Genomic DNA, 45690 nt, shown 5'->3' on the forward strand with positions numbered 1-45690 from the left:
TTTAGCCACGCCGAACCAAGTACCGCCGAAAATTGGTTACAAGCGTTCGCCTTCGCATGGAATCAGCTTATCTAAACACTACCCCGCGGCGCGACGCGGCGGTCCTCGAGCCGATATCGGCGGTCCGCAGAAGGCGTTCACCGCTCGGCGTCCGCGGTCGCGGCCGTCATCGACCAGACGGCGACGAGACCGAGCAGGAGCGCGGGGACGAGCGGGAGCGCCAGGTACGTCGCGAAGAAGGGGAGCCCGAACCAGCCCGCGACGTACGGGTACGCGTAGATGATCCCGGGGATGACGAGGACGCAGGTGAAGAGGACGGCCGTCAGCGCCCACCCCTTGCGGCCGAACCCGTCCGCCGGCGGCTCGTCGGTGGGGGACGCCGGTCCCCGGGAGTCGTCGCCACCGCTGGCGTCGGCCCCGTCGGTCTCGGATCCGGGGACGTGGACGTACCCGCCGTCGGGTGTGCCGTCGGCGGTCGCGTCCGCGTCGGCGTCGGTCTCAGAGCTCACTATCCGGTTTAACCACCACTTTGCCAAAGCCCTCACGGTTTTCTATCATCTCGTGTGCGCGCGCGGCCTCGCTCATCGGGAGTACCTCTCGGACGCGGGGTTCGAAGGTGCCGTCCCAGACCAGCTCCAGGACGTCGTCGACCTCGCCGGGCGTTGCCATCGTCGAGCCGAGCACCGACAGCTGGTTCCAGAAGATGCGGTTGAGCCCAGCACCCGGGTTCGGGCCGGTGGTCGCGCCGCAGGTGACGAGGCGGCCCCCCTTCGCCATCGATTTCAGCGAGTTCGGGTAGGTGGCCTCGCCGACGTGGTCGACGACGACGTCGACGCCGCGCTTGCCGGTGCGCGCGGCGACCTCGTCCGCGAAGTCGTTCGCCTCGTAGTCGATCACGTGGTCCGCGCCGCAGTCCTCGGCGTGCGAGAGCTTCGCCTCCGTGGAGGCGGTCGCGAACACCTCACAGCCGGCGTGATCAGCGATCTGGACCGCGGCGTGACCGACGCCGCCTGACGCGCCGAGGACGAGCACCTTCTCGCCCGCCTCGACGTCGGCGCGCGTGTGGAGCATTCGCCACGCGGTCTGGAAGACGAGGGACACGGAGCCGGCGACCTCCCAGTCGACGCCGTCGGGAACGGGCACTAGGTTCGCCGCCGGGACCGTCGCCTTCTCGGCGTGGACGCCGCGCACGTGTTCGCCGATGATGTGGAAGGAGACGCACAGCGACTCCTCGCCGTTGCGACAGAACTCGCAGTCGCCGCAGGAGACGCCCGCGCTCACGGCGACGTGATCGCCCGGCTCGAAGCGCGTCACGCCCTCGCCGACGGCCTCGACGACGCCCGCCGCGTCGCTGCCGGGGATGTGCGGCATCTCCACGTCGATACCGGGCATCCCGCGCCGCGTCCAGACGTCGAGGTGGTTCAACGCCCCGGCCTTGACGTCGACGAGCACCTCGCCGCGGTCGGGTTCGGGGTCGGGGAACTCGCCGTACTCGATCACGTCGCGGTCGCCGTGGTCGGCGAACTGAACGGCCTTCATATCCGGACCCTCCCGCGGGACCCACTAAACAGTACGCCTCACGGAAACGAGCGACGCGACGCGGGGACCGCCGCGGCCGGCGGGAACCGGCAGTGGCCCGCAGGAACCGGCAGTGGCCCGCGGGGACCGCCGCGGTCCCCCGGAAGGCGCTCGCAGCGTCCGTGCGAACCGCCCACAGCGACCCGACCGTTTCGTGATGTTTAAGTACTGAAAGCGGGAGGTAACGAACGCACGAACTGTAGGGGCGTCGGGCCCCGAGTCCGAGAGGGCGATGATACAACGCGGGTTGCGGTAGCCAAGCCTGGCCCAAGGCGCAGGGTTGCTAACTCTGTGGCGTCACTGCCTCCGGGGTTCGAATCCCCGCCGCAACGCTCGAACGGACGAGTACCGCCGGATTCGCGCCGGTAGGACTCACCACAACCAACACATGAGCACGGAAGAATCACAGGACGACTCGCCGGAGGAGGAGGAAGACCTCCAGTACTTCGTTCGGATCGGGGGCGCGGACCTCGACGGGACGAAGACGGTCGAGCGAAGCCTGTCCGAACTCGACGGCATCGGCACGCGCACGGCGCGGCTGGTCGCCGAGAAGGCCGACGTGGACAGAAACGCCACGTTCGGGCTCCTCGACGAGGGGGACATCGACGCGGTGGTCGACATCGCCGAGAACCTCGAAGACCACGTCCCGTCGTGGATGACGAACCGACAGAACGACTTCTTCACCGGGGAGACGACGCACCTCGTGGGCACCGACGTCAACGAGAAGCGCCGTCACGACATCAACCGGATGAAGATCATCGAATCGTACAAGGGCGTGCGCCACAAGCGCGGGCAGAAGGTCCGCGGCCAGCGCACGAAGTCCACGGGTCGCTCGGAGGGGACCATCGGGGTCAACGTCGAGGAGATCCGCGAGGAGATGGCGGACGAAGAGGGCGGTGACGACGAATGAGCACCGGAAAGAACACCAAGGGCTACGAGACGCCGAACCACCCGTACCAGGGCGAGCGCATCGCCGAGGAGTCCGACCTCCTCTCGCGGTACGGTCTGAAGAACAAAGAGGAGTTCTGGCGCGCCCAGTCCGAGCTGCGCAACATGCGCCGAGAGGCCCGACGGCTGCTCGGCGAGGCGCAGGGCGACGTCGACGCCGCCCAGGACGCCGGCGCGGAGTTCGTTACGCGGCTCCGCCGGATCGGCATCCTCGGCGACAACGACGACATCTCGACCGTCCTGTCGCTCGACGTGACCGACCTGCTGGAGCGTCGCCTCCAGACGGTCGTCTACCGACAGGGCTTCGCCTCCTCGACCCAGCAGGCCCGCCAGTTCATCGTCCACGGCCACATCACCGTCAACGGCGCCCGCGTCACGCGCCCGTCGGTGAAGGTGGACGTCGACGACGAGGGCGCCATCGCCTTCGACGAGACGAGCCCGCTCGCGGACGATCTCCACCCCGAGCGCGCGGAGTCACAGGAGTAACCAACCATGAGTGAATCCGAGGACGGAAAGTGGGGCATCGCCCACGTGTACGCGTCGTTCAACAACACGCTCATCACGGTCACCGACGAGACGGGCGCCGAGACGATCGCCAAGTCGTCAGGCGGCACCGTGGTGAAGCAGAACCGCGACGAGGCGTCGCCGTACGCCGCCATGCAGATGGCGGAGGTCGTCGCCGAGCGCGTCAAGGACGCCGGTCTGGAGGGCGTGCACGTTCGCGTCCGCGGCCCCGGCGGCAACCTCAACAAGTCCACCGGCCCCGGTGCGCAGGCGACGATCCGCGCGCTCTCGCGTGCGGGCGTCGAGATCGGGCGCATCGAGGACGTCACGCCGATCCCGCACGACGGGACGAAGGCGCCGAAGAACAAGCGAGTCTGACATGACCGAAGACGAATTCGACGTCCAGTACGTCGAGCGGGACGAACGCAGCGCGCGGGTGCTGATCCGCGGGCTCACGCCGGCGTTCGCCAACGGCATCCGCCGCGCGATGATCGCCGACGTCCCGACGTTCTCGATCGACACCGTCCAGTTCGTCGAGAACTCCTCGGTCATGTTCGACGAGATGATCGGACTCCGGCTGGGGCTCGTGCCCCTGACGACGCCGCTCGACGACTTCGAGATCGGCGACGAGGTCACCCTCGCGCTCGACGTCGAAGGCCCGGCGACGGCGTACTCCGGCGACATCGAGAGCAGCGACCCGCTCGTCGAGGTCGCCGACGAGAACGTCCCGATCATCGAGCTGAAGGAGGGACAGCGCCTCGAGTTCGAGGCCACGGCGGTGTTAGACACCGGAAAGGAGCACGCCAAACACCAGGGCGGCGTCTCCGTCGGCTACCGCCACCTCCAGCGCGTCTCGGTCGAGGGCGACCGCGGCGAGTTCGACGACGACGAGCCGAACATCCTCCGCGGCGTCATCGAGACGCCGGACGGGGACGTAGAGCTCACGGACGAGTTCGACAACGACCTCTCGGAACGGTTCCCCGGGAAGGAGGTCGCGGTCGAGGACGTGCCGGGCGCGTTCGTCTTCCACATCGAGACGGACGGCTCGTTCAGCGTCGAGGAACTGCTGCTCCGCGCGATCGGCTCCATCGAGGAGCGCGCGGACGAACTACAGACGAAAGTCGCAGTATAAGGAAATGACGGCCCTTCGAACCAATCCCCTGACCGCCGCCCCCGCCGACAGCCGTGGCGTCGCTCCGACCGTCGGAGCGCCCGCGCCCGACGCGGCGGACGGCGGGACCGAAAGTGGTTTGAAGGGAGCCGGAATACGATGGAGTGCACGCAGGGATAGCCAAGTCAGGCCAACGGCGCAGCGTTCAGGGCGCTGTCCTGTAGAGGTCCGCAGGTTCAAATCCTGCTCCCTGCACTCCGTTTTCCACGAACTCTCCGTTCAGGAGGGACAGCTATGAGTAGCAAGACGAATCCGAAACTACAGAACCTCATCGCCGATCTGAAGTCGGTCTCGCGTGACTCCGGTGCCAACGTGTGGCAGGACGTCGCCGACCGACTGGAGAAGCCACGGCGCACGCACGCTGAGGTCAACCTGGGCCGCATCGAGCGGTACGCTCAGGAAGACGAGACGGTCGTCGTCCCCGGCAAGGTGCTGGGCAGCGGTGTGCTCGAAACGAACGTTACCGTCGCCGCCGTCGACTTCTCCGGGACCGCCCGGACGAAGATCGACCAGGCCGGCGAAGCGGTGACGCTTGAACAGTTCATCGAACAGAACCCCGAAGGAAGCGACGTGCGGGTGATCCGATGAGTCTCGCAAAGATCGACGCGGACGTCGTCGTCGACGCCCGCGACTGTATCCTTGGCCGCGTCTCCTCGGAGGTCGCGCAGCGCGCCCTCGCCGGGGAGACCGTCGCCGTCGTCAACGCCGAGCGCGCCGTCATCACCGGCAACGAGGAGTCGACGATGGAGACGTACCACAAGCGCGCGGAGCTCGGTTCGGACAGCGGTCCGTACTACCCCAAGCGCCCCGACCGAATCTTCAAGCGCGCCATCCGCGGCATGCTGCCGTACAAGTCGGAGGACGGTCGCGAAGCGTTCTCGAGCGTGCGCGTGTACGTCGGGAACCCCTACGAGCGCGACGAGGACGTCGAGAGCATTGTCCTCGACGGCACCTCGCTCGACCGCCTCTCGAACATCAAATTCACGACGCTCGGATCCATCTCCGAGTCTCTGGGAGCCAACGTCACATGGTAACGAACACCTCAGGCAAGAAGAAGACGGCCGTCGCCCGCGCCACCGTGCGCGAGGGCGAGGGTCGCGTTCGCATCAACTCCCAGCCAGTCGAGCTGGTCGAACCGGAGCAGGCGCGGCTCAAGATGCTGGAGCCGTTCCGCATCGCGGGCGAGGAGCTCCGCGACGGCGTCGACATCGATATCGACGTCGAGGGCGGCGGCTTCAGCGGTCAGGCGGACGCGACGCGGACCGCCATCGCCCGCGGCCTCGTCCAGCACCTCGGCGACGCGGAGCTGCGCGACGCGTACATGAACTTCGACCGCACCCTACTGGTCAACGACGTGCGCCAGTCCGAACCCAAGAAGTGGGGCGGACCCGGCGCTCGCGCTCGCTACCAGAAGTCCTACCGCTGAGGTGATCCAGTCATGATGATCCCCGTCCGGTGTTTCACGTGCGGCAACGTCGTGGGTGAACACTGGGAAGAGTTCAAAGAGCGGGCTCGCGAGGGCGACGAAGACCCGGGCGAGGTGCTCGACGACCTCGGGGTCGACCGGCACTGCTGCCGGCGCATGATCGTGAGCCACCGCGACCTCGTGGACGTCGTCTCGCCGTACCAGTAACCATGTCAGGACAGCGATACAATCGATACGAGAAGGCACGCATCCTCGGCGCCCGAGCGCTGCAGGTGTCCTACGGGGCACCCGTGCTGATCGACACGGACCAGACGGAGCCGATCCTCGTCGCCGCCGAGGAGTACGACGCGGGCGCGCTCCCGTTCACGGTGCGGAGGGATTCCAACTAATGACCCGAATTACCAGCGTCTCGCTGCGTCGCGTGCTCGACTCGCGCGGAAACCCGACGGTCGAGGCCGACGTGCTCACCGAGTCCGGCGGCTTCGGCCGCGGGGCGGCACCCAGCGGGGCCTCGACCGGCGAGTACGAAGCGATCGAACTCCCCGCGAGCGAGTCCATCGCGAAGGCCCGCGAACACGCGGTCCCGCGCCTCGAAGGCGTCTACGCCGGCGACCAGCGCGCGGTCGATAACGCCCTGCGCGGCGCCGACGGGACGGACGACTTCTCGGCTATCGGTGCCAACAGCGCCGTCGCCATCTCGATGGCGGCCGCGAAGGCCGCCGCCGACGTGCTCGGCGCGCCGCTGTACCAGCACCTCGGCGGCGCGTTCCGCGGCGAGAACTTCCCGATCCCGCTCGGCAACGTCGTCGGCGGCGGGGAGCACGCCAAGGAGGCGACCCACATCCAGGAGTTCCTCGCGGCACCCGTCGGCGCGCCGAGCGTCTCGGAGGCCGTCTTCGCGAACGCCGCGGTCCACGCGGCGGTCGCGGACGTGTTAGACGAGCGCGGCGTCCCCGCGGCGAAGGGCGACGAGGGCGCGTGGGCACCCCCCATCTCGGACGCGGAGGCGTTCGAGGTCGTCGACGAGGCGGTCGACCGCGTCGAAGAGGAAGTTGGCTTCGAGATCCGCTTCGGCCTCGACATGGCGGCCGCCGAACTGTTCGACGACGACGCCGAGGCGTACGTCTACGGCGACGAGACGAAGTCGGCCGACGAGCAGATCGAGTACGTCGCCGGCCTCGTCGACGAGTACGACCTCGCGTACGTCGAGGACCCGCTCGACGAGAACGACTACGAGGCGTTCGCGGAGCTGACCGACCGGGTCGGCGACCGGACGCTGATCTGCGGCGACGACCTGTTCGTCACCAACGTCGAGCGGCTCCAAGACGGGATCGACGCCGGCGCGGCCAACAGCATCCTCATCAAGCCGAACCAGATCGGGACGCTGTCGGACGCGTTCGACGCGGTCGAGCTCGCCGCCCGCAACGGGTACGAGACGGTCATCTCCCACCGTTCGGGCGAGACCGAGGACACCACCATCGCACACCTCGCCGTGGCGACCGACGCCGGCTACATCAAGACCGGCACGGTCGGCGGCGAGCGAACCGCCAAGCTGAACGAACTGGTCCGCATCGCGGACGACGCGGTATGACGGGCCCACACCACGCATGAGCGAAGACAACGACGCGGTCGAACTCGACGACGACGCGGAGACCGAGGCGGTCGACGCGGCGGTCGAGGAGGAGGCCGACACGACCGAGGAACCGACCGCCGACGCGGCTGCCGACGGGGCGTCCGCCGACGCCGACACAGAGGCACCCGCCGACGCCGAGAGCGAGGCCGCCGAAGAGGCGGAAGACGCGGAAGAGGACGCCTCTCCGTTCGACGACGACGTCATGCCCGACGACGACGTCGACCTGCTGATCCCCGTCGAGGACTACCTCTCCGCGGGCGTCCACATCGGGACCCAGCAGAAGACGAAGGACATGGAGCGGTTCATCCACCGCGTCCGCGACGACGGGCTCTACGTCCTCGACGTGAGCCTCACCGACGAGCGGATCCGCACGGCCGCGGACTTCCTCTCCGACTACAACCCCGAGCAGATCCTCGTCACGTCCTCGCGACAGTACGGTCGGTTCCCGGCCGAGAAGTTCGCGGACGCGATCGGCGCCCGCGCCCGCACGGGACGCTTCATCCCGGGCACGCTGACGAACCCCGACTACGCCGGCTACATCGAGCCGGACGTCGTCGTGGTCACTGACCCGATCGGCGACGCGCAGGCCGTCAAGGAGGCCATCACCGTCGGCATCCCGGTCATCGCGATGTGCGACTCCAACAACCAGCTGTCGAACGTCGACCTCGTCATCCCGACGAACAACAAGGGTCGACGCGCGCTGTCGGTCGTCTACTGGCTCCTCGCCAACGAGACGCTCGACCGCCGCGGCACCGACACCGTGTTCGCCCTCGAGGACTTCGAGGACGAACTCTAAGCCGGTCGCTTTTTGCGTTCACGTTCCCGTTTCGGTCGATATTTTCCCGCCAGCTGCTGGTCTCCTCCTGCTGCTCGCCGGAACGGACCGCCCTCAAACGATGTCCGGGGTGAACGGGTACGAGTACACCTGCCCCTCGTTGGCCTTCACGGTCGCGACGAGTACCAAGACGAGGTCGACGACCGCGATGATCGGGAACAGTAGGAGGCCGACGAACACGAAGCTGAGGACGGCGGCGAGCATGAGGGCGACGAAGACGACGATCTGGAAGTTCAGCGAGTTCTTCGCGTTCCGCTCGACGAGTTCGTCGCCGTCGTCCGCGAGGATCAGAAAGAGGATCGGACCGAGGAACGAGGCGAAGAGGGCCGACGCGTGCGACAGCGCCGCCAGCGTCGTGTCGCCCTCGACGGTCTCGTCGAGGGTCTCGGTGGGCTCAGTTGCCATAGCGGGAATGGGGTTTCGGAGCTGAATGATAAGTGTTGGGTGGGTGTGTCACGGCCGCGCCCCGCGCTCAGTCGGCCGTCGGGGGCTCGTCGGCGGCCGCCGCGTCGGTCTCCGGGACGTCGTGCGTCCACCGCGGCTCTATCTCCCGGTTCGCCAGGACGACGCGGTCGCCGTCGTCGGTGTCGATCCGCGTCTTCCGGAGTTCGATGGCGGCGACGGTGCCGGTCACTCCCTTGGCGTCGACGCGGTAGCCGACGTTGAAGTCGGGGTCCCGCAGGAGGTAGACGCCCGCCACCGTGTCCTCGATCATCTCCGAGAGCGCGTAGGAGACGCCCAGGGCGATGAAGCCGACGGCGGTGCCGAGGCTCGCGGCGACGTCGCCCATGCCGACGACCTTCAGGAACGTGAGCGCGACGCCGAACCAGAGGAAGACGGCGACGAGCGTGACGATGAGGTCCCCGACCAGCTCTCGGTCGCCGACGTACAGTCGTTCGATCGACCCGCGGACGACGGAGAGGACGACCCGCACCGTCAGGTACGCCAGCGCGAGGAAGATCAGCCCCGAGACCAGCCGGGGGATCGCGACGACCAGCCCCTCGGCGAAGTTCGAGAGCGAACGGGACACGAGCGACGGGATCTGCGTCATGCCGAACCGCACACGGCCGGGGGTGGAAAAAGTGGGGGCGACCGACCGCGTCAGTTCGCGTCCGTCTCGGAGGTGAACACGCCGTCGAGGTCGACGCTCGGGTCGCGCCGCGGCTCCGTCTCGCGTCCCGACCGCTCGTCGGGGGCGCGGTTCCTCGCGCGGCCCATCAGGACCTCGTGCGTGTCCCGCGACTCCTCGTCCGGTCCCGGACGCGCCTGAACGTAGCTCCCGTCGGACCGCATCTCCCAGCGACGCCGGTTGTCGTCGAGCATCGTCGAGAGCACCCCGTCGAGCGTCTCCCGGAGCGCCGGGTCCTCGACCGGTGCGACGGCCTCGACGCGTCGGTCCAAGTTCCGCGTCATCCAGTCCGCCGACCCGATGTAGTACTCCGGGTCCCCCGCGTTGCCGAACCGGAAGATGCGCGAGTGTTCGAGGAACCGACCGACGACGCTGTGGACTCGGACCGTCTCGGTGACGCCGTCGACCCCGGGACGGAGCCGGCAGATCCCGCGCACGACGAGGTCTATCTCCGCGCCGGCCTCGCCCGCCTCGTACAGTCGCTCGACGACGCCCGGATCTTCGAGGGCGTTCATCTTCGCGACGATGCGCCCCCCGCGCCCGGCCAGCGCGTGGTCGCGCTCGCGGTCGATCAGCTCGTAGAGCCGCTCCCGCAGCGTCTCGGGCGCGACGAGGAGCTTCCGGTAGCTCCGGTTACGCGAGTGGCCGGTGAAGGAGTTGAACAGCCGGACGAGGTCCTGGCCGACGTCGTGGTCGGCGGTGAACAGCCCGAGGTCGGCGTACCCCTTCGCGGTCCCCGAGTGGTAGTTGCCCGTCGCGACGTGCGAGTAGAGCCTGACGTCGTCGCCCTCCTCGCGCACCGCGAGCGCGACCTTGCTGTGGGTCTTGAGGTCGACGGTCCCGTACGCGACGTGGATCCCCTCCTCTTCGAGCCGCTTCACCCACCGGAGGTTGTTCTCCTCGTCGAACCGCGCCTTGAGCTCGACCATCACGGCGACCTGCTTCCCGTTCTTCGCGGCGTCGATGAGGCTCCCGAGCACCCGCGAGTCGGGCGCGGTCCGGTATATCGCCGCCTTGATCGCGAGCGTGTCCGGGTCGTGCGCCGCGGCGTCGAGGAACGCCTGGACGGTGTCGGTGAACGAGTGGTACGGGTGGTGGACGAGCGCGTCCCGCTCCCGGATCGACTCGAACAGCTCTTCGGGCTGCTTCGGGTCGAGGTCGACGAACCGCGGGTGCTGTTGAGGCGTCCACTCCGGACGTTTCAGCTCGGGCGTGTCGAGGTCGTAGAGGCTCCCGAAGTCGGAGAGCGCCAGCGGCGCGCGTCGCTCGAACACCTCCCGGTCGTCGACGTCGAGGTGTTCGGCGAGCAGGTCGCGGACCGCGGGCGGGGTGTCCTCGTCGATCTCGATGCGGACGAGCGTCGCGAAGCGCCGCTCCCGGAGCACGTCCTCGATCCGCTCGATCAACCCCTCCGCGACGTCCTCGTTGCGCCTGACCTCGGCGTTGCGGGTCACGCGGAACGTCGAGTGGTCGACGATCTCGACGTCCGGGAACACCAGATCGAGGTTGGCGGCGATGACGCGCTCGACCGGGACGACCCGCGTCTCGCCGTCGGCGGGATAGTCGGGGCCGGCGGGGACCAACCGGGGGAGGTTCTCCGGGACCTTGATCCGCGAGAAGCGGACCGTCCCGTCGGGCTTGCGGGTCCGGACCGCGAGCGACAGCGAGAGGTTCGAGAGGAACGGGAACGGGTGTGCCGGGTCGAAGGTGAGCGGCGTGAGTGTGGGCAACACCGACGACTCGAACCGCTCCCGGAGGTGGTCGACCTCTTCGGGTCGGAGGTCGTCGTACTCGAGTACCTCCACGCCGGCCTCGCGAAGCGCCGGCTTCACCCCCTCGTGATAGCACTGCGACTGGACCTCGAACAGGTCCGCCGCCATCGAGAGCGCGTCCGCCCACTGCTCGCGCGGCGTCGCGCCGTCGACGGTCGGCTCCGTCGTCCCGGCGTCGATCTGCTGTTTGAGCCCGCCGACCCGCTTCATGAAGAACTCGTCGAGGTTCCGGGTCAGGATCGAGAGGAACCGGAGCCGTTCGAGCGGCGGCTGGCGGTCGTCCGTCGCCTCGTGGAGGACCCGCCACTGGAAGGAGAGCTCCGAGAACTCGCGGTTGAGATACCACCGCTCGTCGTCGAACGGCTCGCCGGTCGGCGGCGGGTCGGCCGCGATCGGCGGGGTCCGCGGCGGCACGGCCATCTGCCACGTCTCGGGCGAGAGGACGACGGCGTCGTCCCCGTCGGCTTCCCGCTCGCCGTCCGCGTCGTCCGGGGGCGTCAGCGTCTCGCGTTCGGCGTCGTCTTCGTCGCTCGCGCTCTCCGAATCGCTCATCTCAGCCCAACTCGGCCACGTCGACGATCTTGGCGTCGCTCCGTTCGACGCCGCCGCGGAGCGCGGGGACCGCCGTGATCGTCTCCGCGCGCAGGTCGTACGCGGTGAGCGCCCCGCCGTAGACGCAACCGGTGTCGAGCCCGACCGCCCACTCCGAGCGGACCGGCTCGTCGAGCACGGTGTGGCCGAAGAACACTCGCGGCGGCCCGGCGTACTCCTCGTACCAGTACGGCGGGTCGTAGCTGCCGCCCGGGGCGAGCGAGCGGGTGTTCTGGAGGTCGTCGATCGTGTGCTCGGCGAGCGGTTTCCGCGGGTCGACCCCGCCGTGGACGATCAGGTTCTCGCCGACCGTGATCGCGACCGGCAGCGACTCGATCCACGCGAGGTCGTCGTCGGACAGCGACGCCAGCGACTTGTCGCCGCGCAGCAGCTTCTCCTCGTTGTTCCCCCGGACCGAGAACATGTTGTCCGCGTCTCGGACGCGCTCGACGACCCCCGCGCTGTCGGGACCCTTGCGGACCAGGTCACCGACGAACACCACGAGGTCGTCGTCGGTTATCTCGAGCGTCGACAGGAGGCGGTCGAGCGGCTCGGGACAGCCGTGTACGTCGCCGACGACGTACGCGCTCTCGTGCTCGTCGATGTCGATGTCGAGATGGTGCGGTTCGACGTCCGGGTGGAAGCGACCCATTGCGCCTCCCTAGGGAAGGTCGACTGATAAACGCCGCTAAGAGCGGTATATACCGATATATACTTCTCCGGGCGTTTCAGTTCCGGCGAGGGCCGTCAGCCGGACGAGACGTGCCGACAGCCCGCTTCCGACCGCACCGTCGGATCACCGTCCCGGCCGTTCTCGACCCGGAGTTCGACGCCGCTCTCGTCGGGGTCGTCAGAGGGGAGTTCGGGCCGCTCGACCCCCGATCAGTCCCGCTGGAACCGGGTTCCGTCGACGGTCACGTCGTGGGTCTCCTCGCGCTCTCCCGAGTAGACCGTCACCCAGTGGGGGCAGGCGAGTCGGCGTCGAGCGCCGCACACCCGGCGGTGGCCGCGAGGGCTGCCGACGCCCCGGTGGCGAGCGCGCGGCGAGTCGCGGGTCCACTCCCGCCCTCACCCCCCTCATCAGTCTCCGACTCCGGGAGTGGCGTTCGCGCTCGCGGCGGGGAGCCAGGCCGGCGGCGCGACCTCGTTTCCGGCGGACCGCGGCGCGACCACGTACTCGAACTGTTTGGACTCCCCCGCCCGAGTGTACGCGAGCCTGGCCTCGCGGATGACGCCGTTCCGGTCGACGGTCAGGTACCCCCGGACGTCGGTCGCGTTCCGGACCGCGACGTCCGTCGCGGCGTACCGGATCAGCCGTTCGCCGTCCTCCTCGACGGTTCGGACCGCGCGGAACTCCGCGACCGTCAGTATCCGCGAGGCGACCGCCCACATCGAGTCGGCCGCGCGGTACCGGGTCCTCGCGATCGACCCGTTGGACGCCTCGAAGGAGACGTCCCTGTTCCGAGCGCTCCGACTGTACCGGACGCCGCCGTCGACGTACACGTCGCTGCGCGTGACGTCGATGTACCCGTTGTGAACGTCGAGTCGGAACCGGATCCGGTCCGGGGCCGCGTCGTACTCGTAGTCGGCGTACGCCCCGGCGCGGAAGCGCTCGACCGCGGCCCCCGTCACCGGTTCCGTCCGGAGGAAGGCCACGGACCGCTCGCGCGCCGTCGCGGTGTCGATTCCGGCCCGAGTGAACCCGTCCGGGAAGGAGACGTCAGCGAGCCGCTCGCCGGCGTCGGCGGTCTCGTTCGGCCGGGGATCGGACGGCCGAGAGTCGGGCGGTGCGGAGTCGGTCGGCGTCGGCCCGCCCGGAGCGAACCCGCCGCACCCCGCGAGCAGGAGGAGGAGGGCGACCGCGGTCGCGGCCCGGGCGCGCTGTGGCACGTCTCTCACTCGCGGTCTCGCGGTGATGAGGCTACTGGCGACCCGGAGTCGCGGTCTCGTCGACGGTCGCGTCGTCGTCGGACAGCGCCGACCGCGCCGCCGCGACCGACTCGTCCACGCGGGCCCACGCGACGGGCGGCTCGACCGCGTCGAGCTCCGCGTCGAGCGCGGCGAGTCGCTCGCCGAACCGATCGTCCCAGTCCGGACCGCCGGCGAGCGCCGCGGCGTGGTCGGCCACCTCGGCTTCGAGGGCGTCGATCCGCGCGTCGACATCGTCCGGGAAGGAGACCCCGTCGCGGTCGGCCCACGCGCGGAGGTCGGCGGCCTCGGCCCGGAGGTCACCGACGACGAGGTCGAGGACGCGCGTCTGGACGGCGGCGTCGAACCGCCGCTCGGGGTCGGGCTCGTCGGCCTCCCGCAGCGCCGTGACGACCTCGGCGACGGACTCGGCGGACTCCTCGGCGGCCTCGACGTCGTCGACGAGCCCGTCGTGACGGCGGTTCGCGGAGCTGATCCACGCCTCGAACGCCTCGAGTTCGGTCTCGAGGTCGTGGGCGACGCGGACGACGTCCTGTGCGTCGGTCGTGACCTCGTGGAGGGCGACCGCGGCGCGGTACACCGCCACCGGGGAGTCGAGTTCCGATCTGGCCTCGCCGAACTCGTCGCCGAGCGCCTCCACCTCCGCCCGGAGGTCGTCCAGCCGGTCCCCGAACGCCCGGCGTCGGACGTCGACGACGTCGAGGTCCGGCGCGCCGTCGGCGGCGGCGGTCGCCTCCTCGTGGGTCCGCGTCGCGAGGTCGACCCGCGTCTCGGCGGTCGCGAGGACCTGCGACACGTCGGTGACGCTCGACTCGACTGCGGCGGGCGTCACGGTCCCGTCCTCGGTGAACGGGTCGAGCCACGTGCGGATCGACTCCGGCTCCTCGTCCGTCCGCTCGGAGACCGCGTCGACGAGTTCCTCGAGGGGCGTCGCCGCGGGCGCGGGTTCGCTCATACCGCCGGATTCGGCGTAGTGCGGTGTATACCTTCCTAAGAGCGGTCCGTTCGTGGACAGAGCCAAACGGAGCGGTACGTGGTGATATATATTCGTCAGAGCCCTCTCGTGCGGTCCGCATCGGTACCGTGGACTCCTCTCGTGCCAAGAGGTGTCTATATTAAAAATATAAACCAGTTTAATAGACTTGTCCGTTGCTACGGGTGATGTCAGACCGGAACTGGGTCGACGGCGGCGTGTCGCGGCGGAAAGTTCTCATCACGTCCGGAGCGCTCGGGACCGCCGGCTTGGCCGGCTGTGGCGGCAGCAGCGACGGAAGCTCCGGCAGCGACGGCAGCGACGGCAGCGACGGCAGCGACGGGAGTGACGGCGGCGACGGCACGGACGGCGGCGATAGCTCCGGGCAGAACACGGCGCTCCTCAACGCCGAGGGCTCATCGACCGTGTATCCCATCTCGAACACCGGGAGCTCCTACTGGAACTCCAACGCCCCGCCGAGCGACGGCGAGTACTGGGGCGCGAACGACGAGACGTCGGTCCCCGGCTGGGACCAGCTCTCGTCCGACGGCGCGGACGACATGCTCATCGCCGACTACTTCGCGTCGAAGTTCGGCTTCGAGGCGACCGAGCAGCGCTCCTCGCCGCCGTTCCCGACGACCGTCGGCCTGAGCCACTCCGGGACCGGCTGTGAGGCCGTCACCGAGGGGCTCGTCGACATCGGCAACTCTTCCGGCCCGATCACGGCCGAGCTCGGCTGGAGCGAGGAGGAGGCCCAGAACAGGGTCGTCGACAACGTCGTCGGCCGCGACGGCCAGCCGGTCGTCGTCAGCTCCGACGTCTCCGACGCCGGCGTCACCCAGCTGACCGGCGAGCAGATCCGCGGCATCTACCAGGGCGAGATCACCAACTGGAGCGAGATCGACGGGATCGACTACGACCAAGAGATCTACGCCGTCGGCCGCGCCGAGGGCTCGGGCACCGACACCGCGTTCCGCCTGAACATGCTCGGTGCCGCCGACGCTTCCATGTCCGGCGTCGACACGCGCTTCGGGCAGAACCAGCAGGTCGCGCAGGCCGTCGGCCAGAACGAGGGCTCCATCGCGTACATGGCGCTCGCGTTCACCAGCGAGACCGTCATCCCGATCTCCATCGAGTTCGACGGGACGCTGTACGAGACCAGCCGCGACGCGGAGAACACGATCTTCGACAGCGAGTACCCGCTCAACCGCGACCTCCACATGTACACGCTCATCGAGGAGAGCAACCCCGACGGCGGCGGCTACGACGCTCGCGAGGCCGCGTTCGTCAACATGTTCCTCAACGAGTTCGGACAGGCCACCTTCGTCGAGGGGAACAACTACATCCCGCTCCCGACGAGCGACCTCGAGTCGATGAAAGAGCAGGTCTCGTCCGTCGCGACAGAGGAACTCCTCTCGCCGTAGGCGAAACGACGGTTTCGGTCGACCACCGCGAGGCGGTACACGCGCCCCGTCTCACCGATGACCCTCCGTTTCGCTGACACCCCGGCACCCACGCTCAAGACGAACACCGATTCTATGACACACGCACTCCACCGAACGATTACGATACCAGACAGATGTCCTCGGTAACAGACGCGCCGGCCGGCCGAGTGACGAACGCGCTCGGCGCGCGGCTCCGACGGGTCAGAGAGTTCGTCACCGAGACCGAGTCGCCCGCGCTGGCGATCATCGCGGCGATGACGCTCTCGCTTCTCGCCTCGCTCGTCGGGTTTCTGGTCGTCTCCGACCTCACCATCGTCCCCTTCGTCGTCTTCCTCGCCGCCGCGGGGATCGGCTGGTTCCGGTATCAGGAGGAGACGGCGTACGTGATCGCGCTGATGATGACGGTGTCGACGATCCTGATCCTCGGCCTGATCATCGTGTTCATCTTCCGCGAGTCGGTCCCGGTCCTCCGGTACGAGAGCGCGACGGTATTGGGCGTGTCGGTCCCGGGACTCCGCATGTTCATCCAGCCGAACTGGGACGCCGTCTCGCCGCCCATCCGGTACTCGATGGTGCCGATGATTCACGGAACGGTGATGGTGACCCTCATCGCCTCCGCCGTCGCCGCCCCGCTGGGGGTCTCCGCCGCGCTCTTCATCTCGGAGATCGCCCCTGCGACCGTCCGCGAGGTCGTCAAACCCGGCGTCGAGATCCTCGCGGGTATCCCGTCGATCGTCTACGGGTTCATCGGCTTCACCGTCCTCGGGCCGTGGGCCTCCGACCAGTTCCAGACGACCGGACAGGGGTCGTACCTCTTCGTCGGCATCGTCGTGGGGCTGATGGCGCTCCCGACGGTCGTCTCCGTCGCGGAGGACGCGCTGAGCAGCGTCCCCGAGTCGATGAAGAGCGGGTCGCTGGCGATGGGGACGACCGACTGGCAGACGATGACGTCGATCACCCTCCCGGCGGCGTTCTCCGGCGTCTCCTCGGCGGTCCTGCTCGGCGTCGGGCGCGCCATCGGCGAGACGATGGCCGCGACGGTGATGCTCCGCGGCGTCCCGCGGCTCACCGAGCCGCTCGTCAACGTGTTCTACGGCCAGGAGACGCTGACCTCGATCATCGCGCGGAACTACGGCGAGGCGGACGGCCTCCAGATGGACGCGCTGTTCGTCGCGGGCGTGATCCTGTTCGTCACCGTCCTCGTCATCTCCGTCGGGGCGCAGTACATCGAGTGGCGGATGCACGAGAAGCTCGGAGGTGAGGTCTGATGGCGGGCGCGGGTCAGACGGACACCCAGTTAGTCGAGGGGAACACCACCGAGACGGACGCCGTCGCCGCCGTCGCCATCGGGCTCTCGGCGGTCCTGTTCGCGCTCGCCGTCGCGGCGATGTTCGAGCGCGTCAGCCTCACCGGAACGCTCGCGGGCGTCCAGACGGTGACGCTGCTCGGCGGGTTGCTGACCGCGCTCGGCGTCGCGGTGATCGCCTTCGGGGCCGGGTCCCGGCTCGGTTACGTCGAGACCGACCCCGACCCGAGCGCCGGACTGATCGCCGGGTTCGGCGCCGCGGTCCCGTGGGTCGTCGTCGGCGGCGGCGTCGCGAGCCAGACGCTCGGCCTCGGCACGGCGGGCGGTGCGGTCGGCGCCCTCGTCGTCGGCGGCGTCGCCTTCGCGCTCACCGTCCTCCCGCGCGAGGACCTCGGGTCGACGCTCCCGCTCGGGAGCCTGCTCACGCTGACGGGACTCGTGTTCCTGACCGGCGTCATCGGTCCGGACTGGGTGTGGGACCTCGGGTGGGCGCAAACGGCTTCGATCACGGCCGAATTCTTCATCCCCGTGGCGACGCTGTTCAGCGCGCTGTACGGCGGCTGGGCCTCGGCGAAGTCGTACGGTGGCTTCGGCGCCCGCGGGCGCCACATGGGCGCGTACGTGCTCGTCTACCTGAACGCGCTCTCGATCGTCGCCTTCCTGTTCATCCTCGTCGCGTACGTGGTCGTTCAGGGGGTTCCGGGGCTGTTGACCGGCTTCGAACTCGGCCTCGGAACCGGTCCGCAGACGACGATCCTCGGCGTCTCGGTCACGCTCCCGGTCTCCGTGCCGTTCGTGATGAACGGCGTGGCCCTCCTGAACGACTTCCAAGGCGTGTTGCCCGCGATCGTCGGCACGGTCTGGCTCGTGATCGGCGCCGTCGTCCTCGCGGTTCCGTTGGGGGTCGGCGCGGCCGTCTTCCTCACCGAGTACGCGGACCGCGGCCGGTTCACGCAGGTCGTCGAGGTCGCGACCAACGGCCTGTGGAGCACCCCGAGCATCGTGTTCGGGCTGTTCGGGTTCGCCTTCCTCATCCCCCGGTTCGGCAACGGGAAGTCCCTGCTGTCGGGCATGATCACGCTCGGCTTCATGCTGCTCCCGCTCGTGGTCATCACCTCCCGCGAGGCGATGCTCTCCGTCCCCGACGAGTACCGCGACGCGAGCGCCGCGCTCGGGGTGTCGAAGTGGCAGACGATCCGGAGCGTCGTCCTGCCGGCGGCCCTCCCGGGCGTCGTCACCGGCGTCATCCTCGGCGTCGGCCGGATCGCCGGCGAGACGGCCCCGATACTGCTGACGATGGCCGGCGGGACGTTCATCCCGGGCTCGCAGACGGTCGACGTCATCGGGAGCTTCCAGTTCACCGCGGCACCGCCGTTCGTCGCCAACCCGGCGCTGTTGGAGGCGACCTCGGCGCTGCCGTACCAACTGTTTGCGCTGATCACGGCCGGCGTCGGGCTCGGCAGCAGCGTCTCCGACCCCAACGCCTTCCGCTGGGCGACGGCGCTGGTGCTCCTCGTCGTCGTCCTCTCCTTCTACGCGATCGGGATCGCGACGCGCTACTACTTCCGGCGGCGGCTCACGCACACCTGACCCACCATGAGCGAGAACACCACCAAGCAGACCCAGACCGAATCCGCGGCGACGGACAGCGACCAGCCACTCACGACGACCGCCGGCGAGACCGCCGAGCGGACGCAGTCGGAGTGGACTGAGTACGACTTCCGAGGCGAGGCGAAGATGACCGTCGACGACCTCGACGTGTACTACGGCGACGACCACGCCCTGAAGGGCGTCTCGATGGAGATCCCCGAGCAGAGCGTCACCGCGCTCATCGGCCCCTCCGGCTGCGGGAAGTCGACGTACCTCCGGTGTCTCAACCGGATGAACGACCGGGTCAGCTCCGCGCGGATCGACGGCTCCGTGGAGCTGGGCGGCCAAGAGATCTACCAGGACGGGGTCAACCTCGTCGAACTCAGGAAGCGGGTCGGGATGGTGTTCCAGTCCCCGAACCCGTTCCCCAAGTCGATCCGCGAGAACATCGCCTACGGGCCGAAGAAGCACGGCGACCTCGACACCGGGCTGCTCGCCCGCCTCCTGAACCGGAGCGACGCGGACGAGCGGGACGAACTCGTGGAGCGGTGCCTCCGCGACGCCGCGCTGTGGGACGAGGTGAGCGACCGGCTCGACGACAACGCGCTCGGCCTCTCGGGCGGGCAACAGCAGCGCCTCTGCATCGCCCGCTGCCTCTCCGTCGACCCGGAGGTCATCCTGATGGACGAGCCGGCCTCCGCGCTCGACCCCATCGCCACGGCGAAGATCGAGGACCTGATCGACGACCTCGCCGAGGAGTACACCGTCGTCATCGTCACCCACAACATGCAGCAGGCGGCGCGGATCTCCGACCAGACCGCCGTGTTCCTCACGGGCGGGGAGCTCGTCGAGTACGGCGACACCGATCAGGTGTTCGAGAACCCGCACAGCGAGCGCGTCGAGGACTACATCACCGGCAAGTTCGGGTGATCGCATGCCCCGAGAACGGTACCAGGACTCGCTCGACGAGCTTCGGTCCGACGTGCTCGCGATGGGCGATCGGGTGATCGAGCAGTTCGAGCGCAGCCTCGACGCCGTCGAGCGCCGCGACGAGTCGCTCGCGCGGTCGGTCGTGGAGGGCGACGCCGCGGTGAACGAGGCGTACCTGCGCCTGGAGGACCGGTGCGTCGACCTGTTCGCGCTCCAGCAGCCGGTCGCGGGCGACCTCCGGTTCGTCACCGCCTCGTTCAAGATCATCACGGACCTCGAACGGATCGGCGACCTCGCGGTCAACCTCGCGGACTACCTGCGGACGGCGACGCAGACGCTCTCGCCCGAGGTACAGCTCGACGCGATCGGCGACGCGGTGCGCTCGCTGGTCGAACGGAGCCTCGCCGCCTACGAGACCGAAGACGCGGCCGCGTGCCGGGCGGTCGCGGCCGACGACGACGAGGTCGACGCGCTGTGCCAGCGGGCGAGCGAGAGCGTCACCCGCGACCTGATCGCGGGGACCGACGGGGACGGCTGGGAGGTCGAGCGGTTGCTAGACGACGTGTCGCGGGTCCTGTTGACGATCCGGGACCTCGAACGGGTGGCAGATCACGCCGTGAACATCGCGGCGCGGACCCTCTACATGATCGAGAACGATCCGGAGCTGCTCTACTGAGATGGAGTCGCGAAAGGTACAGACCGTCGGGAACGGAACGTACACGGTCTCGCTCCCGAAGGAGTGGGCCGAGTCGCAGGGGGTCGCCTCCGGCGACACCGTGACCCTACACGACCACATCGACGGCGTGTTGACGGTCCAGACCGGGAGCGAGACCGACGAGGACCCGTCGGTCGCTCGGATCGAGTCGAGCGACCCGGACGTGATCGGGCGGGCGCTGCGGGCGGCCTACGTCGCCGGCGCGCGCGAGGTCACCGTCGAGGTGGGCGAGCCGCTCACCCCGGAGCAGCGTCGCGTCGTCGAGCGGACCGCCCGCAACCGGATCGGGATGTCGGTGGCCGCCGAGTCGGAGACCGCGACGACGGTCCGGATCATGCTGGACTCGGGGGAGGTTTCGGTGAGTCAGTCCCTCCGGCAGCTGGCGTTCACCGTGCGCTCGATACACCGCGACGCGGTCGAGGCCTTAGCGACGGCCCCCGACTCGTCGCCGATCGGCTCCCGCGACGAGCAGGTCGACCGCCTCGCAGCGATGGTCGACCGGTCCGTCTCCCGCGGCATGGTCGACCTGCGGGAGGTCGACGCGCTCGGGACGACGCGACCGGAGCTCTTCGAGTCGTGGACGGCGATGCGCGAGCTGCGCCGCTTCCGCGAGGCGGCGGCGGAGGTCGGCTGCGCGGCGGCGTCCCTCGACGCGCCGCCGGCGGAGCCGCGATTGGAGTCGTGCCGCGACATCGGGCGCGCGGTCCGGGAGGTCGTGGCCGACGGGGTGAGCGTCGCCCTCGGCGACGAGGACGCGGGCGTCGCTCGGGCCGCGCTCGACGAGCTCCGCCGGGTCCGCGAGGAGATCGACGCGCTCGACCGCGGCCTGGACCGGGCGGGCCCGGACGCGGCCGAACTCCGGCGGGTCTCGCGCGCGCTGCGGCGGACCGCGGACCGCGGGGGCGACGTGACGGAGGTCGGACTGCGGCGAGCGGTCCGGTGCCGGGAGGCGATCCGCGACCGCGAGCCGGGCCGGACGAACCGGTAGGACTCGGGCCGCGCCAAGCGCAACGCCTGTAAGCGCGCGGAGAGAGGAGACTCGTATGACCGTTTGCGAAGCGCCGGGGAAGGTGTACCTCTTCGGCGAACACGCCGTCGTATACGGCGAGCCGGCCGTGCCGGCGGCGATCGAGCGACGCGCCACTGTGACCGCCGAGCCGCGAGACGACGACCACGTGCGCGTCGAGGCCGAGGACCTCTCCCTGAACGGGTTCACCGTCGAGTACGCGGGCGGGACGGGCGACCGGCCCGACGTCGACGTGCCGACCCCGCTCGTCGAGGCCGCGATGGGCTACGTCGACGCGGCCGTCGAGCAGGCGCGCGAGGCGGCCGACGCGCCCGACGCCGGGTTCGACATCGCCGTCGAGAGCGACATCCCGCTCGGCGCGGGGCTGGGGTCGTCCGCGGCCGTGGTCGTGGCCGGCATCGACGCCGCGACCCGCGCGCTCGGCGAGCAGCTCGACCGCCGCGAGCTCGCCGACCGGGCGTACCGCGCCGAGTTCGAGGTACAGGACGGGCAGGCCTCCAGAGCGGACACCTTCTGCTCGACGATGGGCGGCGCGGTGCGAGTCGAGGGCGACGACTGCGAGCCGATCGACGCCCCAAACCTCCCGTTCGTCGTCGGCTTCGACGGGGGCGCGGGCGACACCGGCGAGCTCGTCGCCGGCGTCCGCGAGCTGCGGGCGGAACACGAGTTCGCCGCGGACACCGTGGAGTCCGTCGGCGACCTCGTCCGGACGGGCGAGGCGTTGCTCGCGGCGGCCGACCCCGAGAGCGACCCGGAGCCGGCGCTGCTCGCGGAGCTGGGCGAGCTGATGGACTTCAACCACGGGCTGCTCGCGGCGCTCGGCGTCTCCGCGCGGTCGCTCGACGCGATGGTGTGGGCCGCGCGGGACGCGGGGGCGCACGGCGCGAAGCTCACCGGCGCGGGCGGCGGCGGCTGCATCGTCGCCTTGGACGAGAGCGACGCGACGGAGACCGCGCTCTCGTTCACGCAGGGCTGCGAGGAGGCGTTCCGCGCCGAGCTGGCGACCGAAGGCGTCCGGGTGGTGGAGCCGTGACGGGCGACGACGCCGCCGCTCCCCCGGTCGTCCTCAAGCTCGGCGGGAGCCTGATCACGGAGAAGGACAGTCCCGAGACGCTGGACGAGCCGGCGCTCGACGCGGCCTGCGACGCGGTCGCCGACGCGCTCGCGGCGGGGGACGTCGACCGGCTCGCCGTCGTCCACGGCGGCGGGAGCTTCGGCCACCACCACGCCAGCGAGCGCGGCGTGTCGACGACCGAGGGGACGCGCGACGCGGACGCGGTGGCCGCGATCCACGGGGCGATGAAGCGGCTGAACGCGCGCGTCTTGGAACGGCTCCGCGAGCGCGGCGTGCCCGCGGTCCCGGTCCACCCGCTGTCGCTCGCGGCGCGAACCGGGGGGACCGGGGGCGGACTCGACCTCCCGCTCGGGTCGACGGCGACGCTGCTCGACGAGGGGTTCGTCCCGGTCCTCCACGGTGACGGCGTCGCGACGGCGGGCGACGGGGTGACGGTCGTCTCGGGCGACGAGCTGGTCGTCGAGCTGGCCGCGGGGCTCGGCGCGCGCCGCGTGGGCGTCTGCTCGACGGTCCCCGGCGTGCTCGACGGCGACGGAGCGGTGATCCCCGAAGTCGACGACTTCGAGTCGGTCGCGGACGCGCTCGGCGCGAGCGACGCCACCGACGTCTCCGGCGGGATGGCCGCGAAGGTGCGGGAGCTGCTCGCGCTCGACGCGCCGGCGTACGTGTTCGGGGCCGACGGGCTGTCGCCCTTCCTGCGCGGCGAGGGCGCGGGAACCCGGATCGACTGAGCGCGCGATCGCCCGGGTGTCGCGGGCGCGTCGCGGACGCGTCGCGGGGGCCGCGAGCCCCGTACAGAACCCTTATTCGACCCACGGCCCTCCCTCCGGGCATGAACGAATCGGACGTGCGGGAGCGGCTCGCGGACGTGCGCGACCCGGACCTCGGCGGCGACATCGTCTCGCTCGGACTGGTGAACGACGTCGCGGTCGACGAGGCGGACGGAACGGTCCGCGTGTCGCTCGCGCTCGGCGCGCCCTTCTCGCCGACCGAGTCGGCCGTCGCCGACGACGTGCGGGACGCGCTCGCGGACACCGGGCTCGACGTCGAGCTGTCGGCGTCGATCCCGGACGACCTGTCGACCGACGAGCAGGTCCTCCCCGGCGTCCAGAACGTGATCGCGGTCGCGTCCGGGAAGGGGGGCGTCGGCAAGTCGACCGTCGCGGTGAACCTCGCCGCGGGGCTGTCGGCGCTCGGCGCTCGCGTCGGCCTGTTCGACGCCGACGTGTACGGGCCGAACGTGCCGCGGATGGTGTCGGCCGAGCAGCGGCCCGAGACCGACGGCGAGACGATCGTCCCCCCGGAGCGGTTCGGGGTGAAGCTGATGAGCATGGACTTCCTCACCGGCGAGGACGACCCGGTCATCTGGCGCGGCCCGATGGTCCACAAGATCATCACCCAGCTCGTCGAGGACGTGGAGTGGGGCGAGCTCGACTACCTCGTGATGGACCTGCCGCCGGGGACGGGCGACACCCAGCTCACCATCCTCCAGACGCTGCCGCTGACTGGCGCCGTGATCGTCACGACGCCGCAGGAGGTGGCGCTCGACGACGCGGTGAAGGGGCTCCGCATGTTCGGCAAACACGACACGAACGTCCTCGGCATCGCGGAGAACATGGCCGGCTTCCGGTGTCCGGACTGCGGCGGATTCCACGAGATATTCGGCTCCGGGGGCGGGAAGGCGCTCGCCGCGGACCACGACCTCCCGTTCCTCGGCGGGATCCCGCTCGACCCCGAGGTGCGGACCGGCGGCGACGACGGCGAGCCGGTCGTCTTGGAGGAGGGAGAGACCGCGGACGCGTTCAAGGTGCTCGTCGAGAACGTCGCGAACAACGCCGGCGTCGTCCGCCGCCGCGGGGTGAGCGACGGGCGATGACCGACGCGGACGACGACCGCGAGGACCCCCTCGCGGCCGCGGGCGTCGACCCGGTCGTTCCGGAGGGCGCGTCGGACGCGGAGATCCCGGCCGACGCGGAGGTGCGGGAGTTCCTCCGCGAGGTGGCCGCGGACGTGCGCTCGGAGAGTTCGGAGAGCAAGCAGCTGTCGGCGATCCTCTACCGGGTGTCCGACTTGTACGACGCGGAGGAGGAGACCTCGCCGGAGGAGATCTACCTCAACGTCCGGCACATCATGCGGATCAAAGCGGAGGGCGGCCTGCGCCGCTGAGGCCGCCGGCCCCGCGCTCCGCCGACCGCCAGAGTGAGGGCCGAGGCGACTGAACGCCCCGCCATGGACCTGACGACCGCGCTCGACGCCCGCGACGCGACCGTCTGCGTCGTCGGCGCGGGCGGCAAGAAGTCGACGCTGTTCGCGCTCGCCGACCGGCTCGACCGACCGGTGGTGACCGCGACCGTCCGGATACCGATCTTCGACGACCGGGTCGCCGCGGTGCGCGTGACCGAGGACCCGGTGGCCGCGGTCGGCGAGGCCGGCGACGGCGACTGGCCGCTGGGACTGGTTCCGGAGCGCGAGCGGTCGGACCGATACCTCGGGTACGACGCGGAGACCGTCGCCGCGGTCGCCGACGCCGCGCCCGGCGCGACGCTCGTGAAGGCGGACGGGGCGCGCCTCCGCGAGTTCAAAGCGCCGGGCGAACGCGAGCCGCAGATCCCGGCGAACGCGGACGTCGTCGCACCGGTCGCGAGCGCGCACGCCGTCGGCGAACCGCTCACCGAGGAGTTCGTCCATCGGCCCGAAGAAGTCGCCGCGATCACCGGCCGCGAGGTCGGCGACGAGATCCGCCCCGCCGACGTGGCGACCGTCCTCTCGAGCCCGGCGGGCGGGCTGAAGGGTCTCCCGCGCGGCGCGACCGCGACCCCGATCGTGAACAAGGTCGACTCCGAGGCGGACGCCAAGGCGGCGCGGGCGGTGGCCGGGGAGATCCTCATGCGTGCGAACGTTCCGCGCGTCCTCCTCACGCGGCTGACCGCGGCCGACCCGGTCGTCGAGGTCGTGGAATAGCGCTCGGGCCGGGGGAATCAGACGCGAAGAGTCCGCTGCGACGCGTATCGCGAGCAGCGGGTGGAAGTGAGGGGCGTCCCGTGCGGCCGCCGTCGATCCCGGTTCAGTCGTCTCCGGGGGCGGCCTCGCCGTCGACCTCCGAACCGCCGTCGGCGGAGGCCTCGACGGAGTCGGGTGCGTCCGCGTGGTCGACCGCGACCGCGCCGTCCGCGACCTCGGTCTCGGCCGCCGCGGCCGCCGCCTCGCGGGCCTCGAACTCGTCGGCCAGCGTCCGGAGCTCGTCGGCGCGCGTCGACAGCGACTCCGCGCTCGCCGAGATCTGTCCGATCGCCGCGGTCTGCTCCTCCGCGGCGGCGGAGACGTTCTGCGCCTCGCTGGCGGTCTCGGCGCTCACCTCCGCGACCTCGTCGATCATCGAGACCGCCTCCTGCGTCGACCCGGCCTGCTGGTCGGTGGCGTCGTTGATGGACTGGATACCCGCGTTGGCGTCGTTGACGCTGTCGACGATCGATTCGAGCGTGTCGACGGTCTCCTCGACGACCGCCCGGCCCGCCTCGACGTCGTCTTCCATCGCGAACATCCCCTCCGCGACGGACTCGGTGGAGGCCTCGACGCCCGCGATCAGCTCCTCGACCTCGGTGGTCGCGTCGGCGGTCTCCTCCGCGAGGTCCTTCACCTCGCGGGCGACGACCGCGAAGCCCTCGCCGGCCTCCCCGGCCCTGGCCGCCTCGATGGAGGCGTTCAGCGCGAGGATGTTCGTCTGCTCGGCGATGTCGTCGATGAGGTCGACCACCTCGCCGATGCGCTCGACCTCGTCGCGCAGCTCGCGCATCTCGTCGACGGTGTGGCCGACCTCGTCGTCGATCCGGTCCATCCGGTCGATCGCCTCGCCCGCGTCGTCGCGGCCCGCCTCCCCGGTCTCGGCGGTCGCGGTCGACTGCTCCGCGAGCTCGTCGGTCGAGGAGGCGATCTCCTCGACGGTGGCCGAGAGGTCGTCCAGTTCGGCGGCCGCGGTCGCGAGCGTCTCCTCCTGCCGCTCGGTCCCGACCGAGATCTCCTCGACGCTGTCGGCCACGTCGACGCTCGTCGACTCCACCTCCTCGGTGGAGGCGGTCACCTCGGAGCTCCGTTCGCCGACGGTCTCGGCGGCGTCCTGGATGGCGACGACGAGCGCCTCCAGCCGGTCGAGCGTCTCGTTGAGCGACTCGGCGATGGCCGTCATCGCCTCGCTCTCGCTCTCGGGGTCGAGCCGACGGGTGAGGTCGCCGTCGGCGACCGCGCCGATGGTCGCCTCGTACTCGTCCGCCTTCGTCTCCAAGTGCGTCGACAGCGACTCCGCCTCCTCGCGGGCCGCGGCGGCCTCCGCTGCGGACTCCTCGACGGCCACGATCTGCTCGCGCATCGTCTCCCGGATGCGGTCGAACAGCGCCGAGAGCTGTCCGAACTCGTCGGTCCGGGTACGTTCGATGTCGACGTCGAGGTCGCCGGCCTCGATCGCCTCGGCGTAGCCCCGCAGGTCGTCGACGGAGCCGTTCACGTCGCGGACGACGAACCCGCCCACCGCGAGCAGTCCGACGACCGAGATGGCGATCAGGAGCAGGACGGTCCGCGTCACGTCGCCGACGGTCCCGTACACCTCGTTCTGCGGGGCTGCGACGACGACGGCCCACGGCTTGCTGTCGATCGGCGCGGTCGCCGTGGCGACCGCCGACCCGTTCACGACCGTCTGTTCGTCGTCGGTGACGTCGACGGCGACCGGTTCGGTGACGTCGGTCTCCAAGTGCGAGAGCTCCTCGATGAGGAAGTAGTCGCGCAAGATCGCGTCGCTGTTCGACGCCAGCGCGACTTTGCCGGTGCGCGTGGAGACCACCTGCATGTTGCCGCCGTCGACGGGCGAGGTCAGCAGCGCCCCGCGCTCGGAGAGGTCGACGGTGATGACGATCGCCTTCCCGGGCACGTTGTTGATCGGGCTGACGAAGCCGATGTGGTTCTCGCCGTCCTCCTTGTACGGCTCGAACGACCGGACGTCGTTCGTGTTGGCGAACGCCGCCGGACCGACCGCCCACGGGCGCTCCGACTCGGCGTACGTCGTCCCCTCCGTCGTCGGCGACGTGCTCACGGTCACCTCGTTCGACACCATGTCGTAGTAGTGGACTTCGAGCACGTACTCGGGGAGCATGTCGGCGTTGGCCCGGAGCTCGTCCCGTATCCGTCCCTCGCTGGACGACTGGACGCCGGAGGCCGACGAGACCCGGCGGGTGTACCCGTTCATGTCTTCGACGAACCCGTCGATCCCCTGAGCCTCGCGCTCGGCGGAGCTCATCATCGCCTCGCGGGCGTCCGACTCGACGCTCCCCTGGACTTGGTCGACGGCGAGCGCGCCCGCACCGAGCAACACCGCCGAGACGATGACGACTGCCGCTACGATTTTGAACGCGTACCGGCCACGAAGGCGATCGAAGAGGCGACGGAAGGGACTTTTCCGGTCGTCGGCTGACATAATTCGCAGTTTCTACACCCACATATAAACGCCAGTAGCCGAATATCAGACGAGAGAATCGGGGGCGAAACTCCGGACAGTCGTCCCGATCGGCGGGGGCAGAACCGATCGAACTGGACGCCCGCCCGGCGGCGAGGTGGCGCTACGGTGATTGGGGTGCCGGCCGGAGCTCTGGGGTCGACCGGAACTCTGGGGTCGGCCGGAGCTCTGGGGTCGACCGCCGCATCCGAAACCACTATGCCCGATCCGGCGAATCCACCGGTATGGACTGGCCACACGACCCCGACGGCGAGCAGGGGAGCGAGGGCATGCGGCAGTACGGCCACGCCGTGCTCGCGAAGAAGATCGACGAGGGGGAGGACTTCCCGCTGACCGCGGCGGAGTACGTCGAGCAGTACGGCGACCACCCGATCCGGATCGACTTCGAGACGGTCGTCTCGGTCGAGGAGATCTTCGAGAACGTCGAGCAGGAGGAGTTCGCCGACTTCGTCGAGTTCCACCAGGAGCTCGGCCGTGCGATGCGCGAGAACGGGTACTGGTTCTACGAGGGCGCGGACCAGTTCGTCGACGGCAGCGCCTGAATACGTAGTCGCTACCGAGTCCGGGCGGGGTACGGGTGTCGTGTTTCGTGATTCGGCCATTTACTTGTGAGTAGTTGCTGGTGTACCGACAGCGAACACCTCCAAGGCCCCAGCCACGAGGGCTCGGTGCGCTCGCTGCGCGCCTCGGTCGCTCACTCCGTTCGCTTCCTCGGTGCTTGCGTCGCGCGCCGCCGCCCTCGTGACTGCCCCTTTGAGTCCCGCCCCACCGCACGGCAACCGCACCTCACACCTCCCCAGCCTCGCCGCTCGCTCGGGGCTCCCTCCGGTCGCCCGCGTCGCTCGCGGCGTCCCTCNCCCCAGCCTCGCCGCTCGCTCGGGGCTCCCTCCGGTCGCCCGCGTCGCTCGCGGCGTCCCTCGCGCGTGCTGACTCGCGTCCACAGGACGCTCGCAGGCACGCGCCACCGCACCGGGTTCCATTTATAAATAGCGGAGCGATAGTCGGAGCCTCGTCGGACGGAATCGCCGCAGTCGAGTCGAACGCTCGCTCGACCCTCGACCCTTTTAAGAACGCCCGGGGCGAGCGACCCACCATGGACCACGAGCGGATCGCCGTCCTCGCCCACGAGAAGTTCCCCGACCGCGCGAAGACCGCGCTCGGCGTGCTGCGCTACGGCGACCAAGACGTCCGGGCCGTCCTCGACCGCGACCGCGCCGGCGACAGCGTGAGCGATCACGTCCCGGACGTCGCGGACGCGCCGATCGTCGCGTCGTTCGACGAGGCGCACGCGGCGGCCGAGGGCGCGCTGGACGCCTTGTATATCGGGATCGCGCCGATCGGCGGCGGCTTCGACGAGTCGTGGCGCTCGGACGTCGAGGCCGCGATCGAGGCGGGCTGCGACGTGGTGAGCGGCCTCCACTACTTCCTGAACGAGGACGAGGAGCTGGCCGCGCTGGCCGCCGAACGCGGCGTCGAACTCGTCGACGTGCGCGAGCCGGCCGACGACCTCACGGTCGCGACGGGCGCGTCGGGCGACGTCGACGCCGACGTGCTGCTCACGGTCGGCACCGACTGCTCGGTCGGCAAGATGACCGCCTCGCTGGAGATCGTCGCGGCCGCCCGCGAGCGCGGGATCGACGCCGCGTTCGTCCCCACCGGCCAGACCGGGATCATGATCGCGGGCTGGGGGAACCCGATCGACCGCGTCGTCTCCGACTTCACAGCGGGCGCAGTCGAGGAGATGCTCGTCGAAGTCGGCGATGACCACGACCTCCTCGTCGTCGAGGGGCAGGGGAGCATCGTCCACCCCGCCTACTCCGCGGTCACCTGCGGCATCCTCCACGGGTCGATGGCCGACGGGCTCGTCCTCTGTCACGCCGCCGGCCGCGAGGTCGTCCACGGCTACGAGTCGTTCGACCTGCCGCCCCTCGCCGACTACGTCGACCTCTACGAGGACCTGGCGGCGCCCGTCCGCGAGGCGAGCGTCGTCGCGGGGGCGGTCAACACGAAGGACGTCGCCGACGACGACGCGGCCGCCGAGGCGGTCGCCGCGTTCGCCGACGAGACCGGCGTCCCCGCGACCGACCCCGTGCGACACGGCGCGGACGCCGTCGTCGACGCCGCCCTCGACGCGGGACTCGGCGCGGGCGACGCCGCGGACGCCGACTCGGAGGTCGCCGGAGAGGGAGCCGCGGAATGAGCCTCGACGCCGAGTTCGAGCGCGTCTCGCTGCCGCTCGAAAACGCGTTCACCATCTCGCGGGGGACCCAGACGACCGCCGAGAACGTGATCGTCCGCGTGACGGACGGCGCGGGGATGACCGGGGTCGGCGGCGCGGCGCCGTCGACCCACTACGGCGAGACGGCCGACACGGTCGCGGCGGTCATGCCGGAGCTGCTCGACGCGGTCGAGCGGGTCGGCGACCCCCACGCGGTCCGCGAGATCGAGGCGGAACTGCGGGGGGTCGTGAACGGCAACCCCGCCGCGCGCTGTGCCGTCTCCGTCGCCGTCCACGACCTCGCGGCGAAGCGGCTCGGCGTCCCCCTCTACCGCTTGTGGGGGCTCGACCCGAGCGACGCGCCGGAGACGTCGTTCACGATCGGCTTGGCCGAGACGGACCGCGTGCGCGAGAAGGCGGCCGACGCCGTCGCGGCGGGCCACGACGTGTTGAAGATCAAGCTCGGCACCGACCGCGACCGCGACCTGGTCGACGCGGTCCGCGAGGCCGCGCCCGACGCTCGGCTCCGCGTCGACGCGAACGAGGCGTGGACGCCGAAGGAGGCGGTCGCGAAGAGCGCGTGGCTCGCCGACCGCGAGGTGGAGTTCGTCGAACAGCCCGTCTCGGCCGACGACCCGGAGGGGCTCCGGTACGTCTACGAGCGCGCCGAACTGCCGATCGCCGCCGACGAGTCCTGCGTGACGGCCGCGGACGTGCCCGCGATCGCCGACCGCTGCGATGTCGCGAACCTGAAGCTGATGAAGGCCGGGAGCCTGTCCGAGGCGCGGCGGGTGATCGCCGCCGCGCGGGCGCACGGTCTGGAAGTGATGTGCGGCTGTATGATCGAGTCGAACGCCTCCATCGCGGCGGCGGCGCAGCTCGCGCCCCTGCTGGACTACGCCGACCTCGACGGGTCGCTGTTGCTCGCCGAGGACCCGTACGACGGCGTCGACCTCGCGGACGGCGAGATTCGACTCGCCGAACAGGACCGCGCGGGGACCGGCGCGCGCCTAGCGTCGGAGTGAAACGGGAAGAGCGGGAGTGAAATCGGGGAGAACGGGCGACGGGCGGGGACCGTCGGGACCGCGAAGGTCGCGGGGACCGCGGGGACCACGAGGACCGCGGGGATCGGCTCCCGACCGCGCTCGGTCAGTTCCGGGGCTCGTCGGCCTCGGACTCGGAGTCCTCCAGCTCGACATCGAGCTCCTCGTCGAGGTCGTCAGCCGAGTCGCCGTCGAGGTCGGCCTCCAAGTCGTCGCTGTCGATCTCCGCCTCGATGTCTGAGAGCTCGGCGTCGACGTCCTCGTCGCTGACTGCGGCGTCGCCGTTCGACGACTCGCCCTTCCCGAGCTCGCCCTTCAGCGTCTCCAACTCGGCGTCGACCTCGCTGTCGGTCGAGAGGCTCTCCAGCTCGCGGTCGATGCTGTCCTTGTCGGAGAGGGCGTCCTCGAACGCGCCGGAGTCCTCCAGCTCGTCCATCGCCTCCGCGCGCGCCTCCATCTCCTCGGTGCGCTCCTCGGCGCGCTCGATGGAGCGGCTCACGTCCTCCATCTCGTCGCCGACGCCGGTCATCGCCTCGGAGACGCGGGAGGACGCCTCGGCCGCCTCGTAGCGGGCCTTCATCGTCTCCTTCTTCGTGCGGAACTCCTCGATGCGGTTCTGGAGCTTGTTCTTCTTCTCGACGAGCTGCTCCTGCGTCCCGTTCAGGTCGGCGATCTGGCCTTCGAGCTCCTCGATCTGGGCCATCTTCGACTTCTTCTTTTCGAGCGCCTTCCGCGCGAGGTCGTCGCGGTCCTGCTGGACCGCCTCGCGGGCCTGCCGGTTGTGCTTCTCGACGTTCTCTTCGAGCTTGCGCTTTTGGATCTCTAGGCGCTTCTTCTGGGTCGTCAGGTCGGCTATCCCCTGCTTGACGTCTTGGAGCTCGTCGCGCATCTGTTCGTACGAGTAGTCGAGCGACTCCGTCGGGTCCTCCGCCCGGTTGAGGAGGGAGTTCACCTTCGAGCGGATGACGTAGGAGGCGCGAGAGAGGATTCCCATACCACCTCGTACGCGTTCCACCCGTTAAAACCTCATGCGGTTCGCGGCGGAGCGGCGTCGTCCGCGGCGGGAACGCGAGGCGGTCGTCCGAGCCGACGGCTGCCGACCGCCGAGCGCCGCGGCGACCTTCCTGAACACTTATTCCGAGCGTCGGTGTAGCCCCGCGCATGGACATCGGCGTGCTGACGGTTCCCCTCGGCGGCGAACCGATCGACGACGCGGCCGCGTCCCTCGCCGAAATCGGGGTCGACGCCGTCGAACTCGGCGTCGGCGGGTGGCCCGGCGAGGATCACGTCGACCGCGGAGCGCTCCTCGACGACGCGGCCGGGCGGGAGGAGTTACTCGCGCTGCTCGACGGTCACGGGCTCCGGATCTCCGCGCTGGCGACGCACAACAACCCGCTCCACCCGGACGAGGAGCGGGCCGCGACCGCCGACCGCGAGCTGCGCGAGGCGATCGAACTGGCCGACCTGCTCGGCGTCGACACGGTCACGTGCTTCTCCGGGCTCCCCGCGGGCGCGCCCGGCGACTCGACGCCGAACTGGGTGACAGCGCCGTGGCCGACCGAACACGCCGACGCGCTCGACTACCAGTGGGACGAGGTCGCGATCCCGTACTGGCGCGACCTGGCGGCGCACGCCGACCGCCACGGCGTCGACGTGGCGATCGAGATGCACCCGAACATGCTGGTGTACGAGCCGACCGGGCTGGTCGCGCTCCGCGAGGCGACCGGCGAGCGGATCGGGGCCAACTTCGACCCCTCGCACCTCTACTGGCAGGGGATCGACGCGACGGAGGCGATCCGGTTCCTCGGCGCGCGCGACGCGATCCACCACGTCCACGCGAAGGACACCAAGGTGTACGACGCGAACGCCCGCGTGAAGGGCGTCCTCGACACGACGGGCTACGCCGATGAGGCCGACCGCTCGTGGCTGTTCCGCTCGATCGGGTACGGACACGGCGAGGGACACTGGAAGGACCTCGTCTCGACGCTCCGGATGGTCGGCTACGAGGGCGCGCTCTCCATCGAACACGAGGACTCGCTCACGTCGGCGCGGGAGGGGTTAGCGAAGGCCGTCGACGTGCTGGAGCGGGCCGTCTTCGAGACGGAACCGGGCGAGGCGTACTGGGCGGAGTAAGGCGGCGACCGCGGAACGCAGACAATGACACCGGAACCACTGAAGATCGGCGTACTGGGGTATCGCTTCATGGGCAAGGCGCACGCGAACGCGCTCGCGCGCCTGCCGATGTTCTTCCCGGACGCGCCCGAGGTCGAGCGGCACATGCTCGTCGGGCGCGACGAGGAAGCGCTCGCGGACGCGGCCGACCGGCTCGGCTTCGCGCACACCGCGACCGACTGGGAGGCGGCGCTCGACGAGGTGGACGTCTTCTACAACCTCGGCCCGAACCACGTCCACGCGGAGCCGTCGATCGCGGCGCTCGAAGCCGGGGTTCCCGTCCTCTGCGAGAAGCCGCTCGCGCCGACGCTGGAGGCGGCGGCGGCGATGCGCGACGCGGCGGCCGCGACGGGCGTCACCGCCGGGACCGCGTTCAACTACCGGTTCGTGCCCGCGATCCGGCACGCGAAGGGGCTGATCGAGGACGGCGAGCTGGGCGAGATCCGACAGGTCCGCGGGCGCTACCTCCAGGACTGGCTCGTCGACCCCGAAGCGCCGTGGGCGTGGCGAATGGACGCGGAGCTGGCCGGGTCCGGCGCGCTCGGCGACCTCGGCGCGCACACGATCGACCTCGCGAGGTTCCTCGTCGGCGACCGGGTCGGCGGGGTCGACCGCGTCTCGGGGCAGCTGACGACGTTCGTCGACGAGCGGCCCGTCTACGACGAGGACGGCGGGGTCGCGGAGTACCGGGACGTGACCGTCGACGACGCATACAGCGCGCAGGTCGAGTACGAGTCGGGCGCGACCGGGACCTTCGAGGCGAGTCGGGTCGCGGCGGGCCACAAGAACGACCACGCGATCGCGGTCCACGGGACGGCGGGGAGCCTGACGTTCTCACTTGAGCGGCTCAACGAACTGGAGGTGTTACGCGCGGGGAACCGCGGCTACGAGACGGTGCTGGTCACCGAGGAGTCGGACCCGTACGTCGACCGCTGGTGGCCCCCCGGACACGTGATCGGGTGGGAGCACACGTTCGTCCACGAGAGCTACGAGTTCCTCTCGGCGGTGGCCGACGGCGGCGCGTTCGAACCGTCGTTCGAGGACGGGTACGCGGTCCAGCGGATCCTCGCGGCGGTCGAACGCGCAGACGAGCGGGGCGAGTGGGTCGCGGTCGAGTGAGGCCTCGGCGGCGGCGAGACCGGGTCCCGCGTCTCCGCCGCGCCGCAGTCCCGGCTTCAGATACCGACTCCGCCGCCGGGCGTGCTCCCGCCGTTCTCCTCGCTCCACTCGTCGATCGCGGATTCCTCGCCGTCGTAGCTCCCCAGCGTCTCGCGGGTGTCGAACGCGACCGGCTCCCAGACGACGTCGAAGTTCTCGTTGCCCGTCGCGTTCGGGACCGGCACCTTGTCTCCGGGCCTGACGACGCCGTCGCCGGGCCACGAGCCGAACTGGACGTTCCCGTCGGGGTCCTCGCCGCGGACGTACAGCTCCTCGGCCGGGACCGGTTCGGGGCCGAGCGCGACGACGACGAGAGTGCCGTTCTCCTGTTGGCCCTCGAACTCGGCGTCCGGCGGGGCCACGCCGTCGATGAGGCCGAACACCGCCGCGCCGACGAGGGCGAGCAGCAACACGACGACCCCGACGAGCAGTCCCGTCCCCGCCAACGGGGTGAACCCGCGCTCGTCGTCTCGGAACGCAACCATTCGAGCGACACTCAGACGGGACCAGTATAAGGGTTTCCGCGCCACGTATCAGCGCTGATAAGTTTGGTCGCGTCTCGACCCCGGGACCGCGCCCGGACCGAACCGGAAGCGGGTTATTCCGCGCGACCGAACTCCGACCGTGTCTGGGATGAGCGATTCGGCGGGCGGTCGCCCCCGCGGACCGCGGGGCGTCGCGCGGACCTGGGTCGAGGTGCTCGTTCGGCCGCGGCGCGCGTTCGAGAACGGGATCACGCCCGGCGACCAAGCGCCCGCGCTGACGTTCGCGGTCGCGGTCGCCGCCGCGTTCACGCTCGGGTGGATCGGCTCCGACCCCGGTGCGGTGCCGGGCGTCGTTCCCTCTTCGCCGGCGCTCTCCGGCCTCGTCACCCTCCTCGTCGTGATGGCGCTCGCGGCACCGGTCGGCCTCCACCTGACGGCCGCGGTCGCGACCGTCGGAGTCGTGCTGGCGAGCGTCGAGTTCGAGGGGGGCCTCGGGTTCCGGGAGCGCGGCGGCGTGAGCGAGACGGTCCAGGTCGTCGCGTATGCGAGTTCGCCGATGGCGCTCGCCGGACCGGCGATACCCGAACTCAGGGTCGTCTGCGGCGCGTACGCCGCGGTGCTGTTGTTCGTCGGATTCCGCGCGGTCCACGGCCTCACGCCGCTCCGGACGGTCGTGGCCGCCCTTCCGCCGGCCGCGCTCGGCTACGGCGTGGGCTACCGCGTCGTGGCCGCGATGCGGACGCTGCTCGGCGCGTGACCCGGCGGTCCGGCGCGGCGTGCCGGTCGAGCGCTCGCCGCGTTCCCGTCGGGAGGCCAGCGGGCTTTCGACAACCGTTTTAGGCCCGAGACTCTCGGTGTACTCAAATGGGATCCTGTATCATTTGTGGCACCGACGTCGGGGGCGGTCGCGTCTGCGACTCGCACCAGGAAGACGTCGTGTTCGACTTCCGCGGCGACTCTCCCGACGATCTGGTTCCGTCCCGCTTCTACCGGGGCGTCGTCGACGGGTACGCCGAGTTCGGCGTGTTCGTCGACCTCGCGCCGGGCGTCACCGGACTGCTCCACCGCTCCGAGCTCGACCGTCGCCTCGACAGCCTCGACTGGGAGCCGGGCGACGACGTGTTCGTCCAGGTGAAGGGAGTCCGCGACAACGGCAACATCGACCTCGGCTGGTCGATCCGACAGGCCGACCGCGAGTTCCGCGGCGTCCTCGTCCAGGAGTCGTCCGGCGAACATCCCCCCGACGAGGACCCCGACGGCGACGACGGTGAGGAGTCGGCGTCGGACGCCGACGCGGGATCGGCCGACGAAGACGAGTCGGACGTCGACGCGGAACCCGAAGCGCCCGTCGACGACGCGGAGTCCGAAGCCCCGGCCGACGAGGTCGAAGAGGCCGACGCGGAGTCGAGCGAGTCACGGACGACGGACGCTCCCGAAGCGGACGCGGCCGCGGACGACGGGGTCGAGTCGGACGACGCGACGGCGTCGGACGAGCCCGCGACGACCGCGGACGAGGAGGGATCCGCCGAAGTCGACGCGGACGAGTCTGACGCGGAGCCCGAGCGCGTGTCGGTCACGACGCTCGGCGACGCGATCGGCGACACGGTCCGGATCGAGGGCGAGGTCGTCGGCGTCCGCCAGACCGGCGGTCCGACGGTGTTCGAGGTCAGCGACGAGACCGGTGCGGTCGACGTGGCCGCGTTCGTCGAGCCGGGCGTCCGGGCGTACCCGGACGTCGAGGTCGGCGACGCGGTGCGGGTCGACGGCGAGGTCGAGAGCCACCGCGGCGACATCCAGGTCGAGTCCGACGCGCTCGTGCTCCTCGACGGCGAGGACGCCGAGACGGTCCGCCGCCGCCTCGCCGAGGCGCTCACGGACGAGGCGCGTCCCGAGGGACTCCAGCCGCTGGCCGGCGACGAGACGGTCGCCGAGCTCGCCGACGGGCTGCTCGACGCCGCCGAGGCGGTCCGCCGCGCGGTCCTCGAATCCCGCCCGATCGTCGTCCGCCACCCGGCGACCGCCGACGGCTACGTCGCCGGCGCCGCGGTGGAGCGCGCCGTCCTCCCGCTGATCCGCGACGAGCACGCGAAGAGCGACGCGGAGTACCACTACTTCACCCGCCGCCCGCTCGACGAGCCGGTGTACGGGATGGACGCGGCCACCAACGACGCGACGCGGATGCTTCAGGACCGCGACCGACACGACGAGAAGCTCCCGCTGTTCCTGCTCGCCGGGGCCGGGTCGACGACGGAGTCCGCCGACGGGATCGACCTGCTGTCGGTGTACGGGGTCGACGCGGTCGTCGTCGACGGCGCGGTCGCCGACCCCGAGACCCGGGACGCGGTCGACACGCTCGTCTCGCCGGAGCTGGCCGACGTCGACGGCGACGAGACGCTCTCGACGGGCGCGCTCGTCGCCTCGCTGGCGTCGGCGATCAACGACGAGGTCCGCGACGACCTGCGGCACCTCCCGGCGGTGAGCTACTGGGCGGAGGCCCCCGACCGGTACGTCGACCTCGCGCGCGACGCGGGGTACGACGCCGAGCGCGTCGCGGAGCTCCGCGAGGCCGTCGCCCTGGAGGCGTACTACCAGTCGTACCAGGACAAGCGCGAGCTGATCGCCGACCTGCTGTTCTCGGACGGCGGGAACCTCGCGGCGCACGTCTCGGAGCAGTTCCGCGAGAAGCTGGAGACCGAAGTCGAGACCGCGGACGCGAACGTCGTGACCGAGGCGGTCGACGGCGTCGAGTTCGCGCTGCTCGACACCGACGGCTACACCCACCGGTACGACTTCCCGCCGACGCCGCTCCTCTTGGACGACCTCCACCGACGGCGCGCCGACGGCGAGCCGTTCGCGACGGTCGGCGTCGGCACCGACGAGCTGTACGTCCGCACGACCGCGGACGTGTCCGTTCGCGACGTGGCCGCCCGGGCGGCCGAGCTCGCGCCGGCGGCGGACATCGCCACCGCCGGCGTCCGCGAGGGCAAGATCGAGTTCCTCTCCGGCGAGCGCGACGCGGTCGAAGACGCCGTCGTCGCCGCCGTCGCCGAGTCGTTCTGAGCCGCCGGTCGGACTTCTTTCAGCCGCAACCCGGTCAGCGACGCGTGAACGGCCCGGGCGGGAGGATGAGGTCGTCGAGCTCGGGCCGCTGTTTCACGTTGAACACGACCGACAGCTCGTCGGTCAGGGGGTAGCCGTTACAGGAGAGCCGGAAGCCCCGCTCGGCGAGGTCGTCGGGCATGATGTGGTCGGTCGGCTGCGAGAGGTCGCCCTCGGCGAGGTACACGGCGCAGTTCGCGCAGGCGCCGCCGCGACACGAGAAGGGCCAAGCGAAGCCGCTGCGCTCGGCCGCCTCCAGTAGGCTCTCGTCCGGGTGGACGAGCAGGCGACCGTGGGCGTCGGGCCCGAGGTCGGCGTGGGCCGCCTTCCGGAACAACTCGTCGTCGTCGAGCGACCAGCCGTAGTCCACGACGGCCTCGTAGTCGAGGAACTCGACGCGGGTCGACCGCGGCTCGCGCGCGCCGTCGTCCTCGGTGAGGTCGACGTCGGCCGGGTCGACCCCGTCGCCGCCCTCGCCGCTCCCGTCGCGCTCCGACAGCTCCCGGTAGGCGCGGCGGACGAGCTGGAACTCCTCGATCGAACCCCCCTGATCCGGATGCGCGCGCTTCACCCGCTCGCGGTAGGCCCGCTCGACCGCCTCGTCGTCGGCGTCCTCGTCGACGTCCAACACCTCGAACGGGGAGACCATTCGGTGTGACTGCTAGCCGGAGGAGAGGCATAAACGTCCCACTACGTTCCCGTCTCGCCGGTACCGGGAGCGACCCGACCGACGCGGAACGACGAACCCCGCGGGGTACCGAGACGACGGCGACGGCCGGTCGACCCAGAGATCGCCCGATTCGACCGGAACGGCACGGCGATCACGTCCCGCGCGACGGGGGCCGGGTAGACGCGGGACGACGGTAAGCTTCGGCGCCGAGAGATAGGGTGCGAGTTACAAAGTACTCGGATCGCCATCAGTGGACCCATGGGACTCAAATCGCTGTCCGTGCTTCAGATCGGTGTTCCGGAGTATCTACAAGAGAGTGCGACGGGGGTCGTCGCCTTCCTGCCGCGGCTCGTCGGTGCGGTAGTCATCCTGCTCGTCGGGTGGCTCATCGGGCGTCTCGTCGCGGGAGCCGTCCGACGCGTCGTCGACCGGACCGACGTGGACCGGCTCGTCATGAACACCCCGCTCGGCGGGACGCTCGGTGGGACCGAGAAGGCGATCTCGCGGAGCCTCGGGCGCGTCGCGGGCTACTTCGTGTTCGCGCTGGCGATACTCACCGCGGCCGACGCGCTCGCCGTGGAACTCCTGTCCGAGTGGATCGCCACCGCCGTCTCGTACCTCCCGGCGTTCGTGGCCGGCGCGCTCATCATCGTCCTCGGGTTCGTGCTCGCGGACTTCGTCGGCGACATCGCCGCACGCACGGAGACGGTCACGGACACCGGCTACACGGAGGTCTTCGCGGACGGGTTGCGCGTGTTCCTCTACTTGGTCGTGACCGTCATCGGACTGGGGACGATGGGCGTCGACGTCCAGATCCTCAACACGTTCGCACAGGCCGCGGCGTACGGGCTCGCCGCCGGTATCGCGCTCGCCGTCGGAATCGCGTTCGGGCTCGGCGGCCGCGACTACGTCGCCGCCAACATCGGCGACTGGCTCCCCGGACGCGCGCCGGGCCCGGAGTCGGCTCCGATGGGCCAGCCCGACGGCGGCGAGGAATCGACCGACTGAGTCGGGGCGTCCGTCTCGACCGTTTATTACGGCGCGTCCCGATCGGATCGGTAATGGGAAACGCCGACCTGCGCGACCTCGCCTCGATCCGCGACGTCTCCTTCGCGGAGATCGAAGGGGGAGTCGTCGCCGTCGACGCGCACAACTGGCTGTACCGGTACCTCACGACGACGGTCAAGTGGACGAGCGAGGAGAAGTACACCACGGCCGACGGGGTCGAGGTCGCGAACCTCATCGGGGTCGTTCAGGGGCTCCCGAAGTTCTTCGAACACGACCTGATCCCGGTGATGGTGTTCGACGGCGCGGTCACCGACCTGAAGGCCGACGAGGTGGCCGAGCGGCGCGAGAAACGCGAGGCCGCCGAGGAGCGCAAGGCGGCCGCCGAGGAGCGCGGCGACGCGGTCGAGGCGGCGCGATTGGAGGCGCGCACGCAGCGGCTCACCGACACGATACAGGAGACGACCCGCGAGCTCCTCGAACTCCTCGACGTGCCGGTCGTCGAGGCGCCCGCGGAGGGGGAGGCGCAGTGCGCGCAGATGGCGGCGGCGGGGACGGTCGACCACGCCGGGAGCGAGGATTACGACACGCTGCTGTTCGGCGCGCCGACCACGCTCCGACAGCTGACGAGCAAGGGCGACCCGGAGCTGATGGACCTCGCGGCGACGCTCTCGGACCTCGGCCTCGACCGGCAGGGGCTCGTCGACGTCGCGATGCTCTGTGGCACCGACTTCAACGAGGGCGTCCGCGGGGTCGGGCCGAAGACGGCCGTGAAGGCGGTCACGGAACACGGCGACCTCTGGGGCGTCCTCGACGCCCGCGACGCCGAGATCCCCAACGCCGAGGCGATCCGGGAGCTGTTCATGGACCCGCCGGCGACGGAGGTCGCGGTCGACGCGGACGTGAACCCGGACGTGGCCGCCGCCCGCGAGTACGTCGTCGACGAGTGGGGCGTCGACCCCGACGAGGTCGAGCGGGGGTTCGAGCGCATCGCGGAGTCGCAGGTCCAGACCGGGCTCGACCGGTGGACGTGACGGGGCGCGGCCCGCGGACCCGACCGGACGGTTCGGACCACCGTTCTCCGGCTCGACCGCCGCGAACACACCTTTTATTTCCTCGTCGTCAGAAGGGTGAATCACACGTGTCGCGGACCGCCTCCCGATCGCGGACGCCCCCGACGGCTGGTCGACGGGTCGTCGCCGTCGACGACCTCGACGGCGCGGCGACTCCGCGGGCCGGCGTCCGGGCGGACCGCGGCGACTCTGACCAATGAGCTTCGACGTTCCCGACGACAGACGGTACTTGGAATCGCACGAGTGGGCGACGACCGGAGAGACGGTGCGGATCGGCGTCTCCGACTTCGCGCAGGACGAACTGGGCGACGTGGTGTTCGTCGAACTCCCCGGGGTCGGCGACGAGGTCGCCGCCGGCGAGGCGTTCGGCGTCGTCGAATCGATCAAGGCCGTCTCGGACCTGTACGCGCCCGTCGCGGGCGAAGTCGTCGCGGTCAACGAGGCGCTGTTCGACCGCCCGGAGCTCGTCAACGAGGACCCGTACGGCGACGGCTGGATGCTCGAAGTCGCCCCCGACGAGGGGGGCGACGCCGAGGGACTCCTCGACGCCGACGAGTACGACGACCAGATCGCCTGATCGCCACGGACGCGACGCCGAGGGCGGGACGACGGCCTCGGACGAACCACCACCCGGACACACGACCATGACCACGCCACCTTCCGACACCACGACACCCGTGGACCGACGACCCGCGACCCGAGGAGCCACCGACGACCGACCGACAGAGAGCGGACGGAACGGGACGCGCCGATGAGCCGGGCGAACGGCACACCGTACGCGCCCCACACGGACGAGGAGACCGCGGCGATGCTGGCGGCCGTCGGCGTCGACGACGAGGAAGCGCTGTTCGACATCCCCGAGCCGGTCGCCTTCGACGGCGACTTCGGCATCGAGCCGCGGACCGAGCGCGAGATACGCGACGAGTGCGCGCGGATCTTCGAGCGCAACGACGACCTCACGGAGTTCCTCGGCCGGGGCCACTACGCCCACTACGTGCCGAGCGTCGTCGACCACCTCTCGGACCGCGCCGAGTTCCTCACGAGCTACACCCAGTACCAGCCGGAGGTGTCGCAGGGGTTCCTCCAGGCCCTCTTCGAGTACCAGTCGATGCTCGTCGAGCTGACCGGGCTCGACGTCGCGAACTGCTCGATGTACGACGCCGCGACCGCGCTCGGCGAGGCCGCGACGCTCGCGGACCGCGTCCGGTCCACCGCGGGCGACACCGTCCTCGTTCCCGCGCAGCTCCGCGAGGGGAAGCGCGCAGTGCTGGAGAACTACTGCGACGGGGCCGACCTGACCGTCGAGACGTACCCGATGGCCGACGGGACCGCCGACGTCGACGCGCTCGCCGACCGCGCGGGCGACGACGTCGTCATGGTGTACGCGGAGAGCCCGACCGTCCGCGGCTGTCTCGAAGAGCGGCTCGCGGCGATCGGCGAGATCGCCGACGAGACGGACGCGCTGTTCGCGCTCGGCTCCGACGTCGTCGCGCTGTCGGTCCTCGAATCCCCCGCCACGGTCGGCGCGGACGTCGTCGTCGGCGAGGCCGGCTCGCTCGGGCTGCCGACCAGCTACGGGATGGGGCTCGGCATCTTCGCCTGCCGCGACGACTTCCTGCGACAGGTCCCGGGCCGACTCGTCGGCGCGGGCGAGGACGCGAACGGCGACCGCGCGTACACGCTGACGCTCCAGACGCGCGAGCAACACATCCGCAAGGAGCGGGCCACCTCGAACATCTGTACGAACCAGGCGTGGGTCGCGCTCCGCGCGGCGATCCACGCGGCGACGCTCGGCCCGGACGGCCTCGTCGACCTCGCGAACGACTGCGTCCGCGAGGCCGAGACGCTGGCGGCCCGGATCGACGGGCTGTCGGGGGCGACGGCGCCCGTCCACGACCGCCACCACTTCCGCGAGTTCGCGGTTCACGTCGACCAGCCCGCCGGGGTCATCGCCGAGGACCTCGAGGCCGAGGGGTTCGCCGTCCACGCGATCGACGACCACCTGTTACAGGTGTGCGTCACGGACCTGAACGCCGGGCGGACGGACGGGCTCGTCGCCGCCTTCGAGGGGGTGCTGTAAGATGATCCACGACCAAGCGAACTACGAGCGAGACGGCGAGGACGTCCGGGAGCCGCTGCTCTCGGAGAAGGGCGAAGAGACCGTCGACGTGCGCGAGGAGTCGCCGCTGCCGGACGACCTGACCCGCGAGGAGCTGACGCTGCCGAACCCCTCGGAGCCGGAGACGGCGCGTCACTACACCCGGCTCTCGCAGATGAACTGGGCCATCGACGCCGGGCCGTACCCGCTGGGGAGCTGTACCATGAAGTACAACCCCAAGTTCACCGAGGACGTGGCGGCCGACCCGAACGCGGCGATCCACCCCGACCGCTCCGCCCGCTCGGCGCAGGGGAACCTCGAACTCCAGTACCGGCTCCAGGAGGCCCTCGCCGACATCGGCGGGATGGACGCCGTCACGCTCCAGCCGCCCGCGGGCGCGGCGGGCGAGCTGACTGGAATTCTCGTCGCGAAGGCGTACCACGAGCACCACGGGAACGACCGCTCTGAGGTCGTGATCCCGGCGTCGGCGCACGGGACGAACTTCGCGACCGCGGCGACGGCCGGCTACGACGTGGTCGAGCTGCCCTCGGGCGAGGACGGCCGCGTCGACCTCGAGGCGCTGGAGGCGGCGGTGGGCGACGAGACGGCCGCGCTCATGCTCACCAACCCGAACACGGTGGGCCTCTTCGAGCGCGACATCACCGAGATCGCGGAGATCGTCCACGACGCCGGCGGCCTGCTCTACTACGACGGCGCGAACCTCAACGCGCTGCTCGGCCGCGGCCGCCCCGGCGACATGGGGTTCGACGTGATGCACTACAACGTCCACAAGACGTTCGCGACCCCGCACGGCGGCGGCGGCCCCGGAGCCGGCCCGGTCGGCGTCGTGGACGAGCTGGCCCCGTTCCTCCCGACGCCGCGGGTGCGGGACACGAACGGCGGGAAGGGGTACGAGCGCTTCGAGCCGGACCACACGATCGGACGGGTCCACGGCTTCGCCGGCAACTGGCTCGTGTTGATCAAGGCGTACGCGTACATCGCCCGCCTCGGCGACGAGGGGCTCGCCGACGCGGCGGCGAAGGCCGTCCTCAACGCGAACTACCTCGCCGAGCGGATCGACCTCGACGTGCCGCACGGGCCCTTCCACCACGAGTTCGCGGCGACCGCGGGCGACCGCGACGCCGCCGACGTGGCGAAGCGCATGCTCGACTTCGGCGTCCACCCGCCGACGACGAAGTGGCCGGAGATGGTGCCGGAGGCGATGCTGACGGAGCCGACGGAGATCGAGGGGCGGTCCTCGCTCGACGACCTCGCCGAGGCGTTCAACCTCGCGTACGCCGACACCGACGAGGCGCTCGACGCGGCCCCGAACCGCACCGCCGCGGCCCGGATCGATCAGGTCGGCGCCGCGCGGAACCCGCGCCTCTCGTGGCAGGCGCTCGACGGGGAGTAAGGAGCCCGACCGCCAGCGGACCGACCGGTCGCGTCGCGGAGCGGTCGCCGCGGACCGCACCTTCTCTTCGCGGTCGGTGTCGCCCGCGTCCGGCTAGTCGGCGTCGAGCTTGTCGGCGTCGCCCTCGTCGGCGTCGAGCCCGACCGCCGCGGAAGGCGCTCGGTTCACCGCCGCCTCGTCCCCGGCGTCCGACGGCGGGGCGAACGGCCCGTCGCCGTCGACGAACCGCCGCATCACTCGTCCCTCGGCGCGGTGGAGCGTCTCGCTACAGGTCGACTTCGCGATGTCGTTCGCCTCGGCCAGTTCCGTGAGCGTACACCGGCGCGGGGTGTCGTAGTACCCCGCCCGGACCGCCTCGAAGACGAGTTCGCGCTGCGCCTCGGTGAGCGTCCGGTCGGAGCCGTCGGTGCCGGTCGCCGCGACGCCCACCGTCACCCCGTCGCCCGCGAGCCGCCGGCCGAACGCCTCGATCCGGTTCTGATCGCCGACGACGGTCGCGATCGCTCGGCCGTCCGCGACCTCGACCGCCGATTCGATCGGGAGGCCGACCGCCCGCGCCGCGGAGAGGTAGGCGGGCGCGCGGCCGACGACCCGCAGCGTGCGGACGTCCCCCCGACGCCGGACCGCCGTCACGCGCGCGACGCGCTCGTGGTCGGCGAGCGCGCGCCCGACGCGGTCCCTGTCGGTGCCGCCGACGAGGACGGTCGCGGCCGCCTCTCGGCCGTCGTCTGCCGGCGCGGGGCCGTCGCCGTCGGTCGGCGCGCGGTCGTCACCGCCGAGCGCGGCCGAACCGTCGACCGCGATCGTCTCCGCGACCCGGAGCGTCGCCGACGGGACCGCCCGCGAGGCGTCTCCGAGCCACGATCCGGTCGGGAGGTCCAACCGCAGTTCCGTTCGACTCATCGCTTCCACCTCGACTCCGCCGGCGGGTCGGCCACGGTCGCTGGGTCGGGCATCTCGCGAAACCGTACGACCGCGGACCCCCTCCGCGTACCGCTTCATACGTTTCGATCGTAAGTACCCGCCGCGACCGCAGCACCGAAGGGCCCGGCGCGCGAGCGCGCTGCCATGGAGACCACGGACGCGTTCGTCGGTCTGACCTGCGTCAACTGCGGAGAGACGTTCGACGCCGAGGCGGCGACGCACCGGTGTCCCGACTGCGACGGCATCCTCGACCC

Annotated in this window: 47 protein-coding genes, 2 tRNA genes and 1 pseudogene; 37 read left to right on the plus strand and 13 right to left on the minus strand. The window is 70.6% G+C overall.

The genetic code is table 11. The features are described from left to right. Nucleotides 1-75: pseudogene (locus C464_RS18365) on the plus strand (IS6 family transposase); the annotation flags it as partial. A 62-nt stretch (nt 76-137) separates the two neighbouring features. Here C464_RS18365 and C464_RS04235 read toward each other — a convergent pair. Together C464_RS04235 and C464_RS04240 are read right to left on the minus strand one after the other, a co-directional pair. Further along, entirely contained in the window at nt 138-509 is a 372-nt protein-coding gene (locus C464_RS04235; RefSeq protein ID WP_006112310.1) for a hypothetical protein, read from the minus strand. Further along, nucleotides 499-1539 (minus strand): zinc-binding dehydrogenase, encoded by a 1041-nt coding sequence (locus tag C464_RS04240; protein ID WP_006112311.1) that lies wholly within the window; start codon nt 1537-1539, stop codon nt 499-501. The genes C464_RS04235 and C464_RS04240 overlap by 11 nt, the downstream gene beginning before the upstream one ends. A 285-nt stretch (nt 1540-1824) precedes the next feature. On the opposite strand from C464_RS04240, the gene C464_RS04245 reads away from it, so the two are divergent. From C464_RS04245 to rpsB, 13 genes are all read left to right on the plus strand, one after another. Beyond that, nucleotides 1825-1910: transfer RNA gene (locus C464_RS04245), tRNA-Ser, on the plus strand. 56 nt (nt 1911-1966) lie between these two features. Beyond that, complete coding sequence (locus C464_RS04250) at nt 1967-2488, plus strand: 30S ribosomal protein S13 (protein ID WP_006112312.1); 522 nt, start codon at nt 1967-1969, stop codon at nt 2486-2488. Then, complete coding sequence (locus tag C464_RS04255; protein WP_006112313.1) at nt 2485-3012, plus strand: 30S ribosomal protein S4; 528 nt, start codon at nt 2485-2487, stop codon at nt 3010-3012. The genes C464_RS04250 and C464_RS04255 overlap by 4 nt, the downstream gene beginning before the upstream one ends. Nucleotides 3013-3018: 6 nt before the next feature. Beyond that, nucleotides 3019-3408 (plus strand): 30S ribosomal protein S11, encoded by a 390-nt coding sequence (locus tag C464_RS04260; protein ID WP_004046448.1) that lies wholly within the window; start codon nt 3019-3021, stop codon nt 3406-3408. Between the two features lies 1 nt (nt 3409). Further along, nucleotides 3410-4162, plus strand: coding sequence for a DNA-directed RNA polymerase subunit D (locus tag C464_RS04265; protein WP_006112314.1), 753 nt, complete (start codon nt 3410-3412; stop codon nt 4160-4162). A 149-nt stretch (nt 4163-4311) separates the two neighbouring features. Beyond that, a tRNA-Leu gene (locus C464_RS04270) sits at nt 4312-4396 on the plus strand. A 39-nt stretch (nt 4397-4435) separates the two neighbouring features. Then, a complete protein-coding gene (locus C464_RS04275) occupies nt 4436-4789 on the plus strand; it encodes a 50S ribosomal protein L18e (RefSeq protein WP_006112315.1) in 354 nt (117 codons plus the stop codon). Continuing rightward, nucleotides 4786-5235: a 50S ribosomal protein L13 gene (locus C464_RS04280; protein WP_006112316.1), complete on the plus strand. Its 450-nt coding sequence runs from the start codon at nt 4786-4788 to the stop codon at nt 5233-5235. The genes C464_RS04275 and C464_RS04280 overlap by 4 nt, the downstream gene beginning before the upstream one ends. Continuing rightward, nucleotides 5229-5627 carry a 30S ribosomal protein S9 gene (locus tag C464_RS04285; protein WP_004595258.1) on the plus strand — a complete coding sequence of 133 codons (399 nt, stop codon included), beginning with the start codon at nt 5229-5231 and terminating at the stop codon, nt 5625-5627. The genes C464_RS04280 and C464_RS04285 overlap by 7 nt, the downstream gene beginning before the upstream one ends. A gap of 12 nt (nt 5628-5639) precedes the next feature. Further along, entirely contained in the window at nt 5640-5834 is a 195-nt protein-coding gene (locus C464_RS04290) for a DNA-directed RNA polymerase subunit N (protein ID WP_006112317.1), read from the plus strand. A 2-nt stretch (nt 5835-5836) separates the two neighbouring features. After that, entirely contained in the window at nt 5837-6016 is a 180-nt protein-coding gene (locus tag C464_RS04295) for a DNA-directed RNA polymerase subunit K (RefSeq protein WP_049910838.1), read from the plus strand. Continuing rightward, entirely contained in the window at nt 6016-7218 is a 1203-nt protein-coding gene (gene eno / locus C464_RS04300) for a phosphopyruvate hydratase (protein WP_006112319.1), read from the plus strand. The genes C464_RS04295 and eno overlap by 1 nt, the downstream gene beginning before the upstream one ends. Before the next feature lie 16 nt (nt 7219-7234). Further along, nucleotides 7235-8056: a 30S ribosomal protein S2 gene (gene rpsB / locus C464_RS04305; RefSeq protein WP_006112320.1), complete on the plus strand. Its 822-nt coding sequence runs from the start codon at nt 7235-7237 to the stop codon at nt 8054-8056. 93 nt (nt 8057-8149) lie between these two features. Here rpsB and C464_RS04310 read toward each other — a convergent pair whose 3' ends face one another. The 6 genes from C464_RS04310 to C464_RS04335 all read right to left on the minus strand — a co-directional run bounded on the left by C464_RS04310 (nt 8150) and on the right by C464_RS04335 (nt 14471). After that, nucleotides 8150-8500 carry a DUF4870 domain-containing protein gene (locus C464_RS04310; protein WP_006112321.1) on the minus strand — a complete coding sequence of 117 codons (351 nt, stop codon included), beginning with the start codon at nt 8498-8500 and terminating at the stop codon, nt 8150-8152. Nucleotides 8501-8567: 67 nt separating this feature from the next. Further along, nucleotides 8568-9146, minus strand: coding sequence for a mechanosensitive ion channel domain-containing protein (locus C464_RS04315; RefSeq protein ID WP_006112322.1), 579 nt, complete (start codon nt 9144-9146; stop codon nt 8568-8570). A 50-nt stretch (nt 9147-9196) separates the two neighbouring features. Next, nucleotides 9197-11416 (minus strand): polyphosphate kinase 1, encoded by a 2220-nt coding sequence (gene ppk1, locus C464_RS04320; RefSeq protein WP_080510399.1) that lies wholly within the window; start codon nt 11414-11416, stop codon nt 9197-9199. Between the two features lie 133 nt (nt 11417-11549). Then, a complete protein-coding gene (locus C464_RS04325; protein WP_006112324.1) occupies nt 11550-12239 on the minus strand; it encodes a metallophosphoesterase family protein in 690 nt (229 codons plus the stop codon). Between the two features lie 428 nt (nt 12240-12667). Beyond that, the gene (locus C464_RS04330) at nt 12668-13477 is read right to left on the minus strand and encodes a hypothetical protein (RefSeq protein ID WP_006112325.1); all 810 of its coding nucleotides are present in this window, start codon (nt 13475-13477) and stop codon (nt 12668-12670) included. 31 nt (nt 13478-13508) lie between these two features. Then, a complete protein-coding gene (locus tag C464_RS04335; protein WP_006112326.1) occupies nt 13509-14471 on the minus strand; it encodes a hypothetical protein in 963 nt (320 codons plus the stop codon). A 206-nt stretch (nt 14472-14677) separates the two neighbouring features. On the opposite strand from C464_RS04335, the gene C464_RS04340 reads away from it, so the two are divergent. The 11 genes from C464_RS04340 (at nt 14678) to yqeC (ending at nt 25538) form a co-directional block, all read left to right on the plus strand. Continuing rightward, nucleotides 14678-15913, plus strand: a complete 1236-nt coding sequence (locus tag C464_RS04340) for a PstS family phosphate ABC transporter substrate-binding protein (protein ID WP_006112327.1) — start codon at nt 14678-14680, stop codon at nt 15911-15913. A 155-nt stretch (nt 15914-16068) separates the two neighbouring features. Further along, entirely contained in the window at nt 16069-17202 is a 1134-nt protein-coding gene (gene pstC / locus C464_RS04345) for a phosphate ABC transporter permease subunit PstC (RefSeq protein WP_006112328.1), read from the plus strand. Further along, a complete protein-coding gene (pstA, locus tag C464_RS04350; protein WP_006112329.1) occupies nt 17202-18830 on the plus strand; it encodes a phosphate ABC transporter permease PstA in 1629 nt (542 codons plus the stop codon). Before pstC ends, pstA begins: the two co-directional genes overlap by 1 nt. Before the next feature lie 6 nt (nt 18831-18836). Next, complete coding sequence (pstB, locus tag C464_RS04355) at nt 18837-19760, plus strand: phosphate ABC transporter ATP-binding protein PstB (protein ID WP_006112330.1); 924 nt, start codon at nt 18837-18839, stop codon at nt 19758-19760. A 4-nt stretch (nt 19761-19764) separates the two neighbouring features. Further along, on the plus strand, nt 19765-20436 hold the full coding sequence (gene phoU / locus C464_RS04360; protein WP_006112331.1) for a phosphate signaling complex protein PhoU: 672 nt from the start codon (nt 19765-19767) through the stop codon (nt 20434-20436). Between the two features lies 1 nt (nt 20437). Further along, nucleotides 20438-21463 carry an AbrB/MazE/SpoVT family DNA-binding domain-containing protein gene (locus tag C464_RS04365; RefSeq protein WP_006112332.1) on the plus strand — a complete coding sequence of 342 codons (1026 nt, stop codon included), beginning with the start codon at nt 20438-20440 and terminating at the stop codon, nt 21461-21463. Nucleotides 21464-21518: 55 nt separating this feature from the next. Next, nucleotides 21519-22535 carry a mevalonate kinase gene (mvk, locus tag C464_RS04370; RefSeq protein WP_006112333.1) on the plus strand — a complete coding sequence of 339 codons (1017 nt, stop codon included), beginning with the start codon at nt 21519-21521 and terminating at the stop codon, nt 22533-22535. Next, the gene (locus tag C464_RS04375; protein ID WP_006112334.1) at nt 22532-23308 is read left to right on the plus strand and encodes an isopentenyl phosphate kinase; all 777 of its coding nucleotides are present in this window, start codon (nt 22532-22534) and stop codon (nt 23306-23308) included. The genes mvk and C464_RS04375 overlap by 4 nt, the downstream gene beginning before the upstream one ends. A 101-nt stretch (nt 23309-23409) precedes the next feature. Then, entirely contained in the window at nt 23410-24453 is a 1044-nt protein-coding gene (locus C464_RS04380) for an Mrp/NBP35 family ATP-binding protein (RefSeq protein WP_006112335.1), read from the plus strand. Beyond that, complete coding sequence (locus C464_RS04385; RefSeq protein WP_006112336.1) at nt 24450-24743, plus strand: hypothetical protein; 294 nt, start codon at nt 24450-24452, stop codon at nt 24741-24743. The genes C464_RS04380 and C464_RS04385 overlap by 4 nt, the downstream gene beginning before the upstream one ends. A 63-nt stretch (nt 24744-24806) precedes the next feature. Beyond that, nucleotides 24807-25538, plus strand: a complete 732-nt coding sequence (gene yqeC / locus C464_RS04390; protein ID WP_006112337.1) for a selenium cofactor biosynthesis protein YqeC — start codon at nt 24807-24809, stop codon at nt 25536-25538. Between the two features lie 103 nt (nt 25539-25641). Here the strand turns inward: yqeC and C464_RS04395 are convergent, their stop codons facing one another. Then, the gene (locus tag C464_RS04395; RefSeq protein ID WP_006112338.1) at nt 25642-28038 is read right to left on the minus strand and encodes a methyl-accepting chemotaxis protein; all 2397 of its coding nucleotides are present in this window, start codon (nt 28036-28038) and stop codon (nt 25642-25644) included. Between the two features lie 263 nt (nt 28039-28301). Between C464_RS04395 and C464_RS04400 the strand changes: the two genes are divergently transcribed. The 3 genes from C464_RS04400 (at nt 28302) to C464_RS04410 (ending at nt 31320) form a co-directional block, all read left to right on the plus strand. Beyond that, the gene (locus C464_RS04400) at nt 28302-28619 is read left to right on the plus strand and encodes a DUF5785 family protein (RefSeq protein WP_006112339.1); all 318 of its coding nucleotides are present in this window, start codon (nt 28302-28304) and stop codon (nt 28617-28619) included. A gap of 551 nt (nt 28620-29170) precedes the next feature. Beyond that, nucleotides 29171-30277 (plus strand): DUF1611 domain-containing protein, encoded by a 1107-nt coding sequence (locus C464_RS04405; RefSeq protein WP_006112340.1) that lies wholly within the window; start codon nt 29171-29173, stop codon nt 30275-30277. Then, nucleotides 30274-31320: a dipeptide epimerase gene (locus C464_RS04410; RefSeq protein ID WP_006112341.1), complete on the plus strand. Its 1047-nt coding sequence runs from the start codon at nt 30274-30276 to the stop codon at nt 31318-31320. Before C464_RS04405 ends, C464_RS04410 begins: the two co-directional genes overlap by 4 nt. Nucleotides 31321-31444: 124 nt before the next feature. Here the strand turns inward: C464_RS04410 and C464_RS04415 are convergent, their stop codons facing one another. Next, nucleotides 31445-32332 carry a PspA/IM30 family protein gene (locus C464_RS04415; protein WP_006112342.1) on the minus strand — a complete coding sequence of 296 codons (888 nt, stop codon included), beginning with the start codon at nt 32330-32332 and terminating at the stop codon, nt 31445-31447. A gap of 167 nt (nt 32333-32499) precedes the next feature. Between C464_RS04415 and C464_RS04420 the strand changes: the two genes are divergently transcribed. Continuing rightward, nucleotides 32500-33471, plus strand: coding sequence for a sugar phosphate isomerase/epimerase family protein (locus C464_RS04420; RefSeq protein ID WP_006112343.1), 972 nt, complete (start codon nt 32500-32502; stop codon nt 33469-33471). Between the two features lie 24 nt (nt 33472-33495). Further along, nucleotides 33496-34629: a Gfo/Idh/MocA family protein gene (locus tag C464_RS04425; RefSeq protein WP_049910839.1), complete on the plus strand. Its 1134-nt coding sequence runs from the start codon at nt 33496-33498 to the stop codon at nt 34627-34629. 56 nt (nt 34630-34685) lie between these two features. On the opposite strand, the gene C464_RS04430 is transcribed toward C464_RS04425, so the two are convergent. After that, a complete protein-coding gene (locus tag C464_RS04430; protein WP_006112345.1) occupies nt 34686-35153 on the minus strand; it encodes a type IV pilin in 468 nt (155 codons plus the stop codon). A 148-nt stretch (nt 35154-35301) separates the two neighbouring features. On the opposite strand from C464_RS04430, the gene C464_RS04435 reads away from it, so the two are divergent. Further along, nucleotides 35302-35910 (plus strand): YIP1 family protein, encoded by a 609-nt coding sequence (locus C464_RS04435; RefSeq protein ID WP_006112346.1) that lies wholly within the window; start codon nt 35302-35304, stop codon nt 35908-35910. A gap of 107 nt (nt 35911-36017) precedes the next feature. Continuing rightward, entirely contained in the window at nt 36018-38213 is a 2196-nt protein-coding gene (locus C464_RS04440; RefSeq protein ID WP_006112347.1) for a DHH family phosphoesterase, read from the plus strand. 34 nt (nt 38214-38247) lie between these two features. On the opposite strand, the gene fer is transcribed toward C464_RS04440, so the two are convergent. Continuing rightward, entirely contained in the window at nt 38248-38901 is a 654-nt protein-coding gene (gene fer, locus C464_RS04445) for a ferredoxin Fer (RefSeq protein WP_006112348.1), read from the minus strand. A gap of 279 nt (nt 38902-39180) precedes the next feature. Here fer and C464_RS04450 point away from each other — a divergent pair, with 279 nt between their 5' ends. The 5 genes from C464_RS04450 to gcvPB all read left to right on the plus strand — a co-directional run bounded on the left by C464_RS04450 (nt 39181) and on the right by gcvPB (nt 44512). Then, the gene (locus C464_RS04450) at nt 39181-39930 is read left to right on the plus strand and encodes a mechanosensitive ion channel family protein (RefSeq protein WP_006112349.1); all 750 of its coding nucleotides are present in this window, start codon (nt 39181-39183) and stop codon (nt 39928-39930) included. 53 nt (nt 39931-39983) lie between these two features. Continuing rightward, a complete protein-coding gene (gene fen / locus C464_RS04455) occupies nt 39984-40961 on the plus strand; it encodes a flap endonuclease-1 (protein ID WP_006112350.1) in 978 nt (325 codons plus the stop codon). A gap of 235 nt (nt 40962-41196) precedes the next feature. Beyond that, on the plus strand, nt 41197-41577 hold the full coding sequence (gene gcvH, locus C464_RS04460) for a glycine cleavage system protein GcvH (protein WP_006112351.1): 381 nt from the start codon (nt 41197-41199) through the stop codon (nt 41575-41577). A 174-nt stretch (nt 41578-41751) separates the two neighbouring features. Then, nucleotides 41752-43080 (plus strand): aminomethyl-transferring glycine dehydrogenase subunit GcvPA, encoded by a 1329-nt coding sequence (gcvPA, locus tag C464_RS04465; RefSeq protein ID WP_006112352.1) that lies wholly within the window; start codon nt 41752-41754, stop codon nt 43078-43080. Between the two features lies 1 nt (nt 43081). After that, nucleotides 43082-44512 (plus strand): aminomethyl-transferring glycine dehydrogenase subunit GcvPB, encoded by a 1431-nt coding sequence (gene gcvPB / locus C464_RS04470; RefSeq protein WP_006112353.1) that lies wholly within the window; start codon nt 43082-43084, stop codon nt 44510-44512. Between the two features lie 93 nt (nt 44513-44605). On the opposite strand, the gene C464_RS04475 is transcribed toward gcvPB, so the two are convergent. Further along, nucleotides 44606-45415 (minus strand): helix-turn-helix domain-containing protein, encoded by an 810-nt coding sequence (locus C464_RS04475; protein ID WP_049910840.1) that lies wholly within the window; start codon nt 45413-45415, stop codon nt 44606-44608. Between the last annotated feature and the right edge of the window lie 275 nt (nt 45416-45690).

This window comes from Halorubrum coriense DSM 10284, assembly GCF_000337035.1.
GTDB classification, from domain to species: Archaea; Halobacteriota; Halobacteria; order Halobacteriales; family Haloferacaceae; genus Halorubrum; species Halorubrum coriense.

What these genes read in the sequence shown, in the direction of transcription:
- C464_RS04240 (WP_006112311.1), bottom strand. Translation starts at nt 1,539, where the DNA reads ATGAAGGCCGTTCAGTTCGCCGACCACGGCGACCGCGACGTGATCGAG.
- C464_RS04250 (WP_006112312.1), top strand. Translation starts at nt 1,967, where the DNA reads ATGAGCACGGAAGAATCACAGGACGACTCGCCGGAGGAGGAGGAAGAC.
- C464_RS04255 (WP_006112313.1), top strand. Translation starts at nt 2,485, where the DNA reads ATGAGCACCGGAAAGAACACCAAGGGCTACGAGACGCCGAACCACCCG.
- C464_RS04260 (WP_004046448.1), top strand. Translation starts at nt 3,019, where the DNA reads ATGAGTGAATCCGAGGACGGAAAGTGGGGCATCGCCCACGTGTACGCG.
- C464_RS04265 (WP_006112314.1), top strand. Translation starts at nt 3,410, where the DNA reads ATGACCGAAGACGAATTCGACGTCCAGTACGTCGAGCGGGACGAACGC.
- C464_RS04275 (WP_006112315.1), top strand. Translation starts at nt 4,436, where the DNA reads ATGAGTAGCAAGACGAATCCGAAACTACAGAACCTCATCGCCGATCTG.
- C464_RS04280 (WP_006112316.1), top strand. Translation starts at nt 4,786, where the DNA reads ATGAGTCTCGCAAAGATCGACGCGGACGTCGTCGTCGACGCCCGCGAC.
- C464_RS04285 (WP_004595258.1), top strand. Translation starts at nt 5,229, where the DNA reads ATGGTAACGAACACCTCAGGCAAGAAGAAGACGGCCGTCGCCCGCGCC.
- C464_RS04290 (WP_006112317.1), top strand. Translation starts at nt 5,640, where the DNA reads ATGATGATCCCCGTCCGGTGTTTCACGTGCGGCAACGTCGTGGGTGAA.
- C464_RS04295 (WP_049910838.1), top strand. Translation starts at nt 5,837, where the DNA reads ATGTCAGGACAGCGATACAATCGATACGAGAAGGCACGCATCCTCGGC.
- eno (WP_006112319.1), top strand. Translation starts at nt 6,016, where the DNA reads ATGACCCGAATTACCAGCGTCTCGCTGCGTCGCGTGCTCGACTCGCGC.
- rpsB (WP_006112320.1), top strand. Translation starts at nt 7,235, where the DNA reads ATGAGCGAAGACAACGACGCGGTCGAACTCGACGACGACGCGGAGACC.
- C464_RS04310 (WP_006112321.1), bottom strand. Translation starts at nt 8,500, where the DNA reads ATGGCAACTGAGCCCACCGAGACCCTCGACGAGACCGTCGAGGGCGAC.
- C464_RS04315 (WP_006112322.1), bottom strand. Translation starts at nt 9,146, where the DNA reads ATGACGCAGATCCCGTCGCTCGTGTCCCGTTCGCTCTCGAACTTCGCC.
- ppk1 (WP_080510399.1), bottom strand. Translation starts at nt 11,416, where the DNA reads ATGGCCGTGCCGCCGCGGACCCCGCCGATCGCGGCCGACCCGCCGCCG.
- C464_RS04325 (WP_006112324.1), bottom strand. Translation starts at nt 12,239, where the DNA reads ATGGGTCGCTTCCACCCGGACGTCGAACCGCACCATCTCGACATCGAC.
- C464_RS04335 (WP_006112326.1), bottom strand. Translation starts at nt 14,471, where the DNA reads ATGAGCGAACCCGCGCCCGCGGCGACGCCCCTCGAGGAACTCGTCGAC.
- C464_RS04340 (WP_006112327.1), top strand. Translation starts at nt 14,678, where the DNA reads ATGTCAGACCGGAACTGGGTCGACGGCGGCGTGTCGCGGCGGAAAGTT.
- pstC (WP_006112328.1), top strand. Translation starts at nt 16,069, where the DNA reads ATGTCCTCGGTAACAGACGCGCCGGCCGGCCGAGTGACGAACGCGCTC.
- pstA (WP_006112329.1), top strand. Translation starts at nt 17,202, where the DNA reads ATGGCGGGCGCGGGTCAGACGGACACCCAGTTAGTCGAGGGGAACACC.
- pstB (WP_006112330.1), top strand. Translation starts at nt 18,837, where the DNA reads ATGAGCGAGAACACCACCAAGCAGACCCAGACCGAATCCGCGGCGACG.
- phoU (WP_006112331.1), top strand. Translation starts at nt 19,765, where the DNA reads ATGCCCCGAGAACGGTACCAGGACTCGCTCGACGAGCTTCGGTCCGAC.
- C464_RS04365 (WP_006112332.1), top strand. Translation starts at nt 20,438, where the DNA reads ATGGAGTCGCGAAAGGTACAGACCGTCGGGAACGGAACGTACACGGTC.
- mvk (WP_006112333.1), top strand. Translation starts at nt 21,519, where the DNA reads ATGACCGTTTGCGAAGCGCCGGGGAAGGTGTACCTCTTCGGCGAACAC.
- C464_RS04380 (WP_006112335.1), top strand. Translation starts at nt 23,410, where the DNA reads ATGAACGAATCGGACGTGCGGGAGCGGCTCGCGGACGTGCGCGACCCG.
- C464_RS04385 (WP_006112336.1), top strand. Translation starts at nt 24,450, where the DNA reads ATGACCGACGCGGACGACGACCGCGAGGACCCCCTCGCGGCCGCGGGC.
- yqeC (WP_006112337.1), top strand. Translation starts at nt 24,807, where the DNA reads ATGGACCTGACGACCGCGCTCGACGCCCGCGACGCGACCGTCTGCGTC.
- C464_RS04395 (WP_006112338.1), bottom strand. Translation starts at nt 28,038, where the DNA reads ATGTCAGCCGACGACCGGAAAAGTCCCTTCCGTCGCCTCTTCGATCGC.
- C464_RS04400 (WP_006112339.1), top strand. Translation starts at nt 28,302, where the DNA reads ATGGACTGGCCACACGACCCCGACGGCGAGCAGGGGAGCGAGGGCATG.
- C464_RS04405 (WP_006112340.1), top strand. Translation starts at nt 29,171, where the DNA reads ATGGACCACGAGCGGATCGCCGTCCTCGCCCACGAGAAGTTCCCCGAC.
- C464_RS04410 (WP_006112341.1), top strand. Translation starts at nt 30,274, where the DNA reads ATGAGCCTCGACGCCGAGTTCGAGCGCGTCTCGCTGCCGCTCGAAAAC.
- C464_RS04415 (WP_006112342.1), bottom strand. Translation starts at nt 32,332, where the DNA reads ATGGGAATCCTCTCTCGCGCCTCCTACGTCATCCGCTCGAAGGTGAAC.
- C464_RS04420 (WP_006112343.1), top strand. Translation starts at nt 32,500, where the DNA reads ATGGACATCGGCGTGCTGACGGTTCCCCTCGGCGGCGAACCGATCGAC.
- C464_RS04425 (WP_049910839.1), top strand. Translation starts at nt 33,496, where the DNA reads ATGACACCGGAACCACTGAAGATCGGCGTACTGGGGTATCGCTTCATG.
- C464_RS04430 (WP_006112345.1), bottom strand. Translation starts at nt 35,153, where the DNA reads ATGGTTGCGTTCCGAGACGACGAGCGCGGGTTCACCCCGTTGGCGGGG.
- C464_RS04435 (WP_006112346.1), top strand. Translation starts at nt 35,302, where the DNA reads ATGAGCGATTCGGCGGGCGGTCGCCCCCGCGGACCGCGGGGCGTCGCG.
- C464_RS04440 (WP_006112347.1), top strand. Translation starts at nt 36,018, where the DNA reads ATGGGATCCTGTATCATTTGTGGCACCGACGTCGGGGGCGGTCGCGTC.
- fer (WP_006112348.1), bottom strand. Translation starts at nt 38,901, where the DNA reads ATGGTCTCCCCGTTCGAGGTGTTGGACGTCGACGAGGACGCCGACGAC.
- C464_RS04450 (WP_006112349.1), top strand. Translation starts at nt 39,181, where the DNA reads ATGGGACTCAAATCGCTGTCCGTGCTTCAGATCGGTGTTCCGGAGTAT.
- fen (WP_006112350.1), top strand. Translation starts at nt 39,984, where the DNA reads ATGGGAAACGCCGACCTGCGCGACCTCGCCTCGATCCGCGACGTCTCC.
- gcvH (WP_006112351.1), top strand. Translation starts at nt 41,197, where the DNA reads ATGAGCTTCGACGTTCCCGACGACAGACGGTACTTGGAATCGCACGAG.
- gcvPA (WP_006112352.1), top strand. Translation starts at nt 41,752, where the DNA reads ATGAGCCGGGCGAACGGCACACCGTACGCGCCCCACACGGACGAGGAG.
- gcvPB (WP_006112353.1), top strand. Translation starts at nt 43,082, where the DNA reads ATGATCCACGACCAAGCGAACTACGAGCGAGACGGCGAGGACGTCCGG.
- C464_RS04475 (WP_049910840.1), bottom strand. Translation starts at nt 45,415, where the DNA reads ATGAGTCGAACGGAACTGCGGTTGGACCTCCCGACCGGATCGTGGCTC.